Below are 56,108 nucleotides of genomic sequence, written 5' to 3' on the forward strand. Positions count from 1 at the left end.
AGGTGTGAGGTGTGTTCTGCGCGCCGCGCGCCTCCGCTGGGGCCCCTTTCCCCCCCCCCCGGGCGCCGCGAAACTCAGAGCCAGAGGGGCGGCCCCCCACCCGACACCGAACCATCCGGCCCACCCCGAACCCCTCAGCCCTGACCCGCAGATGGCGATCCACCCCAGCCACGCGACCAACCGCCCCCCTACGCCCCGCCCCCCTACGCCCCGCCCCCCTACGCCCCCGTCCCCGCCTACGCCCCCGCCGCGTCCGGTTGGAACGGCGCTCCCGGGATCACCAGGGGCGAGCCCGTCACCGGGTCCGGGATCACGACGGCGGAGAGCCCGAAGACCTCCCGTACCAGATCGGCCGTCACCACGTCCCCGGGGCGGCCCTCCGCGACGATACGGCCCGACTTCATCGCGACGAGATGGTCGGCGTAACGGGCCGCCTGGTTGAGATCGTGCAGGACGATCACGACCGTACGCCCCTGCTCATGGTTGAGACGGCGCACCAGGTCGAGGACCTCCACCTGGTGCGCGATGTCCAGGAAGGTCGTCGGTTCGTCCAGCAGCAGCAGATCGGTCTCCTGGGCCAGGGCCATCGCGATCCACACGCGCTGGCGCTGGCCGCCCGAGAGTTCGTCCACCGGCCGGTCGGCGAGCGCGGTCACCGCCGTACGCTCCATCGCCTCCGTCACCGCGCGCTCGTCCTCGTCCGACCACTGCTGCCACCAGTGCTGGTGCGGCTGGCGTCCGCGCGAGACCAGGTCCGCGACCGTGATCGCCTCCGGCGCCACCGGGGACTGCGGCAGCAGACCGATCGACCGGGCGATGCGCCGCGTCGGGATCTTCGCCAGCTCCTCGCCGTCCAGCAGCACCGAACCGCCCCGGGGTCTCAGCAGCCGCCCCAGCGCGCGCAGCGTCGTCGACTTGCCGCAGGCGTTCGGGCCGACGATCACGGTCACCCGCCCGTCGGGGACGGCCAGTTCCAGCTCGTGCACGACCGTGCGGTCCTCGTACGCGAGCGTCAGCCCGCGGGCCGTCAGCCTGCTCATGCCCTGCCTCCTGCTCCTGCTCATGCCCTGCCCCCCGCTCCTGCTCCCGCGCCTGCTCCCGCAGTACGGCTCCTGACGATCAGCCAGATCAGATACGGCGCGCCCACCGCCGCCGTCAGCACGCCCACCGGCAGCTCGGTCGGCGCCAGCAGCTTGCGGGCCAGCAGATCGGCGAGTACGACGATCACCGCGCCCATCAGCGCCGAACACAGCAGCGGGATCTGCGCGGTACGGGTCATGCGCCGGGCGATCTGCGGGGCCAGCAGCGCCACGAAGTCCACCGGGCCCGCCGCTCCCGTGGCGACCGACGCCAGCACCACACCGAGCAGCACCAGACCCAGCCGTACGCGTCCGAGCCGTACGCCCAGGGCGGTGGCCGTGTCGTCGTCCATCGACACCGTGCGCTGCGCGTACGCCGCCCACAGCACCGCCGGCAGCAGCACCAGCAGCACTCCGCCGAGCGGCGTGGCCTCGTCCCAGCCCCGGCCGTTGAGCGAGCCCGTCATCCACACCTGCGCCTGCTGGGCGACCAGATAGTCGCCCTTGGTCAGGAAGAGCGTGGTGACGGAGCGCAGCGCGATCGCGAAGCCGATCCCGATCAGCACGAACCGGGTCGCGTGCAGTCCGCCGCGCCAGGCGAACAGGTAGACCAGCGCCGCCGCCAGGATCCCGCCGGCGACGGAGAGATACGGCAGCACGGTGAACGAGGTGACACCGAAGGTCATCGCGCCGACCGTGAGCGCGCTCGCGCCCTGGCTGATACCGATGATGTCGGGACTGGCCAGCGGATTGCGGGCGACGGTCTGGATCAGCGCGCCCGCGATCCCGAACGCGAGCCCCACGTACAGCCCGGCCACCATGCGTGGCAGCCGCAGGGTGCCGACGACCAGTTCGTCCGACGACGGCCGCCCGAGCAGCACCTTCACCACCTCGGAGGGCGGTACGACGGTCTCACCGACACTCAGATACACCACGCACACGGCCGCCAGCGCGACGGCGAGCGCGCCGGCCACCGCCGCCGCGCGCCGGTGCAGCAGGAACGAGCCGCGTCCGATCCGCAGCCGGGTGTACCCCGTCGGCCGCATTCCGTCGCCACGGCCGGAGGTGCCGCCGGACGTGCTGCCGGAGGTGCCGCCGGGCCCGGGGGCCCTCGTCTCTTTCGACTTCTTCGTCTTCCTCGACGCGGCGGTCGTCATGCCGGCACCGCCTTCCTGCGGACGAGAGCGACGAGGAACGGCACCCCGATGAGCGCGGTCATCACACCGGCGGGAACCTCGCTCGGCGGGAAGACGATCCGGCCGATCACATCGGAGACCAGCAGCATCACGGGCCCGATCAGCGCGGCCATCGGAAGCACCCAGCGGTGGTCGGTGCCGACGACGGCGCGGGCGATATGCGGAACGGCGAGGCCCACGAAGGCGATCGGTCCCGCCGCCGCGACCCCCACACCGGTGAGTACGGTCGCGCCGAGGCCGCCCAGCACCCGTACGGCCGCCACGTTCTGGCCCAGCCCCTTCGCCACGTCCTCGCCGAGCGCCAGCGCGTCGAGACCGCGTGCCACGGAGACCACCAGCACGGTACCGATCAGCAGGAACGGCCAGACCTGGCCCGCCACTTCGGCGTCCCGGCCCGCGATCGAACCGACCTGCCAGAAGCGGAACTCGTCCAGCGCCGCCGCGTCGGTGGTCAGCACCCCCGTCGTCACCGAGACGAGCAGCGCGTTGATCGCGGCGCCACCCAGGGCGAGTTTGACGGGGGTCGCGCCGCCGCGTCCGCTGGAGGCGACCGCGTACACCGCCACCGAGGCGAGACCCGCGCCCGCGAACGCGTACCAGACATAACCGTTGAGCGTGTGCACCCCGGCGAAGGCGATGGCCAGCACGACACCGACGGAGGCGCCCTGGCTGATGCCGAGGATGCCGGGGTCGGCGATCGGATTGCGGGTGATGCCCTGGAGGACGGTGCCGGCGAGGGCGAGCGAGGCCCCGACCATCAGCCCGATCAGGGTGCGCGGCACGCGCAGTTGGCGGATGACCTCGGCGTCGTCGCCGCGCCCTCCGTGGAGCAGCGCGTCGAGGACCGCGGAGGGCGGGACGGCACGGGCGCCGACGGCGAGGCTCAGCAGGACCGCGAGCAGCACGGCCACGACGGCTGCCGCCGTCCAGCCGATACGGCGGGTCACCAGGGCACGTCGGGTGCTGGGGATCGGCGGGGCGGCGGCTGACATCGGGACCAATCGGAACGGGTGCGACAGGCGGGCGGGACAGGCGGGCGGGACAGGGGACGGCCCCGGCGGGGCACGGCACGGCCCGGCGGAGTCTGGTGAGGCTTGCCTAAGTCTAAGCGTCCGTATCAAGCCACTGTCCTGGGGCCGATCCAGGCCGGGGCCTCCTGGGCACAATGGATGCCATGGCTTCCTCCACGGCTCGGCCCGCGCCCACGGTCGGCTTCGACCTCGATATGACCCTCATCGACTCCCGCCCCGGTATTCGCGCCGTCTACCTGGCACTTTCCGCCGAGACCGGGGTGCCGATCGACGCCGATCTCGCGATCACCCGGCTCGGGCCGCCGCTGGAGCAGGAGCTGGCGCACTGGTTCCCCGAGGACCGGATCGAGGCGATGGGCGACCGTTACCGGGAGATCTATCCCACATTCGCGATCGCTCCGACACCCGCGATGCCCGGGGCCCGGGAGGCCGTCGCGGCCGTACAGGCGCGGGGCGGCCGGGCGATCGTCGTCACCGCCAAGCACGAGCCGAACGCCAAGCTGCATCTGAGCCACCTCGGTATCGAGCCGGACGAGGTGGTCGGCTGGCTGTGGGCGGAGGCCAAGGCCGAGGCGCTGCGTGAGCACGGTGCGACGGTGTACGTGGGCGACCACATCGGCGATGTGCGGGGAGCGCGTACGGCGCGGGCGCTCTCCGTCGCCGTACCGACTGGCCCGTGCGGCGCGGACGAACTGCGGGCGGCCGGGGCGGATGTGATCCTGCCGGACCTGACGGCGTTCCCGGCCTGGCTGGAGAGCTACACGCCCCTGGTGCCGGACCGGGCCTAGAACCGGCCGGAACCGAGGCCCGGTCAGGGGCGAAGTACCGGCCAGATACCGGCCAGGGCCCAGGAGACCGCGCCGGGCCCAGGAGACCGCGCCGGGTCTAGGAGACCGCGTCGGCCCGCGACCGGGCGTGGCGGCGCTGGGCCGCGATCGACCGCAGCACCCCCGCGCCCGCGATCAGGAAGCCCACCCCCATCAGCATGCAGACGGCATAGGCGACGGACGGGAACGGGTCGGTCCCGAGGAACAACGGCGCCACGGTGATCAGTGTCGCGATCGCGCCGACGATGAAAACGATCGCGCCGATACGGACCAGCCCGTCGCCGGGTCCGGCCTCGTCCGTGGTCCGGGGGGAAGGAGTAGCAGTCACGCCACCAGGGTAGTTCCCACCGGACAGCAGCGGACAGGAACCATCCGGCGACGTCTTGTCACCAGCCCCTGGACCATTAGCCTTGGGGGTGGCGGGTCGGTGGACCCGCTGTAGTGCTATCCAGAGCCGTTTTTGTGCGCGCCAGCGCCCCAACGAGTACGAGGACGAGGACAGACGTGCCTACCGGCAAGGTCAAGTGGTTCAACAGCGAGAAGGGCTTCGGCTTTCTCTCCCGCGACGACGGCGGCGACGTCTTCGTGCACTCGTCGGTCCTCCCTGCCGGAGTCGACGCACTCAAGCCAGGCCAGCGCGTGGAGTTCGGTGTCGTCGCGGGACAGCGCGGCGACCAGGCGCTTTCGGTGACGGTCCTCGACCCGACGCCCTCGGTCGCGGCGGCCCAGCGCCGCAAGCCCGACGAACTGGCCTCGATCGTCCAGGATCTGACGACCCTGCTGGAGAACATCACACCGATGCTGGAGCGTGGCCGCTACCCCGACAAGGTCCATGGCGCGAAGATCGCGGGCCTGCTGCGGGCGGTCGCGGACCAGTTGGACGTGTGAGGGACAACGCGTAAGGGACACCGGCCGGCGGGCCGTGCGGTGTGACAGCGCCGCGTGCCGTGTGCCGTGTGATGTCCGGCGCGCGGGACCACCGCGGATCCCCGATCCCGGATCGGGTCAGACGAAACGCAACGCGTCCCGGCCGAGGGGCGGTACCAGTCCCTCGGCCGCGGCGCGGGTGAGCAGCCCGCGGACCGCCGCGTAACCGTCGTCGCCCAGGTTCGCGGTGAACTCGTTGACGTACAGCCCGATGTGCTGGTCCGCCACCGCCGGGTCCATCTCCTGGGAGTGCGCCAGGACATACGGGCGTGAGGTCTCCGGGTCGTCCCAGGCCATCCGGACCGACCTGCGCACCGACTCGGCCAGGAGCTGGAGCGTCTCGGTGCCCAGCGAGCGCTTCGCGATGATGGCTCCCAGCGGGATCGGCAGGCCCGTCGTGGACTCCCAGTGCTCGCCCATGTCGGCGAGGCAGTGCAGACCGTAGTCCTGATAGGTGAAACGTGCCTCGTGGATGACGAGTCCGGCGTCCACCTTGCCGTCGCGCACCGCCGGCATGATCTCGTGGAACGGCAGGACGACCACCTCGCCCACCCCGCCCGGCACGACCTCCGCCGCCCACAGCCGGAAGAGCAGATAGGCCGTGGAGCGCTCGCTCGGTACGGCGATGGTCCTGCCGGTCAGATCCGTGCCCGGCTCCCGGGTCAGCACGAGCGGACCGCAGCCCCGCCCCAGCGCGCCGCCGCACGGCAGCAGTGTGTACTCGTCCAGGACCCAGGGCAGCACGGCGTACGAGACCTTGAGCACGTCCAACTCGCCGCGCTCCGCCATCCCGTTGGTGATGTCGATGTCCGCGAAGGTGACATCGAGGTCCGGGGCGCCGGTCACCCGGCCATGGGCCCAGGCCTCGAAGACGAAGGTGTCGTTCGGGCAGGGGGAGTAGGCGATCCGCAGCGGCGTCACGGTCATGACGGCTCCTCGAAGACGGGGGTGAGCAGCGTGAACGCGTACCGCAGCGCTTCCAGGGCCCGGCCGATCTCCCAGGAGGAGCGGTCGCGCGGTCCCACGGCGTTGGAGACCGCGCGGATCTCGACGCACGGTACGGAGTGGACGGCGGCGGCCTCCGCGACCCCGAAGCCCTCCATGGCCTCGGCCGCGGCGAGCGGATGGCGTGCGGTCAGCTCGGCCGTACGGGCCGCCGTGCCGGTCGTGGTGGAGACGGTCAGGACCGGTGCGAGGACGGTGCCGCCCGGAGCGGTGTCCAGCACCTTGGCCAGACGGGCCGTCAGCTCGGCGGGGGGCCGGTGGACGCTGCGGCCGAAGCCCAGTTCGTCGACGGGCAGATAGCCGTCGGGCGTCTCTGCACCGAGGTCGGCCGCGACGATCGTGTCCGCCACGACGAGCGAACCCACCGGGGCGCGATGGCGGAACCCGCCGCCGATACCGGCCGAGATGACGAGATGGTACGGAGGGTCGTACGGGGAGGCCGCCAGCGCCGTCGCCGTGGCCACGGCCGCCGCCGTCGGTCCGACCCCGCTGGCCAGCACGTCCACCACCGGTATCTGCACGGATCCGGGGCGGGGCGTGTACTGGGCGTGGCCCGCGATCGCGTAGCCGCCGGTCAGTTCACGGACACCGCTGCCGGCGAACCGGTCGAGTCCCGCGGCGACGGAGTCCGCCTCCGCCGACACCGCCGTTACGACAAGTACACGCATGGCGGGGCCCTCCAGGGCGCGGTGGGGTCAGGACGTCTTCTTGAACTCGAACTGCCAGATGCCGGTCAGTTCCTTGCCGCTGGTCTCCACGATGCTGACCTGGGTGGAGTTCGTGGGTTCGCCGGTCTGGCTGGAGAAGAACGCGCTGCCGGGGATCGTACGGTACGTCTTCTTGTACGGCTCCTGCTCGGCCTGCTGACCGTCGATGAAGAGCGTCCAGCCGTGCTCGGCGATCGCCGGGTCGACACCGAAGTGGACCTGGTCGTCCATGGCGACCTCGACGGTCGTCTCCGCCTTCTTGTTGAGGCAGGACTGGATCTCGGTCTGCTTGATCGCCCCGCCGTCGTTGTAGCAGGCGGCCTCGGTGTTCACCGAGTCGCCGCCGACCGTCACGGTCGCGAGCGGCGTCGGCTTGTCACAGGCGGCGAGGACGAGGAGTCCGGCGGACACAGCACCGAGGGCGACGCCGGCCCTGCGGGCCCTACCAGAGAAGAACGCAACGGTCATGGGGCGAAGGCTATCGGTCGTACCGGCGCGGGCGGCGCGGGGGTGCGGCGAGCCGCGTGGTCGCACGGGCGGGCACGCGCACGCGGGCAGGGCGGGCAGGGGCTCGCGCCGGGCGGGTGCGGGCGGGGCGGGCACGCGCGGGCCGGGCGGGTGCGGGCGGGGCGGACACGGGCGCGGGCCGGGCGGGGTCATGCCACGCGGGGGTGCGGGGTGCCGCGTCGGGCGACGGTCAGCAGCCCCCGCGCGGCGGCGAGCGCCCCGACCCCGATGATGGCGGCGGCGACGGACATGCCCAGCACCCCGTTGAGCGGCAGCGCGATCCCGATGGCGCCGCCCACCACCCAGGACATCTGGAGCAGCGTCTCGGAGCGCGCGAAGGCCGAGGTCCTCACCTGCTCGGGGACGTCCCGCTGGATCACCGCGTCCAGGGACAGCTTCGACAGCGCCTGGCAGAGACCCGCGACCGCGCAGAGCAGCGCCATCAGCGGACCGCCGAAGAACAGCGCCGCGAGGACCGCCGTGGTGAGGGCGATGCCCAGCATCGTGGCGATGATCAGCTCGGGGCCGCGCGCCTTGAGCCAGGCCCCGACCGCGGTGCCCAGGGCGTTGCCCGCCCCGGCCGCGACGCCCACGATCCCCAGGGAGACGGCCGCGCTCTGGCCCGGGAGGGGATGCTCGCGCAGCAGGAAGGCGAGGAAGAAGATCAGAAAGCCGGAGAGCGCGCGATGGGACGCGTTCGCCTGGAGACCGTGCAGGACCGAGGGGCCGACCGTACGGAGACTGGGCCGCTTCTCACCGTGCTTGACCAGCCGGGCCTTGCGCTCGCCCTTCGCCGAGTCCACCTTGTGCGGCAGCGAGAACGCCAGGAACGTTCCGCCGAGGAAGACCAGACATGCGCCGTAGAGCGGCCAGCGGGGGCCGATCTGGTGCAGCCCCGCGCCGATCGGGGCGGCGACCCCGGTGGCGAGCAGTCCGGCGAGGGTGACCCGGGAGTTGGCCCGTACCAGCGAGAAACCCGGGGGCAGCAGCCGGGGCACGACCGCGCTGCGGATCACCCCGTACGCCTTCGACGCGACGAGCACCCCGAGCGCCGCCGGATACAGCTCCAGACTGCCGGTGATGACGGCGGCCGACATGAGGATCGCGAGCGCGGCCCGGGTGAACATGGCGCAGGCCATGGCGGCGCGGCGGCCGTGCGGAAGACGGTCGAGGAGCGGGCCGATCACCGGGGCGAGCAGGGTGAAGGGCGCCATGGTGATGGCGAGATAGAGCGCGACGCGGCCCCGGGCCTCGTCGGTGGGGACGGAGAAGAAGACGGTCGAGGCGAGCGCGACGGTGATCATCACATCGCCCGCGCCGTTCACCGCGTGCAGCTCGATCAGCTTGCCGAGCCCGGACTCACCGGCGCCGTGCGCGTGTGTGGCCTTGCGGATGATCTTGGCGGTGCCGGTGAGCGGCAGGCGTACGGCACGACCGATGGCCCGCCCGGTCCTGCGGAGCGGGCCGGCTGCGTCGTCGGACGACCTCGCGGCTGCCACCCCGTCATAGTGCCCCAAGGGTCCCTGGTGCGAACCGATCCCGGGCATGACGGGGCCGTGACGGTGCCATGAAGGACGAGCCGGGGCGCGGTCACCGACGGGTGGGGCGGCGTTCACCGGCGGACGCACCGGCGAGGGCACGGCGAGGGCACGGCGAGGGCACGGCGAGGGCACGGCGAGGGCACGGCGAGGGCACGGCGGACGCACCGGCGAGGGCACGGCGGGCGCCACCGGCGCGGGCACGGCGGCCGCACCCCAGGGGTTCACCGGTGAACGCCGGGGAGTATCCGCTCTCCGGCGGAGGGGCGGGATCAGGTCATCGGCGCCCCGGTGCCCATGGGGTACGGAGAGACTTCCGAGGCTCACGTGAGGGACATGTCCGGATGTCCGTTCGGGCATATCGGGGGCCGGCCTCACCGCGGCGGGACCGGTCCGCAGGGCCCGGCGGGACGTCCTTCCGGTGGCTGCCCGGGGGGCGCCCGACGGCGGTCCGCCTCCCCTCCGCGGTCCGCCGGGCCGCCGCGTGGCCGGTCGCGTGGCCGGTCGCGGGGCCGGTGCGGGAGCGGTTCCGGGGTGCTTGCGGCCGGTACCGGGCCGGTTCCCGGCGGCTCCTGGACGGAGGACGGACGGGGCCCCGCAGGGTCACGGGCTTGTTGCGGTGTTGCCCGAAGTACGGGAAAGGCGGCGTGCAGGTGGGCGGGGGGCGGCGGAGGGGGTAGCGTGCGTAGCGCGCCACCGGCGGTTGTTCTCGGCCGCGCGCCTCTTCGGCATCCCGCAGAATGGATGACGGTAGGTGTGCCCGAGGAGAGGTCGGGCGTGGACGTCGATGCGGCCCTCTGGTCCGCTCCGCCCACGGCTCGTACATCGCGAATCGGCCGGCGCACCCGTGATACGGCGTAGGAGAGAAGCGAGACCTGTGAGTGCTGCGACGACGCGAAGCCGTACCCCTGACCGCCTGTGCGTCGAGGCGGTAGACCTCGCCAGGGAGGCCGCCGAGGAGGCGGCCGCGCCCGGCGTCGTCGGGGAGCATGTCTCGGCGGTGGCGGAGGGGGACCGGGTCGTCACCCACTTCTTCGAGTGCAAGGAGCCGGGGTACCGGGGCTGGCGCTGGGCGGTGACGGTCGCGCGGGCCTCCCGCGCCAAGGTCGTCACGCTGGACGAAACGGTGCTGCTGCCGGGTCCCGACGCCCTGCTGGCCCCGGAGTGGGTGCCCTGGAGCGAGCGGCTCAGGCCCGGCGACATGGGCCCCGGAGATCTGCTGCCCACGGAGGCGGAGGATCTGCGGCTGGAGCCCGGCTACTCCGGCGAGGACGCGCCCCCGCCGAACTCGGTGCTGGCCCCGGACGCGGTCACCCCGCAGAACCTCGCGGACCTCGTGGAGGCCGAGGACGCGGAGCCGGCGGAGGATCTGAGCGCCGGTCCCGACGAGGGCGCGGCGGGCACCTCGCCCGTACCCGCGCGGGGAACGATCGCCTCGGTCGCCGAGGAACTGGGCATGCGCCGGGCACGGGTGCTGTCGCGGTACGGGCTGCATGTGGCGGCCGACCGCTGGGACGAGGCGTTCGGCGCGAAGACCCCCATGGCCCAGGCGGCGCCCGCGCCCTGTGTCTCCTGCGGCTTCCTGCTGCCCCTGGCGGGCTCGCTGCGGCAGGCCTTCGGCGTCTGCGCGAACGAGTTCTCCCCGGCGGACGGCCATGTCGTCTCCCTGGCGTACGGCTGCGGCGGCCACTCGGAGGCGGCCGTGATGCCCAAGCCGCTGCGTCCGGCGCCGCCGGTGCTGGATTCGATGGCCACCGACAGCTTCCCGCTGCGGCCGTCCCCGGACAGCGGCTCGGTGCCGACGGAGCCCGAGGACGAGACGGAAGACCTGGGCCACTCGTAGGACCTCGTAGGACCTCGTAGGACAAGGCCCGGCCCGCTCGCAGGAGAAGGAATACCGATTCGCCCCACCGGATTGATTCCGGCGGGGCGAATGGTCAAACACCCGTGAATGACGTCGCGGTGAAATCAGCTCCCGTATCCACCACCTCGCAATGCGCGGTAGCCGCCCGGACAGGTGAGCGTGACGCGCTTGGCCCCGGCCAGCGGGCCGACCACGTACCGATAACCGTTCGAGCAGTCGACGTACACGTAGTAGCGGTTTCCGGAACAGGAGAGGGCGAACGTGGAACCCGAGAAATACGGGTCCCAGCAGCCCAGTGAGACCTCCTGAGGGGGCACCTCTCTCCCGTGCCCGGACACCGCGGCCGCGGTGCCGCTCGTCGTCCGGCCCGTGGCGAGATCCGCGGCCGAGTATCCCGCCACGCTGGGGGCGTCGGCGGAGTGGGCCGTGGGTGCCATCCCCCTGCCCACCCCGAGGGCGAGCATCGCGCCGGCCGCGATCACGCCCAGAGGCCTGAGAATCTTCATCTCATTCCTTTCCTCGCCCCCATTCGCCCGGCGCCATCGCCGGTTCAATGGCCGGGGCGAAATCGAGCATCCCGGGGTCGGGATATCGGATCAAGACGGCCGCCCTCACGGTCGGTGATCGCCGGTGAATTCCCGTTTCCTCCGGTGCGTTGCCGTCCTTCGGAAGAGTCGTTTCATCTCCGCTCATCTCCGCGTCTCACCCGAATACGAGGTTCACCCGATCAGGTGGCGAATTCTCGTCAATACGGTTCTGGGTGGGAATAGCCGGGGAGCGTGCCGGCGTGCGCCGTGATCGGCCACCGCCGGAGCGGAGCTGATGTCAGGCCGGAGCGGAGCTGACGTCCGGCCGGAGCGGAGCTGACGTCCGGCCTCGGTCCGGGCCCGTGCTCGGGTGCGGCCCCCCGCCGGACGGTGACCCCGCACCCGTTCACGGGGGTGTACGCGGTACCTTCGGCCGCACGGGGATGGCGGGCCGCAGTCGGAAACAGAGTGGAGTCACAGCGTGAGCGTCAGGACGACCGAGGGGGCCGACCCGTTCGGAACGGCGCGGCTGCGGCGGGGGGTGCTCGACGCGTGGGGGGCCAGCCCCGCGCGGTTCCGGGAGGACGCCAACGCCGAGGAGGATCTCGCGCTCGGCGGCTACCGCGACCGGCTCGTGGTCGAGCTGGCCCAGAACGCGGCCGACGCCGCCGCCCGTGCCGGGGTGGCGGGACGGTTCCGGCTGACCCTGCGGCCCGGGACCGCCGAGAGCCCCGCCGTGCTGGTGGCCGCCAACACCGGTGCGCCCCTCGACGCCGCCGGTGTCGAGTCGCTCAGCACCCTGCGCGCCTCCGCCAAGCGCGAGGGGCACGAGGCCGCCGTCGGACGGTTCGGTGTCGGATTCGCCGCCGTGCTCGCCGTCAGCGACGAGCCGGCCGTCATCGGACGGCACGGCGGTGTGCGCTGGTCGCTGTCCGAGGCCCGTGAGCTGGCCGGGCAGGCCGCCGTGGCCAGTCCCGGCCTCGGGGACGAACTGCGCCGCCGTGAAGGCCATGTGCCGCTGCTGCGGCTGCCCCTGCCTGCCGAGGGCACGGCGCCCGAGGGGTACGACACCGTCGTCATCCTGCCGCTGCGCGACGGCGTCGCGGCCGATCTGGTGGAGCGGCTGCTCGCCGGGGTCGACGACGCCCTGCTGCTGACCCTCGGCGGCCTCACCGAGATCGCCGTCGAGACCCCGGACGGGGAGCGGGTGCTGCGCCGCTCGCAGGACGGGCCGTACGTCGCCGTCGAGGACGGCGGGGCCAGGAACCGCTGGCGTGTTGTCGGCCGGCACGGCCCCACCGCGCCCGAACTCCTCGAAGGGCGGCCCCTGGAGGAACGGCTGCGCCCGCACTGGTCGGTCACCTGGGCCGTTCCCGTGGACGACGAGGGCTCTCCGGTCCGGCCCCTCACCGCGCCCGTCGTGCACGCCCCGACCCCCACGGACGAGCCCCTCGGTGTGCCCGCGCTGCTGATCGCCTCGCTGCCGCTGGACACCACCCGGCGGCACCCCGCGCCGGGGCCGCTCACCGACTTCCTCGTGGAGAAGGCGGCCGACGCGTACGCCGAACTGCTCGGCGGCTGGGAGCCCGTCTCCACCGGCACCATCGACCTGGTGCCGGGACCCCTCGGCAAGGGCGAGCTGGACGGCCGGCTGCGGGCCGCGATCCTGGAGCGGCTGCCCCGGGTCGCCTTCCTCGCCCCCGCCGCCCCCGCCACCCCGTCGGACGCGGACGAGGCGCCGGGCGAGGCGCCGCGTCGGGCGCCGGACCGGGCGCTTGACCGCGAGTTGGACCGCGAGTTGGACCGGGCGTTGGATCAGGAGCCGGGTCAGGTGCCGGGCGGTGGGGCGATGGAACGGCCCCTCGCGCTGCGGCCCTTCGAGGCCGAGGTCGTCGAGGGCGCGGGCGCCGACACCGTACGCGTGCTGGCGGAGGTGCTGCCGACCCTCCTGCCCGCCGGGTTCGAACGCCGCACGGAGCTGCGCACACTGGGCGTCGGCCGGCTGCCGCTCGGCGACGCCATCGAGCGGATCGCGGGTGTCGAGCGGCCGGCCGCGTGGTGGTGGCGGCTGTACGAGTCGCTCGCGGGCGTCGACCCCGAGCGGCTGTCCGGACTGCCGGTGCCGCTGGCCGACGGCCGTACGACCATCGGGCCGCGCCAGGTCCTGCTGCCGCTGCCCGACGCCGAGGCCGCCGCCGACCTCGCCCGGCTGGGTCTGAAGGTCGCCCACCCCGAGGCCGCCCACCCCCTGCTGGAGAAGCTGGGCGCCCTGCCCGCCACCCCCCGCGCGGTGCTGACGACCCATCAGGTCCGCGCGGCCGTCGCCGCCTCGCTGGACGCGGGCGAGGTCTGGGACGCGGACCTCGGGGACGCCGCCACCCCGGACGCGGAGGAACTGGCCGAGATCGTGCTCGGTCTCGTACGGGACGCCGGACTGGAGGCGGGCGACGAACCGTGGCTCGGCGCGCTCGCCCTGACCGACGAGGACGGCGAACTGGCGCCCGCCGGTGAACTGGTCCTGCCGGGAAGCCCGTTCGCCGACGTGCTGCGCGAGGGCGAACTCGCCTTCTGCGACGCCGAGCTGGCCGAGCGCTGGGGCGAACAGCCCCTCGCCGCCTGCGGTGTCCTGGCCGGCTTCGCGCTCGTACGCGCCACGGATGTCGTCCTCGACCCGGACGAACTGGAGCCCCGCGACGGGGACTTCGCCGAACCCGACGACGCGGGCCTGCTGGACGCGGTGGACGTCTGGTGCGAGGACGTGCTCGACCGGCTGCCCGAGACGCCCGTACCGCCCGTCGCCACGGAGATCGTGGCCGTGCGGGACCTGGACCTGGTGGACGACGACGCGTGGCCCCGGGCGCTGGCAATGCTGGCACGGCCGCCGCTGCGGGACGCGCTGACCCAGTCCGTGCGGATCCTGCTGCCCGACGGCACGACGGAGACCGTACGGTCGTACACCGCCTGGTGGCTGCGCGACCATCCCGTGCTCGACGGGCGGCGCCCGGCCGGACTGCGCGCCGAGGGCGGCGATCCGCTGCTGGCCGGGCTGTACGACGCGGTGGACGCGACCGGCTTCGACGACGCGCAGGTGCTGCGGGCGCTGGGGGTACGGACCTCGGTCGCGGCGCTGCTCGACGAGCCCGGGGGCGCGGCGGAGCTGCTCGCCCGGCTCGCCGACCCGGACCGTGAGGTCACCCCGCGGCAGTTGCACGCCCTCTACACGGCCCTCGCCGATCTCGACCCGGACCAGGTGACGCTGCCGGACGAGCTGCGCGCCGTCGTGGACGGCGAGGTACGCGTGGTCGACGCGGCGGACGCGGTGATCGCCGACGCCCCCGATCTGCTGCCGCTGTCGGACGGGATGCCCCTGCTGCCGGTGTCACCGGCACGCTTCGCGGAGCTGGCCGAACTGCTCCAGGTGCGGCGGCTGAGCGAGACGCTCACGGCGGAGGTGACCTCCGAAGGGGAGGAGCACACGGTCCCGGAGCCGGTCCGTGTCCTGCTCGGCGCGGGCACGCCCGAGGTGTACGTCGAGCACGAGGAACTCCGCGCGGGCGGTGTCGAGCTGGACTGGCGGCGCACCCCGGACGGAATGGTGCACGCGGCGACGCTGGAGGGGGTGGCGGCGGGCCTCGCCTGGGCGGCGGGCCAGTGGCCGCGGCGCTTCGAGGTCGCGGCGCTGCTGGAGGATCCCTCACGCACGGAGGAGCTGGCACGGGACCGCTGGTTCGACTGACGGCCCTGACGCCACCGTCGGCCCCGACGCTGCTGACGCCACCGACGGGCCTGATGGGGCCGACGGGCCGACGGGATAAACCTCTTCGCGTCGATCTTCGCGAAGACTCCATCTTCGTGTACAACCTTTCACCGGCTCCCGAGTCTCTTCCTTCGGGTCAGCAGACCCGCAGAACAGACTTGGGGAACGTATGCGTATTCGTGCCACCGTGGCCGCTGTCTCCGGGGCCCTGGCCCTGTCCGCCCTCGCCGTACCCGCCTCGCAGGCCGCTCAGGGCCACCGGGACGCTCCCGCGGCCGGGCAGTACGGGTTCTCGGAGCAGGCGCGCACCGACGCGCCGCGGGCCGGGCAGCGCGCGCTGGCGGCCAAGGCCAACACCGCTCCCGTGCTCAACAAGATCGTGGTGAACGGGGGCAAGCCCGTCGTCGTCGGTCTCACGGGTGTCAAGAAGCTGACCGTCGCCATCACCGCGTCGGACGACTCGGGCATCGTGGACGCCTCGACGATCATCTGGATCGGCAGCACCATCGAGGACGAGAACGGCTACGCCTTCTTCCAGAACGAGGACGCCGCCACCTGCAAGGCGGCCAGCGCCACCACCTCGACCTGCACGCTCACCGTGACGGTCGACTCCCGGGAGCTGATCAACACGGACGCCCGGACCTGGAAGGTCGGCGCGATCGCGCTGGCGAAGGACGGCGAGATGGTCCGCAAGGACGCGTACGGCACGACGTCGATCCAGCGGCTGTCGCGGCTCACGGTGAACGCCGCGCCCGAGCCGGTCAAGAAGGGCAAGACGATCACGGTCACCGGCAAGCTGGACCGTGTCAACTGGGACGGGAACAACTACACGGGCTACGCCTCGCAGCCGGTGAAGCTCCAGTTCCGCAAGAAGAACAGCACTGTCTACACCACCGTCAAGACGGTCAAGGGCTCGACCGCCGGCGCGCTGAAGACCACGGTCAAGGCGTCGGTCGACGGCTACTTCCGCTGGAGCTTCGCGGGTACGGCCACCACCGCCCCGATCAACGCGACGGGCGACTTCGTCGACGTGAAGTAGAGCGCGTGAAGTAGGAGGAGCGCGGAGCGGTCAGAAGGGGCCCGGCGGTCTGCCGGGCCCCTCCTCTGTTCACCCGCGTCTGTTCACCCGCGCCGAACGCGTGCCGTCGCGTACCCGTACCCGTACGCGTGCCGTCCTGTCGGCGTTCCGCCGGGGTCACGCCGGGGTCACGCCGGGAATCTGCGGCTCACCCACCGCCAGCAGAACTCCAGCGCCGCCGACGCCACCACCGCGATCCCCACCGCCAGCCACGGCATCGTCGTACCCACCAGCTTCAGCGCGAAGAAGTGCTGGAGCGCCGGTACGGCCAGTACCACCAGGAACGCCAGCACCATCGCCGCCACCAGCGCGATCCGCCACCAGGTGTACGGGCGGGCCACGATCGCCAGCACCCACATGGAGACCAGGAAGAGCGTGAGGGTGGCCGCGCTGGTCTCCGCGCCGAGGGCGTCGGGACCCGAGTAGTAGTGCCGGGCCATCAGGTAGGTGACGAAGGTGGCGACTCCGGCGATGATCCCCGACGGGATCGAGTACCGCATCACCCGGCGCACGAAGTTCGGCCGTGCCCGCTCGGTGTTCGGGGCCAGTGCCAGGAAGAACGCGGGCACGCCGATCGTCAGCGTGGACAGCAGCGTGAGATGGCGCGGCAGGAACGGGTACTCCACCTGGAAACAGGCCACCAGGATCGCCAGCAGCACCGAGTAGACCGTCTTCGTCAGAAAGAGGGTCGCGACCCGGGTGATGTTGCCGATGACCCGCCGGCCCTCCGCCACCACCGACGGCAGCGTCGAGAAGCTGTTGTTCAGCAGCACGATCTGGGCCACGGCCCGGGTCGCCTCCGAGCCCGAGCCCATCGAGACCCCGATGTCCGCGTCCTTGAGCGCCAGGACGTCATTGACCCCGTCCCCGGTCATCGCGACCGTGTGCCCGCGCGACTGGAGCGCGCCGACCATGTCGCGCTTCTGCCGCGGGGTGACCCGGCCGAAGACCGTACCGGCCTCGACGGCCTCGGCCATCTCCTCCCGCGCGGCGGGCAGCAGCCGGGCGTCGACCGTACGCTCCGCGTCCGCGAGACCGAGCTTCGCGGCCACCGCGGAGACCGAGACCGCGTTGTCGCCGGAGAGGACCTTGGCGTCGACGTTCTGCCGGGCGAAGTACGCGAGGGTGTCGGCGGCGTCCGGCCGCAGCCGCTGCTCCAGTACGACGACGGCGACCGGCTCGGCCCCCGCCGCCGTGTCCGGGGCGTCCAGCTCGCCGGCCGCGCGGGCCAGCAGCAGCACGCGCAGTCCCTGTTCGTTGAGATGGTCGATCCCGTCGAGCGCGGGGTCGTCGTGGGCCAGCAGGACGTCAGGGGCGCCCAGCAGCCAGCCCGAGGAGGTCCCGTCGCTCTCGGCGAACGCGGCGCCGCTGTACTTGCGTACGGAGGAGAAGGGCAGCGCGTCCGTCACGGGCCACCGGCCCGCGTCGTCGCCGAACGCGTCCACGACCGCCTGGAGGCTGGCATTGGGGCGCGGGTCGGACTTCCCGAGCGCGCCGAGCACCTTCCGTACGTACGTCTCGTGTGCCGTGCGGGCCCCGTACGCCGCGCCGGGCGCCCCGCCGCCTGCCCCGCCGGACGCCCCGCCGCCTGCCCCGCCGGACGCCCCGCCTGTCCCCGCTGTCCCGCCTGTCCCGGCGGACGTCCCGTCGGGGCCGCCCAGGATCCGCAGCTCGCTGACGTTCATCCCGCCCTCGGTGAGCGTGCCCGTCTTGTCGAGACAGACGACGTCGACGCGCGCGAGGCCCTCGATGGCGGGCAGCTCCTGGACGAGGCACTGCTTGCGGGCGAGCCGGATGACACCGATCGCGAAGGCGACGGAGGTCAGCAGGACCAGGCCCTCGGGAATCATCGGGACGATGCCGCCGACGGTTCTGGCGATGGAGTCCTTGAAGTTGGTCTGCTTGACGACGAGCTGGCTGATGATGAGCCCGATGGCCGTCGGGATCATCATCCAGGTCACGTACTTGAGGATGGTGCTGATGCCGTTGCGCAGCTCGGAGTCGACCAGCGTGAAACGGGACGCCTCCTCGGCGAGCTGCGCGGCATAGGCGTCGCGCCCGACCCTGGTCGCCCGGAAGGCGCCGCCGCCCACGACCACGAAGCTGCCGGACATCACGGAGTCGCCGGGGCGTTTGAGCACCGGATCGGCCTCGCCGGTGAGCAGCGACTCGTCCACTTCGAGGCTGTCGGCCTCGACCACCTCCCCGTCGACGACGACCTTGTCGCCGGGGCCCAGCTCGATGAGGTCCCCGAGGACGATCCGCGCGGTGGAGATCTCGGCGGCGACACCGTCCCGCCGTACGGTCGGCTTCGCCTCGCCGATGACCGCGAGTCCGTCGAGAGTCCTCTTGGCGCGCAGTTCCTGGATGATGCCGATCCCGGTGTTGGCGAGGATCACATAGCCGAAGAGCGTGTCCTGGATCGGTGCGACGAAGGACATGATCACCCAGAGCACACCGATGACCGCGTTGAAGCGGGTGAACACGTTGGCGCGGACGATCTCGACGGCCGAGCGGCTGCTGCGCACGGGGACGTCGTTGACCTCGCCCCGGGCCACGTGCCGCGCCACCTCGGCGGCGGTCAGCCCGGTGTGGCGGCCGGTGGGCCGCGGGAGCTTCATGGGGTGTACGGGGTCGAGTTCCGCGCCCGCGTCGATGGTGGGGCCGTGGGAGCCGCGGCCGTGCGGCTCGGGGCCATGGGGCTCGGGGCCGTCGGTGTCGGTCTTCGCCCGCTGCGTCATGGTTCCGACGGTACGACCGGCGGGGCGGGTTCACCCGCCGAGGTGCCAGAAGATCCGACCCGGGGACGAGAGGGAATGGTCCTGAGGCAGTACGGGACGGCCGCACGGACGGACTTTGGTCAGGGTCACGTCAGGGGCGGGTTCCCGGGGCGTGCGGGGGCGTGCGGGGCGTAGGGGCTGTCGTCAGACCGTCAGACCGTCGGCCCGGACGAACCGCGCGGACCCGGGCCCTGGTCCTCGCCTCCGCCCCCGCCTCCGCCTCCGCCCCCGGCCTCCCGCGCGGCCGCCGCGCGCTTGAGCGCCGCGTCCCTGCCGCGCACGTACCAGATGCCGATCAGTCCGAGCCCGCCCCCGGCCAGACAGGTCCAGATCCACCAGGCGTGCCCGTGGTCGCTGTACCAGCCGTAGAACGGAAGCTGGACGAGGAAGAGGACGAACCAGATGATCGTGCCGCCCGTGACGGTGCCGACGACCGGCCCCTCCAGGGGCTCGGGCGCCGCACGCCGGGGAGTTCCCGTCGAAGAACCGGTCATGGCCCCGAGTCTATGCGGAGCCCTCCGGGGCTCCACGTGGGGAGACGGCGTCGGGCGGGGGTCCGTCCACGGCCCTCGCGCCGACGGGAATCGGGCCTCGTGCCGAGGGGAATCGGCACGGTATCGGCCCGGTGCCCGGCGCGCGAGACCGGACGCGGGCCCGCTGCCCGGAACGGAGAGGCGGGCCCGTTGCCCGGAGCCGTGCCCGGAGCCGCCGCCCGGAGCCGGACGCGGGCCCGCCGTGTGGCGCCAGGGGGTCAGTCCTGACGCGTCACGCCGTAGAACTTCTCCGTCTCCTCGACAGCCGCCCTGAAGCGTTCGTCGAAGTCGTCGCGGATGAGTGTCCCGGCCACATAGTCCTGCACGCTCATCCCCCGTCTGGCGGCACGCTCCCGCAGCCGGTCGAGCAGCTCACCGTCTATCCGCAGGCTGAGCACTGTCGATCCCATGGGGACAGGTTCGTGCGCGGGTGCGCCCGATCACGTCACTTTCCGGAGTGATCTCACTCGTACGAGTGATACGTGGTGGCGGGGGCACGCGTCGGTGAAACGGAACGGCGCACGCCGATGAAACGCGGAGGAAACCGGGTGGTATTTAGGTTGGGTAATGAGTTACGCTAACAAACATGCCTGACCTGTCCCACGGCGACGACGGGAACGAGAACGACGCCGCCGTGAACGCACTGCGCTCCGCCGTCATGCGGCTGGGCCGGCGACTGAAGCACCAACGTGTGGACGAGTCGCTCAGCCCGACCGAGATGTCGGTGCTGGGCACGCTGGCCCGCTGTGGCTCGGCCACCCCGGGTGAGCTGGCGCGCAAGGAGCATGTCCAGCCGCCGTCGATGACCCGCATCGTCGCGCTGCTGGAGGCGAAGGGCCTGGTCAGGCTTGAGCCACATCCCGACGACCGTCGGCAGAAGGTGGTCAGCCAGACCGAGGAGGCCGAGGCGATGCTCGAGGAGAGCCGCCGCCGGCGCAATGTCTGGCTGGCGTCCCTCGCCGAGGGCCTGGACGAGGACGAGTGGGCGAAGCTGCGCGCTGCCGCCCCCGTGCTGGAGAAGCTCGCCCACCTGTGAACCGCGCGCTGTAAGGAGGCGAACCCACTTTGAGTACGGGATCCGGAGCAGACTCCGCCCCCGCACCGAAATCCACCCACGACAGCACCACCCCGCACGCTGTGAAGACCGGCGGCACCTTCTCGTCGCTGAAGATCCGTAACTACCGTCTGTTCGCGACGGGCGCCGTCGTCTCCAACACCGGTACATGGATGTCCCGGGTGACCCAGGACTGGCTGGTACTCAGCCTCACGGGTTCCTCGGCGGCCGTGGGTATCACCACGGCCCTCCAGTTCCTGCCCATGCTGCTCTTCGGCCTGTACGGCGGTGTCATCGCCGACCGCTGCCCGAAGCGGCTGCTGCTGCTCGTCACCCAGGCCGCGATGGGACTGCTGGGCGTCTCGCTGGCCGTCCTGACCCTCTCGGGACACGTCCAGGTCTGGCATGTCTATCTGATCGCGTTCCTGCTCGGCATGGTGACCGTCGTCGACAATCCGACCCGGCAGTCCTTCGTCTCCGAGATGGTCGGACCCGACCAGTTGCGCAACGCGGTCAGTCTGAACTCCGCCAACTTCCAGTCCGCGCGGCTCATCGGCCCCGCCGTGGCCGGGGTGCTCATCACCACGGTCGGCAGCGGCTGGGCCTTCATGCTGAACGGGCTGTCCTTCCTGGCCCCGCTGGCCGGTCTGCTGCTGATGCGCCAGCACGAACTGCACAAGTCCGTCCGCGTGCCGCGCGGGAAGGGCCAGTTGAGAGAGGGACTGCGCTATGTGCGCGGGCGCCCGGAGCTGATCTGGCCGATCGTCCTCGTCGGCTTCATCGGCACGTTCGGCTTCAACTTCCCGATCTGGCTGACCGCCTTCGCGCACCAGGTCTTCGACGGCGGGGCCGGGATGTACGCCTACTTCAACATCCTGCTCGCGGCCGGCTCGCTGGCCGGCGCCCTGCTCGCCGCCCGCCGCCGCTCCAGCCGGCTGCGGCTGCTCCTGCTCGCGGCGATGGGCTTCGGGCTGCTGGAGATCGCGGTCTCCCTGTCCCCGTCCGTCTGGCTGTTCTCGCTGCTGCTCCTGCCGATCGGCATGATCGGGCTGACCACGAACATAAGCGCCAACACGACCGTCCAGATGGCGTCGGACCCGGAGATGCGGGGCCGGGTCATGAGCCTCTACATGATGGTCTTCGTCGGCGGCACCCCGGTCGGCGGCCCGCTCCTCGGCTGGGTCACCGACACCTACGGCGCCCGCGTCGGCTTCGCCACGGGCGGCGCGGTCTCCCTGCTCGCGGCGGCGGTGATCGGCCTGGTCCTGATCCGGGTGGCGGGGGTACGCGTCAGATTCGACCTGCGCGGGGGCCGTCCGCACATGGAGTTCGTCCCGAAGGAACGGGAACTGACGACAGCCGCGTGAGTAGTCCTCGCCGCCCGCGTTCGGCACGGGCCCGGTACGGACTCGGTGCGGACTCGTGCGACGGTCCGTACGGTGGCGGTGATCGGGTTCCGCGCGGATCCGTGGACGGGAAGACTTGACCGCATGAGACTTTTCGCCGCTGTGCTGCCGCCCGAAGAGGCGCGGCAGGAACTGGACCCGGTTCTTGAGCGGCTCGGGGGGATGCCCGGCGCCGACCGGTTGCGGTGGAGCGGACGGGAGGGCTGGCACATCACCCTCGCGTTCATGGGCGAGGTGGAGGAACGGCTGGTGCCGGAGCTGACCGCGCGGCTGGAGCGGGCCGGGCGGCGGACCGAACCGTTCCCGCTGCGGCTGCGCGGCGGCGGCCACTTCGGCGGGCGGGCCCTGTGGGCCGGGGCCGCCGGGGGGACCGAGGCGCTGCGGCTCCTCGCGGAGCGCTCCGACGCCGCCGCGCGCCGGGCCGGGGTGGAGATGCGGGAGCACCGCCACTACCGGCCGCATCTCACGGTCGCGCGCAGCCGAGCGGACACGGGCATGGATCTGGGGCCGTATGTCACGGCCATGGACGACTTCGAGGGCACGCCCTGGGAGGTGGCCGAGCTGGCGCTCGTCCTGAGCCGGCTGCCGGTGAGCGGGGTGCGCGGTGAGCAACCGAGGTACGAGACGCTCGTACGCTTTCCGCTCGGCCGGGGCGGGCAGGGGAGCGGCGAGGGCGACCCGGACGCCGGGCGGGAGACCCCCGGCGGTTAACCTCGTCCCGTGGATCCCAAGACCCGAAACCAGATCATGGCCGGCGTGCTGGTGCTGATGTTCGCGATCATCGCGGTGGCGGCGGCGGTCGGTTAGGCCCCGTCCGTCCGACCGGGCAGGGCCTGGCCGTACCGGCCGGATCCGACCCCCGGCCGCCGCACCCCCCGGACTCCGGCGGCACCGCGCTGCGCTGCGCCGGCCGCGACCGTCCGTACCGCTACGACCGGTACCGGTACGGACAGCCACGCCGTGTCGCGACCAGGCGCGCGACCAGGTGCGTGCCCAGGGGCACGACCGGGCGCGCGACCAGGGGCACGTCCGGGCGGGTCCTACCAGGCGAAGGCCTCCGGCGAAGGACCCGTGCCCGGGAAGATCTCGTCCAGCGAGGACAGCAGCTCCTCGGACAGCTCCAGCTCCACCGCGCGCAGGGCGGACTCCAACTGCTCGATCGTCCGGGGGCCGACGATCGGGCCCGTCACCCCGGGACGGGTGAGCAGCCAGGCCAGCGCCGCCTCGCCCGGTTCGATGCCGTGCTTGTCGAGCAGGTCCTCGTACGACTGGATCTGCGCCCTGACGGCCGTGTCGGCCAGCCCGCTCCCGGAACGGCCGCCGCTGGTGCGGGAGCCGCCGCCCTCGCGCTCCTTGCGGATCGCGCCGCCCAGCAGACCACCGCTCAGCGGCGACCAGGGGATGATCCCGAGGCCGTACTCCTGCGCGGCCGGGATGACCTCCATCTCGGCGCGGCGCTCGGCCAGGTTGTACAGACACTGCTCGCTGACCAGCCCGAACGAACCGAGCCGGCGGGCGGTCTCATTGGTCTGCGCGATCTTCCACCCGGGGAAGTTGGACGAACCCGCGTAGAGGATCTTGCCCTGCTGGATCAGGGTGTCGATCGCCTGCCAGATCTCCTCGACCGGGGTGGTGCGGTCGATGTGGTGGAACTGGTAGAGATCGATGTGGTCGGTCTGGAGCCGCTTGAGGCTCGCGTCCACCGCCCGGCGGATATTGAACGCCGAGAGCTTGTCGTGGTTGGGCCAGGCGGGGTCGCCCGCCGCCATGTTCGAGTAGACCTTGGTGGCGAGCACGACCTTGTCGCGCCGGTCGCCGCCCTTGGCGAACCAGGTGCCGAGGATCTCCTCCGTACGGCCCTTGTTCTCGCCCCAGCCGTAGACATTGGCGGTGTCGAAGAAATTGATGCCCGCGTCGAGCGCGGCGTCCATGATGGTGTGACTGTCGGCCTCGTTGGTGAGAGGACCGAAGTTCATCGTCCCGAGGACGAGTCGGCTTACCTTGAGTCCGGAGCGTCCGAGCTGCGTGTACTTCATGACTCCACAGCCAACGCGTTCGAGCGCACTCAAGGCAACCCCGAATGGGCCTTGTGGCCGTCCCCGCCACGCACCGTCCCCCGCCACGCACCGGCCCCCGTTCCCGCCGTTCCCGCCGGTCCCTGACGCCGGTTCCCGCCGCCGGTTCCGCGCGCCGGTTCACGCCACCGGCCCTCTCGCGTCACGGGCCCGTTCACGTCGGCGGAGGGGCTCAGCCGTGGGCTGTGTAGGGCGCGCCCAGGCCCCATGCCTGGTGCATGGCGTCGGCGTAGGCAGCGGCGAGTTTGTGCTCGCCCGAGGGGGCCGGGTGGGTGCCGTCGTAGGTGTCCCGGTGGATGTCGTACGTCGGCGGACGGGAGGCCAGCAGCAGGGGCGAGAAGGGCTGGTCGAGATCGGCGACGGCCTTGGCGAGCAGCTCGTTGAAGCGGTCGATCTCGGCCGCGAAGGCGGGGTCCGACTCGGCCCGGATGTTCGGGATGACGGGCAGGAGCACGGCCCGTACCCGTGGGTTGGCCGCGCGGGCCTCGGCGATGAACGCGCGGGCGCTGCCCTCGGTCCGGGTGCTGTCCGTGTAGAAACCGAGGTCGATCAGACCCAGGGAGACCAGCAGGACATCGGCCTTCCCCGACCGGACCGCCTCGCCGATCAACGGGCTCATATGCTGCCACCCCACACCCCAGCCCGCGAGATGGTGGCGGGCGTCGGCCGGGAAGTCGGAGGCCGCGTAGGCGTCCGAGACGGGCGCGTCGGCCTCGGGGTCGTACAGCCCCGACCGGGGGCCGACGATCCGGTACGGGGCGCCGAAGGACGTGTCGAGGTGCTGCCACATCCGGTAGCGCCAGGTGAAGTCGCCGGCGCGGCCGATGGTCATGGAGTCACCGACGAACAGGAAACGCATCCGGTCATCATCGCGGATCGACCGCCAGGACCGGCCGGGACATGCCTGGACGCGAGTACGGATACGTGACGCGTACGGACGGGATGGCAGGCTGGGGGCATGCGTTCGCTTCCGCGCCCTTCCGGCCCACGCTCTTCCGGTGCCGTCGCCGCCCTCACCGCCGCCGTTCTGCTGGGCGTGTCCGCGTCCGCGTTCGCACCCGGGGCCTCCGCCGCGGACGGAACACCCGACCGGACGTTCACGATCAAGGATCCGAGGATCGTCGAGTCCAGCGGACTGGCCGCCAGCCGCCGCCACCCCGGCGTCTACTGGACGCACAACGACAGCGACGACGGACCCTATGTGTTCGCGGTGGACTCCAGAACCGGTGAGACGGTGGCGACCATCACCATGGAGGGGGTCGGTGAACCCCGGGATGTGGAGGCCATCTCCCTTGGTCCCGATGGAAATGTGTATGTCGGGGACATTGGCGACAACCTCAATGGCACCTGGGACCATGTGTGGATCTACCGCTTCCCGGAGCCCGAGCAGCTCAAGGACATGACCGTACGGGCGACGCAGTTCACGGTCACGTACGCCGACGGGCCGCGCAACGCCGAGGCGCTCATGGTCCATCCCACGACGGGACGCGTCTACATCGCCTCGAAGAACGACAACGGCGGCGGGCTGTACGAGGGCCCGGCGCGGCTGAGCCCGTCGGGCAGCAATGTCTTCCGCCGGATCGACGACGTGCCCTGGGTGACGGACGGGGCGTTCTCGCCGGACGGCACGGAGCTGGTGCTGCGCTCGTACTTCAGCGCGCGGGGCTATGTGTGGAAGAACGGCCGGCTGGGAGCGGACCACGCGGTGTCCGCGCCGTTCCAGGGTCAGGCCGAGTCGGTGACCTACACGGCGGACGGCAGCGCGCTGATGTTCGGCTCGGAGGGCAAGGGGAGCGAGGTCGTGCGCAAGGACCTGGACAACGGCAAGGACAAGGGCGCCGACCCGGGCAACCCGCCCTCCGCGACGGGCGGTTCCCCGACGCCCGACAGCGGCGCCGACACCACCGGCGCCGGCCAGGGCAGCGCCACCCTCGGCGCGTTCATCCTCGTGGGCGGCGCGGCACTCTTCTTCGGCTTCAAGCGCCTGCGCAAGAGGAACTGACCGGACCCGTCGCGCCGACCCCGTCCGGGACGGCCCCGACGGCCCCGACGGCCCCGTCCGGGGCGAGGACGGCCCCTGGGGGGAGGCTGGTCGCACGGCCGCAGCGCGGGAGCCGGGCGGCGGTACATTGCGAGTGTCAGCACGCAAGGGGAGTCTGTATGCCCGAGACCACCGACAAGCACATCGGCGCCCGCATCCGGGAATTCCGAGCCATCCGTGACTACTCTCTGGCCGAGCTGGGCCGCCGCGCCCACGTATCCACCAGCCATCTCTCCCGAGTTGAGACCGGCGAGCAGCCCGCCAGCCCGTCAGTCCTCGCTTCCGTCGCCCGCGCGCTGGGTGTGACGCTGTCCGTACTGCATGGTCAGCCGTACGTCCATATGCTCCAGAAGGACCAGCTCGACAGGCTGCTCGCGCCGATCAGCAGCGCCTTGGACGCATGGGACATCCCGCCCGAGGACGATCTGCCGCCACGTCCGCTCGGCGACATCGCCACGGACACGGCAGCCGTCAGCAAGCGCCGTGCCAGGGGCGAGTTCGGGGCGGTGGCCGAGGCGCTTCCCGGGCTCATCACCGACACGGCGACCGCCGTGCAGACGTACACGGCAGTCGGCCGGGACCGCGAGCGAGCACACAACCTCCAGGCCGAGGTGGCGCGCACCACGGCGATCGTCGCGTACCGGCTCGGTTACATGGACCTCGCCCGGCTCGCGCTGGCCCGCATGGCGGTGGCCGCGCCGCAGTCGGGCGATCCCCGTCAGGTGGCCGTCGAACGGTACGAACGGGCCGTCATCACCCATGCGGAGACCTCACGCCCCGACCGGGGTGTCGCACTGATGCGGCAGGCCCTGCGCGACCTCGACGACGACGGTGATCCCGCCACTGCGGCGGTACGGGGCACCCTGCTGCTGCGTGCCTCGGCGCTGTCCGCCGTACAGAAGGACCACACCGCTGCCGGGGACTGGCTCGGCCAGGCCACCGAACTCGCGGAAGCGGGCGCGGCGGCGGACGCTGCCGAGAACCCGCCCGGCACGCGGTACGCCCTCGCCTTCGGCCAACTGAATGTGGCGCTGGGACGGCTCGATGTGGCCCTGTACCAGGACGACCACGAGGAGGCGCTGCGCGTGGCGTCCGGGGTGCGGCTGCCGGACTCCTACCAACCGACCCGTGTCGCCGGATTCCTCATCAGGAAGGCGTGTGCGGAGGCCTGGACGGCGCGCCACGATGATGCGCTGCAATCGCTGGAGCGGGCACGCGAGACGGCGCCGCAGTTGACCCGCTACCACCCCGAAGTGCACGAGACCGTCGGGACGTTGCTGCGGGCGCGGCGGCGCGCCACCGAACCGCTGCGCGAGTTCGCCCAGTGGAGCGGTGTGTAGCCAGCCGCCTACCGAAAGTCAAGGCTCCGGCGTCCCTACCTTGGGGACGTCGGAGCCTCGCCGCGTCGGCACGATCTGACGGTCAGCACACCGTCCGTCCATGGAGCCGACCATGACGCAGCGTCAGACGCCAGCCATCTCCCCCGGGGACTGGCTGGCCTCCTCCCTCCGCCATCCCGATACGGCCCATCGGCACTGGTACGACGAGGGCCGTCCCGCCCTGCTGCCCACCGGTGTGCTCTTCGACGCCGTGCGGATGCCCCTCGGCCTGGTCCACGCGGCCGTCGGCAGCGATCGGCCGGCCGTGGTGTCCGGAGCGCTGGCCGGGCGTCTGGACGGCCCGGTGATCAGTGAGACCGCCTGGTACTACGCGCTCGTGCCGCCCCGGACGACGGAGACCTGGGGGTCGCCGCTCGCGGTCGTCCGGGGGCGCGGGGCCTGGCTCGTCGTGCCGCGTGTCGACTGGGCCGGGCCGAGGCCGGTCGGGCCCCACTGGGCGGTACGGGTCGAGCGGGCGGGCAAGCTGTGCGCGCCGGACGCCGTGGCCGAACTGCTGCGCGTCGGCCGGGACCGGTACGAAGGCCCCGCACCGGCCGGCCCCGCCCGGCCTCTCGACGCCCATGACGCCCGGACGGGCTCGGAGACGCGGTGATCACGACCCCACCACCCGGCGCGGCGAAGGTTCCCGCCGGGCCGGCACGACAGCGACCGCCCGCACCCTCCGGCCTTCGCGTCACCCCATCGGGTCCAGTCCTGTCGGAACTCCGCCCCGACGGGCACCGCTCTGCCTAGGCTGACCCGGCCGCCATGGAAGGAAATGATCACAAATGCGTCCCGCGCGATTCCAGGACTTCGCCCTCGGCCTGGTCAGGAGCAGCCCCGGTGCGACCCGCGTCCAGACGCTCACCGAGGCCGGTGACTCCCAGCACCCCTTCGGGCTCGCGATCACCACGGGCGACGGTGAGGTGCACTGGCAGATCATGGGCCAGCTCGCCGACGGCGAGAAGCACGAGCACGCCGATGTTCCCGTCACGGGTGACCCGGTCCAGGGCTGGGACGAGCCGAAGCCCGGCGATCCCGAGGGCTGGCTCGCGGCGGTGCTCGCCAGGGCGGAGTCGCCTGAGATCGCGTCCATTGACCGGTGGTCCTTACGGCCGGACGGGAGGGCGCCGGGCCTGACCGTTGTCTTCCACAACGGTGCGAAGGCGTTCGTCCGCCAGATCTGAGAGCTCCCGGCCGGCGGTCGGGGCCCGTTCGCTGTGTGATGTGTGATGACGGGCGACGGGCCCCGGCGCGGGGTGCGGCGGGGCCCGTCGGCGTTGGTGCTGGGGGTGTCAGAGACGTTCGATCACGTAGTCGACGCACTCCGTCAGCGCCGCGATGTCCACCGGGTCGATCGCCGGGAACATCGCCACACGGAGCTGGTTGCGGCCGAGCTTGCGGTACGGCTCGGTGTCGACGATGCCGTTGGCGCGCAGCACCTTGGCGACCGCCGCCGCGTCGATCTCGTCCGCGAAGTCGATCGTGCCGATGACCTGCGAGCGCTTCGCCGGGTCGACCACGAACGGGGTCGCGTACTTGGAGGCCTCGGCCCAGCCGTACAGCGTCCGCGCGGAGGTGGCGGTGCGGCGGACCGACCAGTCCAGCCCGCCCTGGGAGTTGAGCCAGGTGAGCTGCTCGTTGAGCAGGAAGAGGGTGGCCAGCGCGGGGGTGTTGTACGTCTGGTTCTTCAGCGAGTTGTCGATCGCGGTCGGCAGCGAGAAGAACTCGGGCACATGGCGTCCGGAGCCGTGCACGCGCGCGGCGCGCTCCAGCGCGGCCGGTGAGAAGACCCCGATCCACAGGCCGCCGTCGGAGGCGAAGGACTTCTGCGGGGCGAAGTAGTAGACGTCCGTCTCGCTGATGTCGACCGGCAGGCCGCCCGCGCCCGAGGTCGCGTCGACCAGGACCAGCGCGCCCTCGTCGGCGCCCGCGACCCGTGCGATCGGCGCGGCGACACCCGTGGAGGTCTCGTTGTGGGTGAAGGCGTAGACGTCGACGCCTTCCTCCGCCTGCGGGTCCGGGTGCGAGCCGGGGTCGGAGGAGATGACGGTCGGCTCGGCCAGCCAGGGGGCGAGCTTGGCCGCCTTGGCGAACTTGGACGAGAACTCACCGAAGGCGAGGTGCTGCGACTTGTTCTCGATCAGACCGTGCGTCGCGATGTCCCAGAAGGCGGTGGAGCCGCCGTTGCCCAGGATCACCTCGTAGCCCTCGGGCAGTTCGAAGAGGCTCCGCACCCCGTCGCGCACCGAGCCGACCAGGTTCTTGACCGGGGCCTGCCGGTGGGACGTGCCGAGCAGAGAGGTACCGGTGGCTGCCAGCGCGTCCACCGCCTCCGTCCGCACTTTGGAGGGGCCTGCGCCGAAACGGCCGTCGGCGGGCTTGATGTCAGCGGGAATCTGGATATCGGCCACGGGCCGGAGCCTAGTCCCTTCCGGCGCGCCACGGGCACCCGTGTCCGTCGGATGAGACACCGCTCCCGGGCCGGGCGGGACACCGGTTCGGGCCGGGCGGGACGCAGGTTCGGGCTCCGGGAGGTCCGGTACGGGCCGGGCCGGGCGCGCCGTCCGCCGCCCGACGCGCTTCACCCTCAGGGAGGACGGGGTCACGCGGCGCGACGGATGGCGTCACCCGCCGCTGTCCGCCGCTCACGCGGTGCTGCACTCCCGTCCGGTTCACGCGGCGCACTTCCCGTCCGGTTCACGCGGCGCACTTCCCGTCCGGTTCGCGCGGCGCACTTCCGCGCGTCCGGGTTCCCCCGCCCGTCATCCGCCGCCCTGGGCGTTCTCCGGGGTGCGGGCCCCGGACGCGCCGGCTCCGTCCGCCGCCCGTCTGGAGGCCAGTTCGTAGAGGTACTCGACCAGCGTGATCAGGACGTACTTGCTGGACGAGCGGTCCCGCGCGTCGCACTCCACCAGCGGTACGTCCGGGGCCAGCGCCAGCGCCGTACGGATCTGGTCCACCGCGTGGAAGGGCCCGCCGAAGTCGTTGCAGGCGACGATGAAGGGCGTGCCGTGGTGCTCCAGGCGGTCCAGGGCGTACCAGGAGTCGGAGAGACGGCGGGTGTCGACCAGGACGACCGCGCCGAGGGTGCCGGAGAAGAGGCGTTCCCAGAGGAACCAGAAGCGTTCCTGGCCGGGGGCGCCGAAGAGATAGAGGACGGACTTCTCGTCCAGGGAAATCCGGCCGAAGTCGAAGGCGACGGTGGTCGAGGTCTTTCTTCGCAGCCCGTCGAGGTCGAGCATGTCCATGTCCCGGCCCGCCGGGGACATCGTCTCCTCGGTGTTGAGGGGGCGGATCTCGCTGACGGAACGGACCATCGTGGTCTTGCCGACCCCGAAGCCGCCGACGATGACGATCTTCAGGCCGTTGTCGACCGTACTGGCCAGCGAGGGCCCGGTCGTGGACGCGGCGGCCCCGGGCGGGACGGCCACGGGCGGGACGGCCACGGCCTGGCCCGTCGGTTGTTCGGGGGTTCCGGTGGGGCGTTCAGAGGTTGCGGAGTCCAACGCGCACCTGCTTCGGGAGGTCGGGATCGGGAAGTCGCCGGGCGGCGCGGGCCGTACGGGGATGAAGGACGCCCCGGGAAGGCTCCCGGGGGCCGCCGGTTCATGCCCGTGCCCGTACGCCGCTCTGTCCGTGTGCGGTGGTGCGCGGGGGAGGGCAGGCCTGTTCGCTGGAGGTACCGGTCATGGTCATTCGGCATCGCCTTCCGGGTGCGTGGGGGTGGCCGGGTGCGGTGGAGCGGTTCGTACGACCTTCCGGAAGACGCTGGACCGGGTGCCGGTGGGGCGGCGGAGGGCACGGCGGGGACGGGGGAAGCCCCGCGGCGCCCGCCTTCTCGGGTGAGCCGAGGTGATCCGGAGGTGACAGTGGTGACAGGCTCGGAATCTGTTGAATATTGCTCAAACGGTGGCCACTATATGAGATTTGACGATCAGTTTGGGAGCTTCCTGTTCGCTTTCTTCCGTGCTCTGGGGAGGACGAGCGTCGAAAAGCCGGGGTTGCGGTGATGGCGGAGGCATCCTGGGCTCATGGCTGAGTCGGATGCGCACACAGCGGCAAGGGTGACGGCGGCGGCGAAGACGGAGGCGGCGGAGGCGGCGGCCGCCGCGACGGCACTCGCGCGGGCGCTGAGAGGGGCCGTGCGCGGCGAGGTGGAGTTCGACGCGGCGGCGCGCGCCCTGACCACCATGGACGCGTCCAACTACCGGCGGGTGCCGGTGGGGGTGGTCGCGCCCCGCGACGCGGCGGATGTCGCGGCGGCGCTCGCGGTCTGCCGGGAGCACGGCGTACCGGTGGTGCCGCGCGGCGCCGGGACCTCGATCGCCGGGAACGCCACGGGCGTGGGCGTCGTGCTCGATCTCACCCGCCATCTGCGGTCCATCGTCTCCGTGGACGCCGGGGCGCGCACGGCGGTCGTCCAGCCCGGTGTGGTCCTGGACGATCTGCGCGCCGCCGTACGGCCGCACGGACTGACCTTCGGGCCCGATCCGTCCACCCACAGCCGCTGCACGCTCGGCGGGATGATCGGCAACAACGCGTGCGGAGCGCACTCCGTCGCCTGGGGCACCACCGCCGACAATGTGCGGGAGCTGTCGGTCCTGACCTACGGCGGCGACTCGCTCCGGCTCGGCCGGGGCTGGGACGGCGCCCCCGCCGGACTGCGCGAGCTGACCGAGCGCAGCCTCGCGCCGCTGCGCACCGGCTTTCCCGCCGGACTGCCCCGGCTGATCTCCGGGTACGCGCTGCACGCGCTGCTTCCCGAGGCGGGCACCGAGCTGGCCCGCGCCTTCTGCGGCAGCGAGGGCACGCTCGGCGTGGTCACCGAGGCGACCGTACGGCTGGTCGAGGCGCCCCCCGCGCGCGCCCTGGCCGTCCTCGGCTACCCGGACGAGAGCGCCGCCGCCGAGGCCGCGCCGGGGCTGCTGCCGTACGGCCCGCTGACCGTCGAGGGCATGGCCGAGGATCTCGTACGCGTACGCGTACGGGACGCAGGCGGCGGTGGGGCCGGGCACGCGCTGCCGCGCGGCGGTGCCTGGCTCTTCGTGGAGACCGGCGGCGCGACCCCCGCCGAGGCGCGGGCCGCCGCCCTGGCGGTCCTCCGCGCGGCCGACGCCCTGGACGGCACGGTGGTGGACGATCCGGTGGGCCTGCGGGCCCTGTGGCGGGTACGGGAGGACGCGGCGGGCACCGCGACCCGGATGCCCGACGGCAGCGAGGCATGGCCGGGCTGGGAGGACTGCGCGGTGCCACCGGCCCGGCTCGGCGCGTATCTGCGGGACTTCCGCGCGCTGCTGGCCGAACACGGCCTGCGCGGCACGCCGTACGGGCACTTCGGCGACGGCTGTATCCATGTCCGGATCGACTTCGACCTGCTGGGCGAGGACGGCGTACGGCGCTTCCGGCGGTTCTCGGAGGAGGCGGCCGCCCTGGTGGTCGCGCACGGCGGCTCGCTGTCGGGGGAGCACGGCGACGGGCTGGCCCGCTCCGAGCTGCTGACCCGGATGTACGGGGACGAACTGGTCGGACTGTTCCGGGAGTTCAAGGATCTGTGGGACCCGGCGGGTGGGATGAACCCGGGGGTGCTCGCCCGGCCGGCCCGGCTCGACGAGAATCTGCGTTTCTCCGTGCTGCCGCGCGAGCGGGTCGACGTCGCCTTCGGCTATCCGCACGACGGGCCCGGGGGCGGGGACTTCCCGGCGGCCGTGCGCCGGTGCGTCGGCGTGGCCAAGTGCCGGGTGGCGGGGCCGGGTGAGGGTGCCGGGGTGATGTGTCCCTCGTTCCGCGCGACCGGCGAGGAGCGGCACTCCACCCGGGGGCGCGCCCGGCTGCTGCACGAGATGCTGGCGGGCGAGGTGATCACCGACGGCTGGCGCTCGGAGGAGGTACGGGACGCCCTCGACCTCTGTCTGTCCTGCAAGGGATGCCGCAGTGACTGCCCGGTGGGCGTGGACATGGCCACGTACAAGGCGGAGTTCCTCCACCACCACTACCGGGGACGGCGGCGGCCCGCCGCGCACTACGCGATGGGCCGACTGCCGGTGTGGCTCAGGGCGGCGGCGCCGTTCGCGCGGGTGCTGAACGCGGCGGCGCGGGTGCCGCCGCTGGCCGCTGTGGCCAAGCGGCTGGGCGGCATCGCTACAGAACGTACGATTCCGCGGCTGGCGCCCGAGACCTTCGGACGGTGGCTGAGGCGCCGTACGAAGGGCAGGACCGAGGTGTTCGCGCCCGGCCGTACGGTGATCCTCTGGCCCGACACCTTCACCGAGTATCTGGCGCCCTCGGTCGGCCGGGCGGCGGTACGGGTGATGGAGGCGGCCGGGATCGGCATCGTGGTGCCGCCGGGCGAGCGGGGCGGGCAGCGCGGGCGCGGCGGCCAGGTGTGCTGCGGGCTGACGTATGTCTCGACGGGCCAGCTCGACCAGGCCCGTGCGGTCATGCGCCGCACGCTGGACATGATGGAACCGCTGCTCGATCTGGACCTCCCGGTGGTCGTCCTGGAGCCGAGCTGCGCCGCCGCGCTGACGACCGATCTGCCGGAGCTGCTCTCCGGTGATCCGCGCGCGGCGCGGCTGGCCGCGTCCGTACGGACCTTCGCCCAGGCCCTGGAGGAGTGCGCACCGCAGTGGGAGCCGCCCAGGCTCGACCGCGCGGTCGCCGGCCAGACCCACTGCCACCAGCACGCGGTCCTCGGTGACGCGGCGGACCGCAGGCTGCGTGAACGGGCGGGTCTGACCGGCGAGCTGAGCGGCGGCTGCTGCGGTCTCGCGGGCAACTTCGGTTTCGAACGCGGCCACTACGAGGTGTCGGTGGCCTGTGCGGAGGACCAGCTCCTGCCCTCGGTCAGGGCGGCCGAGAGGACGAAGGGGACGGAGGTGCTGGCGGACGGCTACTCCTGTCGCACCCAGCTCGAACAGCTCGGCGGACACCGGGCACGGCATCTCGCGGAGGTGCTGGCGGAGGCGCTGGAGCGGGAGGAGCGGGAGGAGCCGGGGGAGACGCTGCGGGAGGGGAGGCCGGAGGGGAGGCCGGGGGAGGGCCCGGGGGAGGGCCCGGCCTGGGGACGCTGACGGGCGCCGGTGCGTCGTCCTGGGACCGGTGTGCCCCGGGTCCGGTGCCTGCCGGGCCGGTGCGTCAGCTCACCGTGGGGCGCCGTCTGCGGACCACCGAGACCATGCCCATCCCCGAGACCAGGCCCATCCCCGCGACGACGGCCGCGCCCGTGGCACCGGTGACGGCCGGTCCCGTGGAGTCCGAGGCGGCCAGGGTCCTGGCAGGCTCCCTGGTGGTCGCGCGGGACCGGGCGGCGTCCAGGATCAGACTCCTGACGGCCTTCGGATGGGTGAGCATCACCAGGTGCGGGGCGTTGATCTCCACGGTGTGCGAGCGGGCCCGCCGGGCCTCGAAGCGCTCCAGCTCGGGCGGGAGGGCCCGGTCCTGGGTGGAGACCAGGGCCCAGGAGGGGATGGTCCGCCAGGCGACGGGACCGGCCGCGTCGGCCAACGCCTGTGCGGTGATGGGCCGTTGGGTGGCCGCCAGTACGGCTGCGGCGGCGGGTGTCAGCGAGGCGGCGAAGACCGGCCGGAACCGCTCGGGCCTGATGTAGAGATCGGTGCCGGTCGAACCGTTCGGCCCGGTGAACGGCACCTGCTTCAGGGCCGGGGTCAGCTCACTGCCGGGATATCTGCTGGAGAGGACGGAGAGGACCTCGCCCTTGTCGGGTACCAGCGCGTTGATGTACACGAGCGCCTTGACATGGGGGTTGCCGACCGCCGCGCCACTGATCACGGCCCCGCCGTAGGAGTGGCCCGCCAGGACGATCGGGCCCTCGATGCTTCTGAGGACGCTCGCGAGGTACGCCGTGTCACCGGGCAGTCCCCTGAGCGGGTTGGCGGGGGCCAGGACGCGGTAGCCGTCGTGCTGGAGGAGCGGGACGACCTCGCCCCAGCTCGACGCGTCGGCGAACGCACCGTGCACCAGCACGATGGTCGGTCTGGCGGTGCCGCCGCCGCGGTGCGCGGGGGCCGCGAGGGCGGCGCCGGCGGCGGGGACGGTACTCGCGAGCGTGGTCGCGGTGAGCATCGCGGCGAGCGCGTACCCCCGGCGGGAACGTATCCGCGGGCCGTTGCGGGAGCCGTCGCGCGAGCCTTTCCCCGGTCCGGTGCCCGAACGTATCCGCGGGCCGGGAGTGGAGGGCATGGCCATGTCTCTCTCCATCTGATGGGCGGACGAGAACGGCATCAGTGTGGTCAACGCCCGGCGGCGGGGCGCGCGGCGAGGAGCATGCGGGTGAACCGGGCCGCCATTCGGGTAGCGCTTCCGGTACGGGGGTGTCGGCCCGGATCGGGCCCCGGAGGTCAGACCGGATCGGGCCCCGGGGGTCGGCCCGGATCGGGCCCCGGAGGTCAGACCGGATCGGGCCCCGGAGGTCGGCCCCGTTCAGGCCCCGGAGGTCGGCCCGGATCAGGCCCCGGAGGTCAGTTCGTGCGCCAGCGCGACCAGCCGGGGGATCGCCGGGTGCGTGGCGCCTTCACGCCAGACCAGGAAGACCGGGAGGGGCGGGGCGTCGGAGAGCGGACGGTAGGCGACGCCCGGATGCGGATGGATCGCCGTCGTCGAGGCGCCGGTGACCCCGATACCGCGCGCCGCGGCGATCGCCGCCAGCCAGTCGTCGGTGTTGGTGACCGTGACGGTGGCCGCCGGACCGGCCCCCGCCGGCCACAGCGCGGGACTCGTCGTGCCCGAGACCCGGTTGACGAGCAGCGTCTGCGACGCCAGGTCCGCCAGGGTGAGCGACGTACGCGCGGCCAGCGGTCCGTCCGCCGGGACCGCCGCGACCCGGCCCTCCGTGAACAGCGGCTCCTTGACCAGCCCCGGGACCTCGACCGTGCCGCGCAGCAGCGCCGCGTCGACCTCGCCCCGGGTCAGCCCCGCCGTACGGTCGTCGATCCTGAGCAGTTCCAGCGGGGTCCCGGGCTGCTCCCGTTCCCAGCGCCGCAGCAGCGGAGTGGTGTACGGGCCGAAGGCCGACCACGGATGGCCGAGCCGCAGCGGCCGGCGGCGCAGCCGGCCCGGGTCCAGGGCCTCGTCGAACGCGGCCACCGCCGCGGCGGCCTTGTCGCGGAAGGCGCGCCCTTCCGCCGTGAGCGCGAGATGGTGGGTGGAGCGCTCCGCGAGCCGTACGCCGAGGTGCTTCTCCAGCGCCGCCAGGGCACGGGAGACGGCGGGCTGGGTGAGATGCAGCCGGGCCGCGGCCCTGGTCAGGGTCGGTTCTTCGGCGATGGCGAGGAAGCAGCGGAGATGGCGCATCTCAATGCTCATGCGTCCGGAGCATAACGGCAGCCCAGTCGGCATTTCACGGGGCGGGACGACGAGCCGTAGCGTGAGCGGGGAAGCGGGTGGGTGCAGTACAGTGTGTTGGACCTCAAGTCCACTGAAGTGAACTATGTGTATCAGGGGAGGAATCCGGTGGAAGAGCCGCGTACCACGACGGCCGCAGCCTCGGTCTCACTGCCGGAGGCCGCCGGAACCGCGCTCCCTGAGGCGGGTGCCGGTGCCGGTGCCGACGCGGGGGCTGGTAGCAGCGCGGGTGCGGGCGCGGGTGCCCGCACCGGGGCCGGTGTCCAGGCCGGGGCCGGTGGGCGCCGTGCCGGTGCCGGGCGCGTGGGCCCGGTCGCCCTGGTCGTCGCGGGCGGGCTGTCCGTCCAGTTCGGCGCCGCCGTTGCCGTGCTGCTCATGCCGCGCACCGGTGCCCTCGGGGTGGTCTCGCTGCGGCTCGGGCTCGCCGCGATCGTGCTGCTCGTGGCGTGCCGCCCCACACTGCGCGGCCACTCGCGCGCCGACTGGGGGACCGTCATCGCCTTCGGCGCGGTGCTGGCCGCCATGAACGGGCTCTTCTACCAGGCCGTGGACCGTATCCCGCTGGGCGCGGCCGTGACCCTCGAAGTCCTCGGCCCGCTCACGCTCTCCGTGATCGTCTCCCGGCGGCTGGTCAATGTGCTCTGGGCCGTGCTGGCGCTCGGCGGGGTGCTGCTGCTCAGCGGCGGCGGCTTCGACCGGCTCGACCCGGTGGGCGCGGCCTTCGCGCTCTCGGCGGGTGCCATGTGGGCGGGCTACATCATCTTCAGCGCGCGGACCGGCCGGCGCTTCCCGCAGGCCGACGGACTCGCGCTGGCGATGGCGGTCGCCGCCCTGCTCGCGCTGCCGCTCGGTGTCGCCGAGTCGGGATCGAAGCTGCTGGTGCCCTCGACGCTGGGGCTGGGTCTCGCGGTGGCGGTGCTGTCCTCCGTCCTCCCGTACACCCTCGAACTGCTCGCCCTGCGGCGGCTGCCCTCCTCGACCTTCGCCGTCCTGATGAGTCTGGAACCGGCCATCGCGGCGACGGCGGGATTCCTGGTGCTGAGTCAGGCGCTTTCCCTCACCGACGCGCTGGCCATCGCGCTGGTCATCGCGGCGAGCATGGGAGCGGTACGGACCCAGGTGGGCGGCAGGGGCGGGCGGGACGGCAAGGAGTAAAGCAAGCATGCTTGCTTGTTTCTCCCGGCGCTGCCATGCTCCGGGGCACGCACACCGCCGTGTCCCGAGGGGAGCGCACCCGTGCCCGTATCCGGCCCCGCGCCCGGTTCTGATTCCGGCCCCGCGTCGGATTCTGATCCCGGCCTCGCCCCCGGTTCTGATTCCGGCTCTGATTCCGGTTCCGCTTCTGATTCCGGCTCCGCGTCAGGTTCCGTAACCGGTTCCGCGTCCGACCCGGTGTCGGTGTCGGTGTCCGGGGCCGCGACCGCCGCCGATGGCCCGTCCCGTACCGCCGCGTTCCGCGAACTGCTCGGAGATCTGCGTGCCGAGAGCGACGACGCCGACGCTCTCGTCGCCTCACTGGAGCCCGGCGGCTGGGCCCTCGCGACCCCCTCGCCCGGATGGTCGATCGCCCATCAGATCGCGCATCTGACCTGGAGCGACCGGGCCGCGCTGCTCGCCGTGACCGATCCCGGGGCCTTCGCGGAAGTGGCGGGGAAGGCCCTCACGGCCCCCGGCTCCTTCGTCGACGAGGGGACGGCGGCCGGAGCCTCGCTCCCGCCCGCCGAACTGCTCGCGCGCTGGCGCGACGGACGCGCCCGCCTCGGGAGCGCTCTGCGCGAGTCGCCGCCCGGCGTCCGTTTCCCCTGGTTCGGACCGCCGATGAGCGCCGCCTCGATGGCCACCGCGCGGCTGATGGAGACCTGGGCGCACGGCCAGGACATCGCGGACGCGCTGGGTGTCCGGCGCACGCCGACCGCGCGGCTGCGGCATATCGCCTGGATCGGGGTACGGGCCCGCGACTACGCCTATCTCGTCCGCGAGGAACGGCCGCCCGCCGAGCCCTTCCGTGTCGAACTGACCGGGCCCGGCGGGGAGTTCTGGACCTACGGTCCCGAGGGCGCGGCCCAGCGGGTGACCGGACCCGCGCTCGACTTCTGTCTGCTGGTCACCCAGCGGGCGCACCGCGCGGATCTCGCCGTACGGGCGGAGGGCGCCGACGCCGACCGCTGGCTGGACATCGCGCAGGCCTTCGCGGGCCCGGCGGGTCCGGGCCGCGCGCCCAAGGGGGCCCGATGAACGCCGCCACCGGCACCCCGGACTCCGGCACGGGCGCCGGCGCCACCCCCGGTGTGCTGCGGATCGGGAACGCCTCCGGCTTCTACGGCGACCGCTTCGACGCACTGCGCGAGATGCTCACGGGCGGTCCGCTCGACGTCCTCACCGGGGACTATCTCGCCGAGCTGACCATGCTCATCCTCGGCAGGGACCGGATGAAGAACCCGGACGCCGGATACGCGAAGACCTTTCTGCGCCAGTTGGAGGAGGGGCTCGGACTGGCCCATGAGCGGGGCGTGCGGATCGTCGCCAACGCGGGCGGACTGAACCCGGCCGGGCTCGCCGCCGCCGTACGCGAGCTGGCCGGGCGGGTGGGGGTGCCGGTACGGGTCGCCCATGTCGAGGGCGACGACCTGCTGGCCCACCGGAAGTGGGGCGAGGGGGTCCTCACCGCCAACGCGTATCTCGGCGGCGCCGGGATCGCCGCGTGCCTGCGCGCGGGAGCCGATGTCGTGATCACCGGCCGGGTCACGGACGCGGCGCTCGTGACGGGACCGGCCGCCGCCCACTTCGGCTGGGACCTCCAGCACCTCCAGCACCTCCAGGACCCGAGCGCCACGGACGGCACGCACCCCACGGACGGCACGAACAGCCCGGACAACCCGGCCGGTACGAACAGCCCGGACGGCCCCGGCGCCCACCCCGGCGGCCCCCACCCCGGCGGCCCCCACCTCGGCCCCCGCCCCGGCCCCCACCCCGGCGGCCCCCGCAGTGCCTCCGTCCTCGACGCGCTCGCGGGCGCCGTCGTCGCCGGTCATGTGCTGGAGTGCGGCACCCAGGCCACCGGCGGCAACTACTCCTTCTTCACCGGGCACGACCTGCGCCACCCCGGCTTCCCCCTCGCCGAGATCCACCCCGACGGTTCCGCGGTCATCACCAAGCACCCCGGTACGGGCGGTGTCGTCGATGTGGGCACCGTTACCGCGCAGTTGCTCTACGAGACCGGCGGCGCCCGGTACGCGGGTCCCGAGGTGACCGCCCGGCTCGACACCGTACGGCTGACCCAGGAGGGGCCCGACCGCGTCAGGATCAGCGGCGTACGGGGCGAGCCGCCGCCCCCCACGCTCAAGGTCGGCCTGACCCGGATCGGCGGCTGGCGCAACGAGGTCGTGTTCGTCCTCACCGGTCTCGACATCGAGGCCAAGGCCGCGCTGGTGCGCGAGCAGATGACGGACGCGCTCGCCAGGACACCCGAGCGCCGTCCGGCCGAGGTGCGCTGGGAGCTGGCCCGTACGGACCGGCCGGACGCCGACACCGAGGAGACCGCCAGCGCCCTGCTGCGGCTCGTCGTGCGCGACCGCGATCCGGAGGCGGTGGGGCGTGCGGTCGGCGCGGCGGCCGTCGAGCTGGCCCTCGCCAGCTACCCCGGCTTCCATGTCACCGCGCCGCCGGGCAAGGGCGCGCCGTACGGGGTCTTCGAGGCGGAGTACCTCGGCACGGCGGAGGTCACCCAGATAGCCGTCCTGCCGGACGGCCGGCGGGTGACGGTGCCCCATCCCGTCCGTACGCGGGCACGTGAGCCCGTCACCGAGACGGCACAGCGGCTTCCCGAGACGGCACAGCGGCTTCCCGAGCCGCTCCCCGCCGGACTGCCCACCCGGCGCGCGCCCCTCGGCCGTGTCGTCGGCGCCCGCAGCGGTGACAAGGGCGGCGACGCCAATGTCGGAGTGTGGGCGCGGGACGAGGACGGCTGGCGCTGGCTGGCCCATGAGCTGACCACCGAGCGGTTCCGGCAGCTCATCCCCGAGAGCCGGGAGCTGACCGTCGTCCGCCATGTCCTGCCCGACCTCCGCGCCCTCAACTTCACCGTCGAGGGCCTGCTCGGCGAAGGCGTCGCCGCCCAGCACCGGTTCGACCCCCAGGCGAAGGCCCTCGGCGAGTGGCTGCGCGCCCGCCACCTGGACATCCCGGAGGTACTGCTGTGACCGTGCTCCCCACGGCCCTCGACACCGCGTCCCCCGACTACGCCGCCCACCGTGAGGCCATGCTCGGCAAGCTCGCCGCGCTGGCCGACGAGCACGCCAAGGCCCTGGCCGGCGGGGGTGAGAAGTATGTGGCCCGCCACCGCGCGCGCGGCAAGCTGCTCGCCCGTGAGCGGATCGAGCTGCTCCTCGACCCGGACACCCCGTTCCTGGAACTGTCACCGCTCGCCGCCTGGGGCAGCGACTATCCCGTCGGCGCGTCCATGGTCACCGGTATCGGGGTGGTCGAGGGCGTCGAGTGCGTGATCACCGCCAACGACCCGACCGTACGGGGCGGTGCCTCCAACCCCTGGACGCTGAGGAAGGCCCTGCGCGCCAACGAGATCGCGTTCGCCAACCGGCTGCCCGTCATCAGCCTGGTCGAGTCCGGCGGCGCCGATCTCCCCTCCCAGAAGGAGATCTTCATCCCCGGCGGGGCGCTCTTCCGCGATCTCACCCGGCTCTCCGCCGCCGGTATCCCCACCGTCGCTGTCGTCTTCGGCAACTCCACGGCGGGCGGGGCGTATGTCCCCGGGATGTCCGACCACACCGTCATGATCAAGGAACGGTCGAAGGTCTTCCTCGGCGGACCGCCCCTGGTGAAGATGGCCACGGGCGAGGAGAGCGACGACGAGTCGCTCGGCGGCGCCGGGATGCACGCCCGTACGTCCGGGCTCGCGGACCACTTCGCGCTGGACGAACAGGACGCGCTGCGGCAGGCACGGCGGATCGTCGCCCGGCTCAACTGGCGCAAGGCGCACGCCGATCCGGGCCCGGCGGAGCCCCCGAAGTACGACGAGGACGAGCTGCTCGGGATCGTCCCCGGCGATCTGAAGATCCCCTTCGACCCCCGTGAGGTCATCGCCCGGGTGGTGGACGGCTCGGACTTCGACGAGTTCAAGCCGCTGTACGGGCCGAGCCTGGTGACGGGCTGGGCCCGGCTCCACGGCTGTCCCGTGGGGGTGCTGGCCAACGCGCGGGGGGTGCTGTTCTCCGCCGAGTCGCAGAAGGCCGCGCAGTTCATCCAGCTCGCCAACCAGCGCGACATCCCCCTGGTGTTCCTCCACAACACCACCGGCTACATGGTCGGCAGGGAGTACGAGCAGGGCGGCATCATCAAGCACGGCGCGATGATGATCAACGCGGTGTCCAATTCGCGCGTTCCGCATCTGTCGGTGCTGATGGGAGCCTCGTACGGGGCGGGGCACTACGGCATGTGCGGCCGGGCCTACGATCCGCGCTTCCTCTTCGCCTGGCCGAGCGCCAAGTCCGCGGTGATGGGCCCCCAGCAGCTCGCCGGGGTGCTGTCGATCGTGGCGCGGGCGTCGGCGGAGGCGAAGGGACAGCCGTACGACCCGGAGGGCGACGCGGCGCTGCGCGCGATGGTGGAGGGCCGGATCGAGGCCGAGTCGCTGCCGGTGTTCCTGTCGGGACGGCTGTACGACGACGGGGTCATCGACCCGCGCGACACCCGCACCGTGCTCGGCCTGTGCCTGTCCGCGATCCACACGGCCCCGGTCGAGGGTGTGCGCGGCGGCTTCGGCGTCTTCAGGATGTGAGGGACGTGATGATCACTTCTGTACTGGTCGCCAACCGGGGCGAGATCGCCTGCCGCGTCTTCCGGACCTGCCGTGAGCGGGGGATCGCCACGGTCGCGGTCCACTCCGACGCGGACGAGGGCGCGCTGCACGTACGGGAGGCGGACACGGCGGTCCGGCTGCCGGGGGCCGCGCCCGCCGACACCTATCTGCGCGGCGATCTGATCGTGAAGGCCGCGCTGGCGGCGGGCGCCGACGCCGTGCACCCCGGGTACGGATTCCTCTCCGAGAACGCGGAGTTCGCGCGGGCCGTACGGGACGCGGGGCTGGTGTGGATCGGTCCCCCGCCGGAGGCGATCGAGGCGATGGCGTCGAAGACCCGGGCCAAGGAGCTGATGGGCGCGGCGGGCGTGCCGCTGCTCGCGCCGGTGGACCCGGCGGCGGCCACGGAGTCGGATCTGCCGCTGCTGCTGAAGGCGGCGGCGGGCGGCGGCGGGCGCGGGATGCGGATCGTCCGTGAACTCGCCGCCCTCGGTGAGGAGCTGACGGCGGCGTCGGCCGAGGCGCACTCCGCCTTCGGCGACGGGGAGGTCTTCGCGGAGCCGTATGTGGAGGGCGGCCGGCATGTCGAGGTGCAGATCCTCGGGGACACCCAGGGCACGGTCTGGGCGCTGGGCACCCGGGACTGCTCCCTCCAGCGCCGCCACCAGAAGGTCGTCGAGGAGGCCCCCGCGCCCGGTCTGCCGGACGGGCTCCGTACCGCCCTGCACGAGGCGGCCGTCACGGCCGCGCGGGCGGTCGGCTACACGGGCGCGGGCACGGTCGAGTTCCTGGTCTCCGCCGAGGGCCGCCCGTACTTCCTGGAGATGAACACCCGCCTCCAGGTCGAACACCCGGTGACGGAGGAGGTGTTCGCGCTCGACCTGGTGGCCCTTCAGCTCTCGGTCGCGGAGGGCGCCGCGCTCCCGGCGGGGCCCCCGCCCGCGCGTGGTCACGCGGTGGAGGCCCGGCTCTACGCGGAGGATCCGTCCCGGGACTGGGCCCCGCAGACGGGCGCCCTGCACGCCCTGGACTTCCCGGACCTCGGCCTGCCCGGCGGTACGGGCCCCCGGCTGCGCGTCGACAGCGGTTACGCCGGAGGCGACACCATCGGGATCCACTACGACGCGCTGCTCGCCAAGGCCGTCGTCTGGGCGCCCACCCGGGACGAGGCGCTGCGCGCGCTGCGGTACGCGCTGCGCCGGGCCCGGGTGCACGGGCCCGGGACCAACCGGGATCTGCTCGTACGGTCGCTGGAGCATCCCGACTTCACGGAAGGCCGGTTCGACACCGAGTTCTACGAACGCCACCTCGACGCGCTGACCCAACCCGCACCCGCACCCGCACCCGCACCCGTGCCCGCGCCCGTGCCTGTGCCCGGCGAGCGGTACGCCGCGATCGCCGCCGCGCTGGCCGACGCCGCCGCCCGGAGGACCGGCCCGGCGGCCCTGCCCGCCCGGCTCGGCGGTTGGCGCAACATCGGCGCGGCAGCGCAGAGCAAGACCTACGGCGAGCACGAGGTGCGCTACCGGGCCACCCGGGGCGGGTTCGCCGTCGAGGGCGACGAGGTGCGGGTGGTCGCGGCGGGCCCCCGCCGGGTCAGCCTCGAAACCGAGGGAGTCGTACGGCACTTCGACGTCACCGCGTACGGCGACGAGGTCCATGTGGACAGCGCCGCCGGGGCGTACCGGCTGACCGCCCGGCCCCGGTTCACCGATCCGACCCCGCGTGCCGAGCCCGGCTCACTGCTCGCGCCCATGCCGGGCACCGTCGTACGGATCGCGGACGGGCTGGCGGAAGGCGCCCGGGTCACCGCCGGACAGCCGCTGATCTGGCTGGAGGCGATGAAGATGGAACACCGGATCACCGCGCCCGCCTCCGGCACGCTCACCGCGCTCCACGCCGCACCCGGCCGCCAGGTCGAGGTCGGCGCCCTGCTCGCCGTCGTCACCGAGACCGCCCAGGAAATCACCGGCACCGCCCAGGAAGTCACCGGCACCGCCCAGGAAGTCACCGACCCCGCACAGGAGGAACCATCATGAGCGGCAGCTTCCTGACCGAGACCGAGGAGCAGAGCGCGCTGCGCGCCGCCGTCGCCGCCCTCGGCCGCCGCCACGGCCGCGGCTACGACCGCGAGACCCTGTGGCGCGAGGCCGGCAAGCTCGGCTACCTCGGGGTCAATCTGCCCGAGGAGTACGGCGGCGGAGGCGGCGGGATCACCGAACTCTCGCTCGTGCTGGAGGAGTTGGGCGCGGCCGGCTGCCCCCTGCTGCTGATGGTCGTCTCGCCCGCCATCTGCGGCACGGTGATCGCCCGCTTCGGTACGGAGGAGCAGAAGCGGCGGTGGCTGCCCGGCCTCTCCGACGGTTCCCTCGCCATGGCCTTCGGCATCACCGAGCCCGACGCGGGGTCCAACTCCCACCGGCTCACCACCACGGCCCGCAGGGACGGCGGCGACTGGGTGCTGAACGGGCGCAAGGTCTTCGTCTCCGGCGTCGACCTCGCCGACGCCACCCTGATAGTCGGCCGCACCGAGGACGCGAGGAGCGGCCGTCTCAAGCCCTGCCTGTTCATCGTCCCCCGGGACGCGCCAGGCTTCCACCGCACCCCGATCGACATGGAACTCCACGCCGTGGAGAAGCAGTTCGAGCTGGTCATCGATGACGTACGGCTGCCCGCCGACGCGCTCGTGGGCGACGAGGACGCCGGACTGCTCCAGCTCTTCGCCGGACTCAACCCCGAACGCGTCATGACCGCCGCCTTCGCCCTCGGCATGGGCCGCTACGCCCTGGACCGGGCCGTCGAGTACGCCAAGACGCGGCAGGTGTGGAAGGAGCCGATCGGCGCCCACCAGGCCATCGCGCACCCCCTCGCCCAGGCCCATATCGAACTCGAACTCGCCGCGCTGATGATGCGCAAGGCCGCGCACCTCTACGACGCGGGCGACGACACCGGCGCGGGCGAGTCCGCCAACATGGCCAAGTACGCCGCCGCCGAGGCCTGCGTACGCGCCGTCGACCAGGCCGTCCACACCCTCGGCGGCAACGGCCTCACCCGCGAGTACGGCCTCGCGTCCCTGGTCACCGCCGCCCGCGTGGCCCGTATCGCCCCTGTCAGCCGGGAGATGATCCTGAACTACGTGTCCCACCAGTCCCTGGGCCTCCCCAAGTCGTACTGACCGCGCCACCAACGATGGCGGGAAGCAACCGGGAGGCCATCGCCCGACCGCCTGCCGCGACACCTACCCGCTCGAGAAGGAAGCGGTCGCGGTCCGCGCTTGTCTCTCAGGGGCAGCGGACATGGGCCGGGAGACCGGCCGCCTTGCTTCGCCCCTTCCCCGGGCCCCTCGCAAGGGTGGTGTCGTCAGCCCTTGGAGAGTGGCTGGTCGTCTGTCGGGGTGTAGACCTGCATCCCGTATGGCGTCTGGTAGTCGACGGCAAGGGCCTTGAGACGGGCGCCCACGGCCCGCGGGCCGAGCACGGCCAGCGCCCACAGGGCACTGAGGCGGCGTCCGGAGGACCAAATGCCGGTTGTCGGCAGCCGGAACGGGGCCACGGCGATGTTCTGGGCTGTGAACGGGGCCGGGTCGAGATAGGTCATGCCGCCGGTCCCGCACAGATACGCGCGGGCACCCGTGACCGCGGCCAGGTCGGCGAGCCGCACAGATCGGCCCGGCCGGGCGGGCAGGAGGCTGCTGGTGAGGATCTGGCCCTGCCAGCCGAGGAGGTCCAGCAGAACGAGGGTGGAGACTTCGGCGACGGCAGCCGTCCGCCCGGTGGTGAAGGCGTCCAGCACCGGTTCCACGGCCTGGGCGAGGGCGGACCAGTGCGGGCTGGCCCCATAGTGCTGCCGCAGCAGTCCGGCGGTCCTGCGGCGGGCCGGGGAGGGGGCGTCGATCACGGCGTCCCGGATGAGAGTGGGCCGCCCCCTGGGCAGGTGGGTGGGGATGGTGAGCCACTGCCGGCGGGCCGGGTCGTCGAGGCCGCCGAGACGGGCTCGGTGCTGGTAGTCGCGGCGGGTGAACTGCACGTCGTCCAAGACGATCCAGTAGTCCGCCGTGAACAGTTTGGCCAGCGTCGTCAGCCTCGGGAACACATTGGGCTGGTGGATGGAGCACAGCCCGCCCAAGGCGGGCAGATCACGAGGTGATGAGACGGCTGGTGAAGCCGTCGCGGATGAGGGATTGGTACGCGGCACGCACGTCCTCCGGAACCTCCTGCTCGATGGCGAAGCCGAGCTTCGGATACTCGATGACCCGCTGGAGGTCGCCGACGAGCATGTCCAGGACGAGCTTCTCGTCGCCGATGGACTTCAGGTAGTCGTCGAACTCCAGCGGCTCCGACGCGCAGAGGATCTCGACGTCGGGCCACAACTTGCGGGCAGTCGCGTACGACCGCCTTTCCATATAGGGCTTGGAGACCAGGAGCACCGTCGTGGGATGGATCCCGGCGGCGGCGAGGACCTCGCGCGAGAGGGTGATGTTCTGCCCGGTGTTCGCCGCGTTCGGCTCCAGCAGGATCGCCTTGGCGGGGACGCTGAGCTCGATGGCGTGCTCGCGGAAATGGACGGCCTCGCCGCGCGGGAAGACCTTGGCGGTGGTGGGGCTGTTGCCGCCGGTGAACACCAGGGTCGGAAAGAAGCCGGAGCGGTACAGCTCGGCGGAGTGGGCGGCGACACCGAGGTCGTGGCTGCCCAGGCCGATCGCTACGTCGACGGGCCGCAGCTCGTGGTGCATCTGGTGGTAGTCCCAGATCAGCTTGGCCCGGCGCCACTGGTCCTCGGTGATGGCCGGCTGGTCGTTGCTCACGCGTGTGTCTCCCTGGTCACCGGTGCCGACGGCTGGTCGGCCCCTCGCTCATGGCCTTGATGCCCTCGATGCTGCGCAGTTGGTGCACGAGTCCGTACTGCGCGGCCACCGTGGCGGTCTGGTCGAGGACGAGGTGTCCATCATCCCGGGTCGCCTGGTCGGAGAGCAGGATGTGGCCATGAGCGGTGTCCAGTCGCACGCGCTGCATCGGTGATTCGGTCGCTCCGCTGCTGCGGGCGATGTCGATGAAGTGCAGGCAGCCGTCAGCCGTTGTCCTCGGCAGCGTCGGCAGCGTCGGCAGCGTCGGCGGCGTCGGGGGCGCGGAAGGAGCGCAGCCGCTGCCGGGGCCGCCGGCGCTCGTGGCGTCCGTTCGCCAGCAGGCGACCACGGGGATCAGGAAAGCGGCCAGCCGCGCAGCGCGGCGTCGGCCATCCTCTGGAGTTCATCACGGGGGACATTGCTCGCGGCCTGCACGGCGATGCCGTGGGCGAGGGTCACGATGTAGCGGGCCAGCAGGCCCGGATCGGCCTCCGGCGGCAGGTCGCCTTCGTCCACGGCCCGCTGGAATCGTTCCCGTATCCAGGTGTTGCCGTCGTCGCGCCAGGCGATGAGGAGATCACGGATCTCCTGCCCGGAGTCGCCGGCGGCCAGCGCGGCCTGCACGCCCAGGCAGCCGTGGGGATGCGCGGGGCGGGTGGTGTTGCGGATGGTGCCGGCGAGGATCGCGCCGGCCACCCCGAGGGCGGTCGGTTCCCGCAGGGCCCGGAACAGGTAGCCGCTGGGGCCGGCGATGTAGCGGTCAAGGGCTTTACGGAACAGCTCCTGCTTGTTGCCGAAGGCCGCGTACATGCTGGTCGTGGAGATGCCCATCGCCTCGGTCAGGCCGGTCAGGCTGGCGCCCTCGTAGCCGTGTTCCCAGAACACCAGCATCGCGCGCTCCAGCGCCTCGTCGGCGTCGAACCCCCTCGGACGCCCTCTCGGACCACTCGGTTTCGTTCCCACTGGTGCGACCCGCCTTCTTCTGTAGCGATCGATGCGGAAAGTGCTACTCTTCCATTCTGCATCAATCACTACAGAACTCGAAGGCGAATCCTCGGAAAGCAGGGTGCCTCATGTCCGAAAGTGAGCTGCGCGCGTTCTACGACCGCTACATCCAGGCGCTCAATGCCCACGAGTTCGACGGCATGGACGAGTTCATCCACGACCGGACCACGCTGAACGGCGAGCCCGCGACCCGGGAGGACCTCCTCTCGGTGCAGAAGCGCGATGTGGACGCGGTCCCGGACCTCCACTGGGAACTGAAGGAACTGCTCTTCGACGGTGACCGGCTGGCCGCCCGTCTGATCAACACCGGCACCCCGGTGAAGGAGTGGCTGGGGGTGGCTCCCACCGGCGCGTCGTTCGAGATCGTCGAGTACGCCATCTATCAGGTCCGCGACGGGCGCTTCGTCCACATGACGGCCCTCCACGACGCCGGAGAAATGCGTCGGCAACTGGCCGCCGGCCGACCTCGGTGAGCACACGGGGCCGTACGCGGCGCATGCGACGGCCCGCTCGGGCCACTATTTCAGGAGGAAGACCATGACCGTCACACTGATCACCGGAGCCAATAAGGGCATCGGTTTCGAGACGGCGAAGCAGCTTCTGGAGCTGGGCCACACGGTCTACATCGGCGCGCGTGACGCCGAGCGGGGCGAGAAGGCCGCGGCGGCGCTCGGCGCACGGTTCGTCCAGCTCGACGTGACCGACGACGCCTCGGTGAGCGGCGCGCTGGCCACGATCGGCGCGGCCGAGGGCCGGCTCGACGTCCTGATCAACAACGCGGGCGTTCTGGGCAACGAAGCCCTCGACGGCCCCACGGCGCTGCGGGTCTTCGACACCAACGCGGTGGGGAACGTCCGTGTCACGGAGGCGGCGCTCCCCCTGCTCCACGAGTCCTCGAACCCCACGGTGGTCACCGTCTCCAGCAGCGCCGGGTCCTTCTGGGCGGTCACCAACCCCGACCGGCCCGAGTACCACCTGCCGCTGGCGCTCTACTCCGCCTCCAAGGCGGCGGCCACCATGCTCACGGTCCAGTACGCCAAGGCCTATCCGGGCATCAGGTTCAACGCGATCGAGCCCGGCACCACCGCCACCGACATGACCGCCGACTTCGGCATCGGCCGCTCTCCCGAGGAGAGTGCCGGGGTCGTCGTACGCTTCGCGACTCTGGACGCGAACGGCCCGACGGGAACCTTCCAGGACGAAGCCGGGGAGCTGCCCTGGTAGACGTTCCCTGGTGGACACCGGGGATCCCTGGCAGACACCGGGGAACGAAAACCCTGAAGGGGCAGAAGCCTGTAGGGGCGGAACCCTGAAGGGGCAGAAGCCTGTGGGGGCAGCACGGCCGCGCGTCCAGGACGCGCAGACCCGGCAGGGCCGAGAGGCCGTTCATCCGGACCGTGGCCGTCTCGGTAGTTCCACGCGGCGCCGGTTACCGCCGGGGCCCGGCGGCGGCGCCTCAGGACAGCGGCAGGGGGATTCCGGCCCGGTGGGCCGCCCAGTCCGCCGCCGCGCGTGCCACGGCGGCGAGCCAGGCCTCTCCGGGCCGCCGCCCGGCCGCCGCTCGGCACATGCGCGCGTGCGCGTCGGCGAAGGCGTCCAGTGCCATGGGCGGAGCCTCGTACCAGGAAGGGCAGCCGGCGACGACGCCTTCCGCCTCGGCCGGTGCGTGGCCGGCCGCCACCAGCTCCACCACGAGCAGGGCGGGGGAGATGTACGCGGCTCCCACAGTGGGCCACGACCAGTCCACCAGCCAGGTGCTGTCGGTGCCGAGGATGAGGTTGGCCGGGTGCCAGTCGGTGTACAGCAGCGCCTGCCCGCGGAAGGCGGTCACGTCCGTGGGCGGTGCGAACCGGTCCCAGCGGCTCTCGGCCCACTCGGCCGCGCCGTCCGGGACAGGGAGGTCGCCGACGCGCCGGACGACGCCGACGACCCGGTCCAGGTCCGTGGAGCCGGGACGAAGGTCGGCCGGACGGCCCTCGACGGCCGTCCAGGCGCCCACGACCCAGCCGTGCTGCCCCCCGGTCTCCCCGGTCTCGGCCCACTCCAGCGGCGGGGCGAGCGGGGGAAGATACGGGGCGAGGGCGATCTCCCGCAGCAGGGAGGCTCGACGTCCCCCGGCCCTGTTACGCATCGCCTTGACGAACACCGTGCCCCCCTCGCCCTCGGCCAGCGCCGTCAGGTCCGACCCGTGGCCGTGCGCGGTGGCCGTCAGGGCCCTGAGGGGGCCTGAGCGGTTCTCGATCAGCGCGCGCAGTGCCGGGTCGGGTTCGGTCATCGGCCTCAGTTCCTCGGGGTGCAGGAGCTGCCCGGGAATCCCGGGCTGCACTCCTCGTCCGGATCGTCGTCATCGTCGTCTCCGCCGCCCTGGACGGCGGCAGCACTCTGCGCCAGGACACCGCTGGAGACAATAGCCGCGAGCGAGTCCCCGGCGCGCACGTTGCCCGCCACGAGGCCGGAGGCGAACGGACACGGCGTCACGTCTCCGTCCGGGCCCACGGCCGCCCGCCCCTGCCCACACCTCCCGCACAGGCCGCCGGCATGGGGTGCCCCGGCGCCCCTGCCGGCCGCCCGCACCCGGTCGACGCGCACGTCCCGCACGCCGAGCCGCTCCAGTTCCTCCCGGGCGGACTCTGCCGCCCCGGGGACACCGGTGTCGATCACACCAGCACGCAGCGGAACACCTGAGGCGAGCGCCTTGACGATGTTGGCGCGGGTGCGGGCGTGCGAAGGTCTGCGGGTGACAGCGTTGTGGTCATCCGGACGGGCGCCGTAGTACGAGGTCGCCAGCCGCAGCCCGGGGGCGCGGTACAGCGTCCAGAGCCGGTCGGTGACATGAACGAGATTGGTATAGACCTCAACCTCCAGGCCCAGAGCGAGGGCGTACTCCACGAGGATGGGAAAGTCGGGGTGCAGACTGGGCTCACCGCCGAACATCTGCACCATGGACGTCCCGCTCGCGGCGGCGTCGGTGAGGACGTTCTGCCACTGTTCGCGGCTCATCGAGCCGTGCTTTCCCCGCGGCCCCGAGCTGTTGAGGCAGTGGACGCACTCCAGTTGGCAGACCCGGGTCAGATCGAGCCACAGCAGAGCGGGCCCGGGGAGGCGGGCAGGGCGCCCGCTCGTCTGTACCGTCATGTGGCTGTACCTTTCCGCGCAAAGAGCACGATTCCGTCTGCCGAACGGAACCATCCCCCGCAAGTGCGGTGTCAGGGCGCGCCCGCAGGCGCACAGGGGCGTGACGCCCCCAGGACCCCGCCCCACGGCCCTAGGGCGGAGAACCAGCAACATGCGTTCGACCTGGGCCTGTGCGGCGGGGAGCAGCTCGGTGGCGTAACCGGAGAGGTCCGTGGCCGGTCCGCCGAGTTCGCTCGGCACGGGACAGGAGGGCGTGCCGACGTTCGCGTTCGCCGGCACCACGGCCGCCAGGGGCGCCAACGCGGTCGCGGTGCTGGAGGAGGTCGGCCGCCGGTACTGGCACATCCCGCCGGATGGAGACGTACCACCGCCGCTGCATCACCGCCCGGGACTACAGCCGGGCCGTGTCCGTCGTCGTTACCATCCTGGAGCAGGTGTCGAGTGCTATCGCACCCGTGACGGGCTGTGTGGCCGGCTCGCAGGTTGATGCGACTGGCCGCCCGCAGAACCCGATTGCACAGGGCCGGACCTGTGGGCGACAGGGTGCATATGGGCTGCGGCGGAGCGAATAGGCACTCCCGAACTCGGGGGCAGGTGAGGTGCGAGCCTCTCGCGCTCAGCAGCCGATAGGACAAGTGGAAGCTCCGTAAACCTCCGCTCATAGATCGCAGGGTAAACCTCTCCGTACGCTTTGAAGTGCTCATTCGTAGCTGCCTGTAGGCTTTGGATATCTGATTTCTGACCCACTGCCATATTCGCGCAGTCTGCCGCGTCCCTGAATAGCTGGGTCTCATTGGTATGCCGCAGATATGCCCCTATCTCGGAGGGGACAGGTTGGCCGATCCAGTACTCCTGCACATCAGGGTTCCTCGCAATCATGGTTCGCACAGCTGCTTGCTTTGCTAGGTCTGCGGAAGTGTTCTGAGGTTCCAGACCGGGCATGGGATCTCCTTCTTGAGTGGCGTCAGCCGTCTCGGATCTCTACGTGGAGTGCGGAGATCCGGTTCATCTGCTGCTCGCTGGGCGCCACGTTGCGAAGGCCATTTGAACGAGCTGACCCGTGGGTGGACACAGGTACATAGGGGCCACCCCCGCTTGCGCGGGGAGCATCCTCTTTGAGCTGCGGTGTAGAGCGGCTTTGCTGTTGCTTGGCCAATGCCCATCCGCATGCCTGCATTCGTTCAGAGCCTTGCGGCGACATTCCCTCACCGAGCCCCGCCGCCCGTTGCGGTGTCCCCTCCCGCTCCGAGTGGTGCTCCGCACCTGCCGACCCGCCCCGGGCGCGGGGGGCCGTACCGGGTCAGGAGCCATTCGCAGTCCAGTGCGAGGAGTCGTACCTGCACATGCGCGGCCAGGGTGCCGGTGGCCAGGGGCTGTTCGGCGTCGGTCGAGATGCTGTGCAGGCGGGAGCTGAGGACATACCACTCCCGGCTCCCGCGCCACATGCGTTCGACCTCGGCCTGTGCGGCGGGGAGCAGCTCGGTGGCGTAGCCGCGGAGGTCCGTGGCCAGCCTGTCCAGTTCCTCATGTGTGCCCGCCCTGTAGCCCACCGCGCGGGCCCTGTTGATGACTGTCCGTACGGCGCTCGTGGCGTCCGCCTGTCTGCCCATGGCTGCCTCCGTGCGCGCTCGTACGCGCCTCCCGCGCGGCCCGGAACGCCGATGCGCGGACTGCCGCTGTGTCTGACGGTAGGGAGGCGGTGTGCGCCACTGCCAGCAATGTGCACGAATGTTCACAGCAGGCTCTTGTCCCGGGTGGCGGCGGCAATGCCCTCTTGACTGGCTGCCTCGGGCGGTTGACGGTGGTGCACATCTCTGTACACCAAGAGCGTCGGAGGCATCGGTGGCATTACGTTTCATCGGGATCGACCCCAACACCGGTACGGGCGAGAGTCCCACCGTCTGGGTTGACGACAGCAAGAACGAACTGATCATTCAGGGATGGAAGCCGGGCTCGGAACTCGAAACGGAGTGCGCCGCGTTCGAAGTGCCCGGACACGCGTCCGGAATCCCCGACCACGAGGCAGTCATCCGGGTCCCGGCCCGGATGGTGCCGATCTTGAGGAAGGCGTGCGATGCCGCAGAGCGTGCCGAGCTTCGCTGAACTGCTGGACAGCGCGCAGCGCACAGCGGTCCATCTGGAGATGCGCGACGCCTACGGTGTCGCTGGGGAGGCTGACGACTTCGCGCGGTGGAAGGACACTGGACAGCGGGATGTTGACGCCGGGTCACCGTACTGGTCGGAGTGGGTGGCGCTGATCCGACGAACGGTGGACCGTGGCGTGATCGTGCGCCGCGCGCGCATCGTCTCCGAGCCGGTCAGCGACTACATTCGCTTCGAGCACGCGGGGACCCCGGTCAATTTGGCCGCCGGCGAACAGGTTCGGTGGCTCGCCCGACGACGTGCCTCGGACATCGCCCTGCCGGGCAATGACTTCTGGTTGATCGACAGTCATCTGATCCGCTGGAACCACTTTACTGGCAGCGGTGCCTCCGGAGGCGGAGAGATCAGCAGGGAGCCGGCTGCGGCCAGGCTCTGTGCGGAGGCCTTCGAAGCCGTGTGGGAGCGGGCGGTTACGCACGAGAATTACAAGATCAGTTAGTGCGGAAGGCCTACAGGTCAGCTCATGCCCATCTCTCCCTCGTCATCGGCTCACGCGGCACGCGCGAAAGTTGCCCAGCGTCTGCGCGAGCTTCGCGCGGACGCGGGGATCACCGGGGGTGAGCTGGCCTCTCGCTGCGGCTGGACCCACCCGAAGACCTCCCGTATTGAGAACGCGCGCACGCCCCCCACCCCGGATGACATCCGCCTGTGGTGCCATGCCTGCGACGCCGACGACCAGGCCGCCGACATTCTCGCCCAGTCCCGTGATGCCGAGTCCCAGTACGTTGAGTGGCGGCGCAAGGTCCGTACGGGACTGAAGCGCCTCCAGGACAGCTACGTTCAGCTCTACCGGTCAACGAAGCTGTTCCGGGTCTACTCGCCCACTCTCGTGCCCGGCCTGCTCCAGACCGAGGGGTACGTGCGCGCTCTGCTCAGCAGCAATGCGCGCCTCCTTGATATCCCGGACGATGCCGAGGCGGCCGCCGCCGCGCGCCTCGAACGGTCTCAGATCATCCATGAGCCGGGGCACCGTTTCGTCCTGCTCATCGAAGAGGGTGTTCTCTACCATCGGTTGGGCGACGCCGACGCGATGGCTGCCCAACTCGGCTACCTGCTGACTGCGGGGGCGCTGCCTTCCGTGTCGCTGGGGATCATCCCGAGTGCCACACCGGAGCGTCGGCTGTGGCCGCCGGAGGTGTTCCACATATACGACGACACGCTGGTGTCGGTGGAACTCCTGTCGGCTCGCGTGCGAGTTACCCAGCCCACCGAGATTGCCCTGTATGTGCAGGCGTTCGAGGAACTGCGGAGCATGGCCGTGTACGGCGCCGAGGCGCGGGCTCTTGTCGTCAGGGCCATCGACGCGCTGTCCTGACCCCGGGCAGGACGAAGAGCCCCGCCGCTCCCCGGGGGTGAGGTCCGGGGAGGGGCGGGGCTCAGCGTTGTGGTGCGCGGGTCATGCGGCGGGGGTGCGGGTGAACTCGCCTGTCTTGACGCCCGCTATGAACGAGGTGAACGCGTCGGCGGGGAGGTCCAGGACCGGGCCGGTCGGGTTCTTGGAGTCGCGGACGGGGACCATGCCGCGCGAGGTGGCGAGGTTGGCGGCCACCTCGATGCACTGGCCGCCGTTGTCGCTGTAGGAGGAGGTGAGCCAGCGGGGGGATTCGGTTGTCACGGATGCCCTTTCACGCGTCGAAGCCGCGGGTGAACTCGCCTGCCTTGACGCCCGCCACGAACGAGGTGAACGCGTCGGCGGGGAGGTCCAGGACCGGGCCGGTCGGGTTCTTGGAGTCACGGACGGGGACCACGCCGCGCGAGGTGGCGAGGTTGGCGGCCACCTCAACGCAGTTACCGCCGTTGTTGCTGTAGGAGGAGGTGAACCAACGGGGGGATTCGGTCGTCACGGGGTGCCCTTTCGTACCTGCTCGATCATGGCCACGGAAGCCGCCTGGGAGAGCGCTTCGGCCTGTAGCTGATGGTAGGCCGTCAGCAGGGGAACTACGGAAGCCGTTTCACGGTCCAGGTGCCCCTGAGTTTGAGACTCGGCGTAGGCGGCCACGGATCGGTCGGACAGTGTCAGCAGATTGACCGGCAGGTCGAACGAACGGCGCTCGCCCATGTCGAAGGGCGCCACCTGGAGCACCGTGTTCGCGTTGGCGGCGAACTTGGCCAGCCGCTCAAGCTGGGGCTCCATGACCGCACGGCCGCCGATGGGCCGCCGGATACAGCTCTCGTCCATGACAACGAACATCATCGGGGGACGGGACCGCTCCAGCGCTTGCTGCCGTTCCGCCAGATACGAGACTCGTTCGTCTGCCTGCTCGGGCGTGATGGCGCCTCGCTGTACGGCGCTGTCGGCGAGCACCCGTGCGTACTCCGGAGTCTGGAGCAGACCGGGGATGATCCCGATTTCGTAGAGCCGGATCTCGACCGCCCGGCCCTCGTATCCCACGTACTCCGAGAAGCCTTCCAGCAAGGCGCCATGCTTGATCTCACGGCACTTGCGCTCGAAAACGTCGCCAGTACCCAACGC

General features: G+C 72.0%; 52 protein-coding genes (1 of these 52 running past the window's edge). 24 read left to right on the forward strand and 28 right to left on the reverse strand.

Annotated features, from left to right (window positions below):
- Positions 1 to 236 precede the first annotated feature (236 nt).
- The 3 genes from ACFYYH_RS29380 to ACFYYH_RS29390 form a co-directional block, all read right to left on the reverse strand.
- Positions 237 to 1,040, reverse strand: a complete 804-nt coding sequence (locus ACFYYH_RS29380) for an ABC transporter ATP-binding protein (RefSeq protein WP_388557201.1) — start codon at positions 1,038 to 1,040, stop codon at positions 237 to 239.
- 20 nt (positions 1,041 to 1,060) lie between these two features.
- Positions 1,061 to 2,125: a FecCD family ABC transporter permease gene (locus ACFYYH_RS29385; protein WP_388557489.1), complete on the reverse strand. Its 1,065-nt coding sequence runs from the start codon at positions 2,123 to 2,125 to the stop codon at positions 1,061 to 1,063.
- A gap of 107 nt (positions 2,126 to 2,232) precedes the next feature.
- Entirely contained in the window at positions 2,233 to 3,267 is a 1,035-nt protein-coding gene (locus tag ACFYYH_RS29390; protein WP_388557204.1) for a FecCD family ABC transporter permease, read from the reverse strand.
- Between the two features lie 173 nt (positions 3,268 to 3,440).
- On the opposite strand from ACFYYH_RS29390, the gene ACFYYH_RS29395 reads away from it, so the two are divergent.
- A complete protein-coding gene (locus ACFYYH_RS29395) occupies positions 3,441 to 4,094 on the forward strand; it encodes an HAD family hydrolase (RefSeq protein WP_388557207.1) in 654 nt (217 codons plus the stop codon).
- Between the two features lie 97 nt (positions 4,095 to 4,191).
- Here the strand turns inward: ACFYYH_RS29395 and ACFYYH_RS29400 are convergent, their stop codons facing one another.
- A complete protein-coding gene (locus ACFYYH_RS29400) occupies positions 4,192 to 4,461 on the reverse strand; it encodes a hypothetical protein (RefSeq protein WP_388557210.1) in 270 nt (89 codons plus the stop codon).
- A gap of 176 nt (positions 4,462 to 4,637) precedes the next feature.
- Between ACFYYH_RS29400 and ACFYYH_RS29405 the strand changes: the two genes are divergently transcribed.
- The gene (locus ACFYYH_RS29405; RefSeq protein WP_046507938.1) at positions 4,638 to 5,021 is read left to right on the forward strand and encodes a cold-shock protein; all 384 of its coding nucleotides are present in this window, start codon (positions 4,638 to 4,640) and stop codon (positions 5,019 to 5,021) included.
- Between the two features lie 117 nt (positions 5,022 to 5,138).
- On the opposite strand, the gene ACFYYH_RS29410 is transcribed toward ACFYYH_RS29405, so the two are convergent.
- The 4 genes from ACFYYH_RS29410 to ACFYYH_RS29425 all read right to left on the reverse strand — a co-directional run bounded on the left by ACFYYH_RS29410 (position 5,139) and on the right by ACFYYH_RS29425 (position 8,826).
- Entirely contained in the window at positions 5,139 to 5,987 is an 849-nt protein-coding gene (locus tag ACFYYH_RS29410; protein ID WP_388557213.1) for a 1,4-dihydroxy-6-naphthoate synthase, read from the reverse strand.
- Positions 5,984 to 6,733 (reverse strand): futalosine hydrolase, encoded by a 750-nt coding sequence (locus tag ACFYYH_RS29415; protein WP_388557216.1) that lies wholly within the window; start codon positions 6,731 to 6,733, stop codon positions 5,984 to 5,986. Before ACFYYH_RS29415 ends, ACFYYH_RS29410 begins: the two co-directional genes overlap by 4 nt.
- Positions 6,734 to 6,760: 27 nt before the next feature.
- Positions 6,761 to 7,240: a DUF2771 domain-containing protein gene (locus tag ACFYYH_RS29420; protein ID WP_388557218.1), complete on the reverse strand. Its 480-nt coding sequence runs from the start codon at positions 7,238 to 7,240 to the stop codon at positions 6,761 to 6,763.
- Between the two features lie 188 nt (positions 7,241 to 7,428).
- The gene (locus ACFYYH_RS29425) at positions 7,429 to 8,826 is read right to left on the reverse strand and encodes an MFS transporter (protein WP_388557221.1); all 1,398 of its coding nucleotides are present in this window, start codon (positions 8,824 to 8,826) and stop codon (positions 7,429 to 7,431) included.
- Positions 8,827 to 9,694: 868 nt separating this feature from the next.
- Here ACFYYH_RS29425 and ACFYYH_RS29430 point away from each other — a divergent pair.
- Positions 9,695 to 10,660 (forward strand): DUF3027 domain-containing protein, encoded by a 966-nt coding sequence (locus ACFYYH_RS29430; protein ID WP_388557222.1) that lies wholly within the window; start codon positions 9,695 to 9,697, stop codon positions 10,658 to 10,660.
- Between the two features lie 125 nt (positions 10,661 to 10,785).
- Here the strand turns inward: ACFYYH_RS29430 and ACFYYH_RS29435 are convergent, their stop codons facing one another.
- Positions 10,786 to 11,187 (reverse strand): hypothetical protein, encoded by a 402-nt coding sequence (locus ACFYYH_RS29435; RefSeq protein ID WP_388557224.1) that lies wholly within the window; start codon positions 11,185 to 11,187, stop codon positions 10,786 to 10,788.
- A 502-nt stretch (positions 11,188 to 11,689) separates the two neighbouring features.
- Here ACFYYH_RS29435 and ACFYYH_RS29440 point away from each other — a divergent pair.
- Entirely contained in the window at positions 11,690 to 14,944 is a 3,255-nt protein-coding gene (locus ACFYYH_RS29440) for a sacsin N-terminal ATP-binding-like domain-containing protein (RefSeq protein WP_388557226.1), read from the forward strand.
- 190 nt (positions 14,945 to 15,134) lie between these two features.
- Complete coding sequence (locus ACFYYH_RS29445; RefSeq protein WP_388557228.1) at positions 15,135 to 16,004, forward strand: DUF5707 domain-containing protein; 870 nt, start codon at positions 15,135 to 15,137, stop codon at positions 16,002 to 16,004.
- A gap of 167 nt (positions 16,005 to 16,171) precedes the next feature.
- Here ACFYYH_RS29445 and ACFYYH_RS29450 read toward each other — a convergent pair whose 3' ends face one another.
- The 3 genes from ACFYYH_RS29450 to ACFYYH_RS29460 all read right to left on the reverse strand — a co-directional run bounded on the left by ACFYYH_RS29450 (position 16,172) and on the right by ACFYYH_RS29460 (position 19,766).
- The gene (locus ACFYYH_RS29450) at positions 16,172 to 18,784 is read right to left on the reverse strand and encodes a cation-translocating P-type ATPase (RefSeq protein WP_388557230.1); all 2,613 of its coding nucleotides are present in this window, start codon (positions 18,782 to 18,784) and stop codon (positions 16,172 to 16,174) included.
- Between the two features lie 191 nt (positions 18,785 to 18,975).
- A complete protein-coding gene (locus tag ACFYYH_RS29455) occupies positions 18,976 to 19,317 on the reverse strand; it encodes a DUF2530 domain-containing protein (protein WP_388557232.1) in 342 nt (113 codons plus the stop codon).
- Between the two features lie 257 nt (positions 19,318 to 19,574).
- Positions 19,575 to 19,766, reverse strand: coding sequence for a ribbon-helix-helix protein, CopG family (locus tag ACFYYH_RS29460; protein WP_388557234.1), 192 nt, complete (start codon positions 19,764 to 19,766; stop codon positions 19,575 to 19,577).
- Between the two features lie 176 nt (positions 19,767 to 19,942).
- Here ACFYYH_RS29460 and ACFYYH_RS29465 point away from each other — a divergent pair, with 176 nt between their 5' ends.
- The 3 genes from ACFYYH_RS29465 (at position 19,943) to thpR (ending at position 22,527) form a co-directional block, all read left to right on the forward strand.
- Positions 19,943 to 20,392 (forward strand): MarR family winged helix-turn-helix transcriptional regulator, encoded by a 450-nt coding sequence (locus ACFYYH_RS29465; protein ID WP_388557237.1) that lies wholly within the window; start codon positions 19,943 to 19,945, stop codon positions 20,390 to 20,392.
- Between the two features lie 29 nt (positions 20,393 to 20,421).
- A complete protein-coding gene (locus tag ACFYYH_RS29470) occupies positions 20,422 to 21,777 on the forward strand; it encodes an MFS transporter (RefSeq protein WP_388557240.1) in 1,356 nt (451 codons plus the stop codon).
- Positions 21,778 to 21,900: 123 nt separating this feature from the next.
- Positions 21,901 to 22,527, forward strand: a complete 627-nt coding sequence (thpR, locus tag ACFYYH_RS29475; RefSeq protein WP_388557243.1) for an RNA 2',3'-cyclic phosphodiesterase — start codon at positions 21,901 to 21,903, stop codon at positions 22,525 to 22,527.
- A 329-nt stretch (positions 22,528 to 22,856) separates the two neighbouring features.
- On the opposite strand, the gene ACFYYH_RS29480 is transcribed toward thpR, so the two are convergent.
- The gene (locus ACFYYH_RS29480; RefSeq protein ID WP_388557246.1) at positions 22,857 to 23,852 is read right to left on the reverse strand and encodes an aldo/keto reductase; all 996 of its coding nucleotides are present in this window, start codon (positions 23,850 to 23,852) and stop codon (positions 22,857 to 22,859) included.
- Between the two features lie 211 nt (positions 23,853 to 24,063).
- Positions 24,064 to 24,750 (reverse strand): GDSL-type esterase/lipase family protein, encoded by a 687-nt coding sequence (locus ACFYYH_RS29485; RefSeq protein ID WP_388557249.1) that lies wholly within the window; start codon positions 24,748 to 24,750, stop codon positions 24,064 to 24,066.
- Between the two features lie 99 nt (positions 24,751 to 24,849).
- Between ACFYYH_RS29485 and ACFYYH_RS29490 the strand changes: the two genes are divergently transcribed.
- The 4 genes from ACFYYH_RS29490 (at position 24,850) to ACFYYH_RS29505 (ending at position 28,498) form a co-directional block, all read left to right on the forward strand.
- Positions 24,850 to 25,893, forward strand: a complete 1,044-nt coding sequence (locus tag ACFYYH_RS29490; RefSeq protein WP_388557252.1) for a WD40 repeat domain-containing protein — start codon at positions 24,850 to 24,852, stop codon at positions 25,891 to 25,893.
- A gap of 158 nt (positions 25,894 to 26,051) precedes the next feature.
- Complete coding sequence (locus tag ACFYYH_RS29495) at positions 26,052 to 27,272, forward strand: helix-turn-helix domain-containing protein (RefSeq protein ID WP_388557255.1); 1,221 nt, start codon at positions 26,052 to 26,054, stop codon at positions 27,270 to 27,272.
- A gap of 112 nt (positions 27,273 to 27,384) precedes the next feature.
- The gene (locus ACFYYH_RS29500) at positions 27,385 to 27,924 is read left to right on the forward strand and encodes a hypothetical protein (protein WP_388557258.1); all 540 of its coding nucleotides are present in this window, start codon (positions 27,385 to 27,387) and stop codon (positions 27,922 to 27,924) included.
- Positions 27,925 to 28,099: 175 nt separating this feature from the next.
- Positions 28,100 to 28,498, forward strand: coding sequence for a hypothetical protein (locus tag ACFYYH_RS29505; protein WP_388557261.1), 399 nt, complete (start codon positions 28,100 to 28,102; stop codon positions 28,496 to 28,498).
- A 108-nt stretch (positions 28,499 to 28,606) separates the two neighbouring features.
- Here ACFYYH_RS29505 and serC read toward each other — a convergent pair whose 3' ends face one another.
- On the reverse strand, positions 28,607 to 29,725 hold the full coding sequence (serC, locus tag ACFYYH_RS29510; protein ID WP_388557264.1) for a phosphoserine transaminase: 1,119 nt from the start codon (positions 29,723 to 29,725) through the stop codon (positions 28,607 to 28,609).
- A gap of 351 nt (positions 29,726 to 30,076) precedes the next feature.
- On the reverse strand, positions 30,077 to 30,745 hold the full coding sequence (locus ACFYYH_RS29515) for an ATP/GTP-binding protein (RefSeq protein ID WP_388557492.1): 669 nt from the start codon (positions 30,743 to 30,745) through the stop codon (positions 30,077 to 30,079).
- Positions 30,746 to 31,345: 600 nt separating this feature from the next.
- Between ACFYYH_RS29515 and ACFYYH_RS29520 the strand changes: the two genes are divergently transcribed.
- Positions 31,346 to 34,384 (forward strand): FAD-binding and (Fe-S)-binding domain-containing protein, encoded by a 3,039-nt coding sequence (locus tag ACFYYH_RS29520; RefSeq protein ID WP_388557267.1) that lies wholly within the window; start codon positions 31,346 to 31,348, stop codon positions 34,382 to 34,384.
- Between the two features lie 64 nt (positions 34,385 to 34,448).
- Here the strand turns inward: ACFYYH_RS29520 and ACFYYH_RS29525 are convergent, their stop codons facing one another.
- Both ACFYYH_RS29525 and ACFYYH_RS29530 read right to left on the reverse strand, forming a co-directional pair.
- Positions 34,449 to 35,519 (reverse strand): alpha/beta fold hydrolase, encoded by a 1,071-nt coding sequence (locus tag ACFYYH_RS29525; RefSeq protein ID WP_388557269.1) that lies wholly within the window; start codon positions 35,517 to 35,519, stop codon positions 34,449 to 34,451.
- Positions 35,520 to 35,777: 258 nt separating this feature from the next.
- Positions 35,778 to 36,635 carry a LysR family transcriptional regulator gene (locus ACFYYH_RS29530; RefSeq protein WP_388557271.1) on the reverse strand — a complete coding sequence of 286 codons (858 nt, stop codon included), beginning with the start codon at positions 36,633 to 36,635 and terminating at the stop codon, positions 35,778 to 35,780.
- A 147-nt stretch (positions 36,636 to 36,782) separates the two neighbouring features.
- On the opposite strand from ACFYYH_RS29530, the gene ACFYYH_RS29535 reads away from it, so the two are divergent.
- From ACFYYH_RS29535 to ACFYYH_RS29560, 6 genes are all read left to right on the forward strand, one after another.
- Positions 36,783 to 37,829 (forward strand): DMT family transporter, encoded by a 1,047-nt coding sequence (locus tag ACFYYH_RS29535; RefSeq protein ID WP_388557274.1) that lies wholly within the window; start codon positions 36,783 to 36,785, stop codon positions 37,827 to 37,829.
- 306 nt (positions 37,830 to 38,135) lie between these two features.
- Positions 38,136 to 38,909 (forward strand): TIGR03084 family metal-binding protein, encoded by a 774-nt coding sequence (locus ACFYYH_RS29540; protein WP_388557495.1) that lies wholly within the window; start codon positions 38,136 to 38,138, stop codon positions 38,907 to 38,909.
- Complete coding sequence (locus ACFYYH_RS29545; protein WP_388557277.1) at positions 38,906 to 40,873, forward strand: acyclic terpene utilization AtuA family protein; 1,968 nt, start codon at positions 38,906 to 38,908, stop codon at positions 40,871 to 40,873. The genes ACFYYH_RS29540 and ACFYYH_RS29545 overlap by 4 nt, the downstream gene beginning before the upstream one ends.
- Entirely contained in the window at positions 40,870 to 42,468 is a 1,599-nt protein-coding gene (locus tag ACFYYH_RS29550; protein WP_388557280.1) for an acyl-CoA carboxylase subunit beta, read from the forward strand. The genes ACFYYH_RS29545 and ACFYYH_RS29550 overlap by 4 nt, the downstream gene beginning before the upstream one ends.
- An 8-nt stretch (positions 42,469 to 42,476) precedes the next feature.
- Positions 42,477 to 44,528, forward strand: a complete 2,052-nt coding sequence (locus ACFYYH_RS29555) for an acetyl/propionyl/methylcrotonyl-CoA carboxylase subunit alpha (protein WP_388557282.1) — start codon at positions 42,477 to 42,479, stop codon at positions 44,526 to 44,528.
- Entirely contained in the window at positions 44,525 to 45,664 is a 1,140-nt protein-coding gene (locus ACFYYH_RS29560) for an acyl-CoA dehydrogenase family protein (RefSeq protein ID WP_388557285.1), read from the forward strand. Before ACFYYH_RS29555 ends, ACFYYH_RS29560 begins: the two co-directional genes overlap by 4 nt.
- A gap of 185 nt (positions 45,665 to 45,849) precedes the next feature.
- Here ACFYYH_RS29560 and ACFYYH_RS29565 read toward each other — a convergent pair whose 3' ends face one another.
- The 4 genes from ACFYYH_RS29565 to ACFYYH_RS29580 are packed head-to-tail and all read right to left on the reverse strand — an operon-like array spanning position 45,850 to position 48,295.
- On the reverse strand, positions 45,850 to 46,581 hold the full coding sequence (locus tag ACFYYH_RS29565; RefSeq protein ID WP_388557288.1) for a WbqC family protein: 732 nt from the start codon (positions 46,579 to 46,581) through the stop codon (positions 45,850 to 45,852).
- Between the two features lie 43 nt (positions 46,582 to 46,624).
- Complete coding sequence (locus tag ACFYYH_RS29570; RefSeq protein ID WP_388557290.1) at positions 46,625 to 47,293, reverse strand: YdcF family protein; 669 nt, start codon at positions 47,291 to 47,293, stop codon at positions 46,625 to 46,627.
- Positions 47,294 to 47,309: 16 nt separating this feature from the next.
- Complete coding sequence (locus ACFYYH_RS29575) at positions 47,310 to 47,681, reverse strand: hypothetical protein (protein ID WP_388557292.1); 372 nt, start codon at positions 47,679 to 47,681, stop codon at positions 47,310 to 47,312.
- Positions 47,682 to 47,686: 5 nt separating this feature from the next.
- Positions 47,687 to 48,295, reverse strand: a complete 609-nt coding sequence (locus ACFYYH_RS29580; protein WP_388557294.1) for a TetR/AcrR family transcriptional regulator — start codon at positions 48,293 to 48,295, stop codon at positions 47,687 to 47,689.
- Between the two features lie 110 nt (positions 48,296 to 48,405).
- Between ACFYYH_RS29580 and ACFYYH_RS29585 the strand changes: the two genes are divergently transcribed.
- A complete protein-coding gene (locus ACFYYH_RS29585; protein WP_388557297.1) occupies positions 48,406 to 48,810 on the forward strand; it encodes an ester cyclase in 405 nt (134 codons plus the stop codon).
- 64 nt (positions 48,811 to 48,874) lie between these two features.
- The gene (locus tag ACFYYH_RS29590) at positions 48,875 to 49,561 is read left to right on the forward strand and encodes an SDR family NAD(P)-dependent oxidoreductase (protein WP_388557300.1); all 687 of its coding nucleotides are present in this window, start codon (positions 48,875 to 48,877) and stop codon (positions 49,559 to 49,561) included.
- A 232-nt stretch (positions 49,562 to 49,793) separates the two neighbouring features.
- Here the strand turns inward: ACFYYH_RS29590 and ACFYYH_RS29595 are convergent, their stop codons facing one another.
- From ACFYYH_RS29595 to ACFYYH_RS29605, 3 genes are all read right to left on the reverse strand, one after another.
- Entirely contained in the window at positions 49,794 to 50,612 is an 819-nt protein-coding gene (locus ACFYYH_RS29595; RefSeq protein WP_388557303.1) for a hypothetical protein, read from the reverse strand.
- A gap of 5 nt (positions 50,613 to 50,617) precedes the next feature.
- On the reverse strand, positions 50,618 to 51,472 hold the full coding sequence (locus tag ACFYYH_RS29600; RefSeq protein WP_388557306.1) for a radical SAM/SPASM domain-containing protein: 855 nt from the start codon (positions 51,470 to 51,472) through the stop codon (positions 50,618 to 50,620).
- A gap of 1,205 nt (positions 51,473 to 52,677) precedes the next feature.
- On the reverse strand, positions 52,678 to 53,082 hold the full coding sequence (locus tag ACFYYH_RS29605; RefSeq protein ID WP_388557309.1) for a DUF6415 family natural product biosynthesis protein: 405 nt from the start codon (positions 53,080 to 53,082) through the stop codon (positions 52,678 to 52,680).
- Positions 53,083 to 53,314: 232 nt separating this feature from the next.
- Here ACFYYH_RS29605 and ACFYYH_RS29610 point away from each other — a divergent pair, with 232 nt between their 5' ends.
- Genes ACFYYH_RS29610 through ACFYYH_RS29620 form a run of 3 tightly spaced genes read left to right on the forward strand, consistent with a single transcriptional unit; the run spans position 53,315 to position 54,950 of the window.
- Positions 53,315 to 53,575: a hypothetical protein gene (locus ACFYYH_RS29610; protein WP_388557312.1), complete on the forward strand. Its 261-nt coding sequence runs from the start codon at positions 53,315 to 53,317 to the stop codon at positions 53,573 to 53,575.
- Positions 53,547 to 54,074, forward strand: coding sequence for a DUF6879 family protein (locus ACFYYH_RS29615; RefSeq protein WP_388557315.1), 528 nt, complete (start codon positions 53,547 to 53,549; stop codon positions 54,072 to 54,074). The genes ACFYYH_RS29610 and ACFYYH_RS29615 overlap by 29 nt, the downstream gene beginning before the upstream one ends.
- Positions 54,075 to 54,098: 24 nt before the next feature.
- Positions 54,099 to 54,950 carry a helix-turn-helix domain-containing protein gene (locus tag ACFYYH_RS29620; RefSeq protein WP_388557318.1) on the forward strand — a complete coding sequence of 284 codons (852 nt, stop codon included), beginning with the start codon at positions 54,099 to 54,101 and terminating at the stop codon, positions 54,948 to 54,950.
- A gap of 81 nt (positions 54,951 to 55,031) precedes the next feature.
- Here ACFYYH_RS29620 and ACFYYH_RS29625 read toward each other — a convergent pair whose 3' ends face one another.
- The 3 genes in view from ACFYYH_RS29625 to ACFYYH_RS29635 are tightly spaced (at most 10 nt apart) and all read right to left on the reverse strand, a layout consistent with a single transcriptional unit that may run on beyond the window.
- A complete protein-coding gene (locus tag ACFYYH_RS29625) occupies positions 55,032 to 55,250 on the reverse strand; it encodes a DUF397 domain-containing protein (RefSeq protein WP_388557320.1) in 219 nt (72 codons plus the stop codon).
- Positions 55,251 to 55,260: 10 nt separating this feature from the next.
- Entirely contained in the window at positions 55,261 to 55,479 is a 219-nt protein-coding gene (locus ACFYYH_RS29630) for a DUF397 domain-containing protein (protein ID WP_388557322.1), read from the reverse strand.
- Positions 55,476 to 56,108: the 3' portion of a Scr1 family TA system antitoxin-like transcriptional regulator gene (locus ACFYYH_RS29635; RefSeq protein WP_388557325.1), read on the reverse strand. The gene runs 198 nt beyond the window's last position; 633 of the gene's 831 nt are visible here — the last part of the coding sequence; its start codon lies off the right edge, out of view; the stop codon is at positions 55,476 to 55,478. Before ACFYYH_RS29635 ends, ACFYYH_RS29630 begins: the two co-directional genes overlap by 4 nt.

This window comes from Streptomyces sp. NPDC002018, assembly GCF_042890865.1.
GTDB lineage: Bacteria > Actinomycetota > Actinomycetes > Streptomycetales > Streptomycetaceae > Streptomyces.

Coding starts and splice junctions, on each gene's coding strand:
- ACFYYH_RS29615 (WP_388557315.1), top strand. CDS start 53,547: ATGCCGCAGAGCGTGCCGAGCTTCGCTGAACTGCTGGACAGCGCGCAG.
- ACFYYH_RS29605 (WP_388557309.1), bottom strand. CDS start 53,082: ATGGGCAGACAGGCGGACGCCACGAGCGCCGTACGGACAGTCATCAAC.
- ACFYYH_RS29545 (WP_388557277.1), top strand. CDS start 38,906: ATGAACGCCGCCACCGGCACCCCGGACTCCGGCACGGGCGCCGGCGCC.
- ACFYYH_RS29455 (WP_388557232.1), bottom strand. CDS start 19,317: ATGACCGGTTCTTCGACGGGAACTCCCCGGCGTGCGGCGCCCGAGCCC.
- ACFYYH_RS29585 (WP_388557297.1), top strand. CDS start 48,406: ATGTCCGAAAGTGAGCTGCGCGCGTTCTACGACCGCTACATCCAGGCG.
- ACFYYH_RS29415 (WP_388557216.1), bottom strand. CDS start 6,733: ATGCGTGTACTTGTCGTAACGGCGGTGTCGGCGGAGGCGGACTCCGTC.
- ACFYYH_RS29435 (WP_388557224.1), bottom strand. CDS start 11,187: ATGAAGATTCTCAGGCCTCTGGGCGTGATCGCGGCCGGCGCGATGCTC.
- ACFYYH_RS29490 (WP_388557252.1), top strand. CDS start 24,850: ATGCGTTCGCTTCCGCGCCCTTCCGGCCCACGCTCTTCCGGTGCCGTC.
- ACFYYH_RS29410 (WP_388557213.1), bottom strand. CDS start 5,987: ATGACCGTGACGCCGCTGCGGATCGCCTACTCCCCCTGCCCGAACGAC.
- ACFYYH_RS29620 (WP_388557318.1), top strand. CDS start 54,099: ATGCCCATCTCTCCCTCGTCATCGGCTCACGCGGCACGCGCGAAAGTT.
- ACFYYH_RS29600 (WP_388557306.1), bottom strand. CDS start 51,472: ATGACGGTACAGACGAGCGGGCGCCCTGCCCGCCTCCCCGGGCCCGCT.
- ACFYYH_RS29595 (WP_388557303.1), bottom strand. CDS start 50,612: ATGACCGAACCCGACCCGGCACTGCGCGCGCTGATCGAGAACCGCTCA.
- ACFYYH_RS29485 (WP_388557249.1), bottom strand. CDS start 24,750: ATGCGTTTCCTGTTCGTCGGTGACTCCATGACCATCGGCCGCGCCGGC.
- ACFYYH_RS29555 (WP_388557282.1), top strand. CDS start 42,477: ATGATCACTTCTGTACTGGTCGCCAACCGGGGCGAGATCGCCTGCCGC.
- ACFYYH_RS29450 (WP_388557230.1), bottom strand. CDS start 18,784: ATGACGCAGCGGGCGAAGACCGACACCGACGGCCCCGAGCCCCATGGC.
- ACFYYH_RS29530 (WP_388557271.1), bottom strand. CDS start 36,635: ATGAGCATTGAGATGCGCCATCTCCGCTGCTTCCTCGCCATCGCCGAA.
- ACFYYH_RS29460 (WP_388557234.1), bottom strand. CDS start 19,766: ATGGGATCGACAGTGCTCAGCCTGCGGATAGACGGTGAGCTGCTCGAC.
- ACFYYH_RS29560 (WP_388557285.1), top strand. CDS start 44,525: ATGAGCGGCAGCTTCCTGACCGAGACCGAGGAGCAGAGCGCGCTGCGC.
- ACFYYH_RS29420 (WP_388557218.1), bottom strand. CDS start 7,240: ATGACCGTTGCGTTCTTCTCTGGTAGGGCCCGCAGGGCCGGCGTCGCC.
- thpR (WP_388557243.1), top strand. CDS start 21,901: ATGAGACTTTTCGCCGCTGTGCTGCCGCCCGAAGAGGCGCGGCAGGAA.
- ACFYYH_RS29465 (WP_388557237.1), top strand. CDS start 19,943: ATGCCTGACCTGTCCCACGGCGACGACGGGAACGAGAACGACGCCGCC.
- ACFYYH_RS29495 (WP_388557255.1), top strand. CDS start 26,052: ATGCCCGAGACCACCGACAAGCACATCGGCGCCCGCATCCGGGAATTC.
- ACFYYH_RS29500 (WP_388557258.1), top strand. CDS start 27,385: ATGACGCAGCGTCAGACGCCAGCCATCTCCCCCGGGGACTGGCTGGCC.
- ACFYYH_RS29390 (WP_388557204.1), bottom strand. CDS start 3,267: ATGTCAGCCGCCGCCCCGCCGATCCCCAGCACCCGACGTGCCCTGGTG.
- ACFYYH_RS29505 (WP_388557261.1), top strand. CDS start 28,100: ATGCGTCCCGCGCGATTCCAGGACTTCGCCCTCGGCCTGGTCAGGAGC.
- ACFYYH_RS29480 (WP_388557246.1), bottom strand. CDS start 23,852: ATGAAGTACACGCAGCTCGGACGCTCCGGACTCAAGGTAAGCCGACTC.
- ACFYYH_RS29380 (WP_388557201.1), bottom strand. CDS start 1,040: ATGAGCAGGCTGACGGCCCGCGGGCTGACGCTCGCGTACGAGGACCGC.
- ACFYYH_RS29525 (WP_388557269.1), bottom strand. CDS start 35,519: ATGGCCATGCCCTCCACTCCCGGCCCGCGGATACGTTCGGGCACCGGA.
- ACFYYH_RS29385 (WP_388557489.1), bottom strand. CDS start 2,125: ATGCGGCCGACGGGGTACACCCGGCTGCGGATCGGACGCGGCTCGTTC.
- ACFYYH_RS29395 (WP_388557207.1), top strand. CDS start 3,441: ATGGATGCCATGGCTTCCTCCACGGCTCGGCCCGCGCCCACGGTCGGC.
- ACFYYH_RS29590 (WP_388557300.1), top strand. CDS start 48,875: ATGACCGTCACACTGATCACCGGAGCCAATAAGGGCATCGGTTTCGAG.
- ACFYYH_RS29445 (WP_388557228.1), top strand. CDS start 15,135: ATGCGTATTCGTGCCACCGTGGCCGCTGTCTCCGGGGCCCTGGCCCTG.
- ACFYYH_RS29425 (WP_388557221.1), bottom strand. CDS start 8,826: ATGCCCGGGATCGGTTCGCACCAGGGACCCTTGGGGCACTATGACGGG.
- ACFYYH_RS29520 (WP_388557267.1), top strand. CDS start 31,346: ATGGCTGAGTCGGATGCGCACACAGCGGCAAGGGTGACGGCGGCGGCG.